This window comes from Paenibacillus sp. NPDC093718 (assembly GCF_050279985.1).
Classification (GTDB): Bacteria; Bacillota; Bacilli; order Paenibacillales; family Paenibacillaceae; genus Paenibacillus_AQ.
This window is the reverse complement of record NZ_JBNNUS010000003.1, coordinates 273651-331321: the sequence shown is the minus strand read 5'-3', so window position 1 is coordinate 331321 and position 57671 is coordinate 273651. Positions and strand designations below refer to the sequence as shown.

53 protein-coding genes (1 of these 53 only partly in view) are annotated in these 57671 nt (G+C 51.9%); 32 read left to right on the top strand and 21 right to left on the bottom strand.

Annotated elements, in window-relative coordinates:
- From ACQKPA_RS11365 to ACQKPA_RS11355, 3 genes are all read right to left on the bottom strand, one after another.
- Nucleotides 1-2115: the 5' portion of a glycoside hydrolase family 65 protein gene (locus tag ACQKPA_RS11365; protein WP_427492226.1), read on the bottom strand. Its footprint begins 189 nt before the window's first position; only the first 2115 of its 2304 coding nucleotides appear in the window; its start codon is at nt 2113-2115; its stop codon lies off the left edge, out of view.
- Nucleotides 2116-2198: 83 nt separating this feature from the next.
- Nucleotides 2199-2849: a beta-phosphoglucomutase gene (gene pgmB / locus ACQKPA_RS11360; protein WP_427492224.1), complete on the bottom strand. Its 651-nt coding sequence runs from the start codon at nt 2847-2849 to the stop codon at nt 2199-2201.
- A 121-nt stretch (nt 2850-2970) separates the two neighbouring features.
- A complete protein-coding gene (locus ACQKPA_RS11355; protein ID WP_009593335.1) occupies nt 2971-4005 on the bottom strand; it encodes a LacI family DNA-binding transcriptional regulator in 1035 nt (344 codons plus the stop codon).
- 606 nt (nt 4006-4611) lie between these two features.
- Here ACQKPA_RS11355 and ACQKPA_RS11350 point away from each other — a divergent pair.
- Nucleotides 4612-6309, top strand: a complete 1698-nt coding sequence (locus tag ACQKPA_RS11350) for an alpha-amylase family glycosyl hydrolase (protein WP_427492221.1) — start codon at nt 4612-4614, stop codon at nt 6307-6309.
- 118 nt (nt 6310-6427) lie between these two features.
- Here ACQKPA_RS11350 and ACQKPA_RS11345 read toward each other — a convergent pair whose 3' ends face one another.
- Nucleotides 6428-8695 (bottom strand): ATP-binding cassette domain-containing protein, encoded by a 2268-nt coding sequence (locus tag ACQKPA_RS11345; RefSeq protein ID WP_427492219.1) that lies wholly within the window; start codon nt 8693-8695, stop codon nt 6428-6430.
- A 99-nt stretch (nt 8696-8794) separates the two neighbouring features.
- On the opposite strand from ACQKPA_RS11345, the gene ACQKPA_RS11340 reads away from it, so the two are divergent.
- The 6 genes from ACQKPA_RS11340 (at nt 8795) to ACQKPA_RS11315 (ending at nt 15145) form a co-directional block, all read left to right on the top strand.
- Nucleotides 8795-9736: a helix-turn-helix transcriptional regulator gene (locus tag ACQKPA_RS11340; protein ID WP_427492217.1), complete on the top strand. Its 942-nt coding sequence runs from the start codon at nt 8795-8797 to the stop codon at nt 9734-9736.
- 158 nt (nt 9737-9894) lie between these two features.
- Nucleotides 9895-10569, top strand: a complete 675-nt coding sequence (locus ACQKPA_RS11335; protein WP_427492215.1) for a response regulator transcription factor — start codon at nt 9895-9897, stop codon at nt 10567-10569.
- Nucleotides 10566-11954: a sensor histidine kinase gene (locus ACQKPA_RS11330; protein WP_427492213.1), complete on the top strand. Its 1389-nt coding sequence runs from the start codon at nt 10566-10568 to the stop codon at nt 11952-11954. The genes ACQKPA_RS11335 and ACQKPA_RS11330 overlap by 4 nt, the downstream gene beginning before the upstream one ends.
- Before the next feature lie 821 nt (nt 11955-12775).
- Nucleotides 12776-13696: an ABC transporter ATP-binding protein gene (locus tag ACQKPA_RS11325; protein ID WP_427492782.1), complete on the top strand. Its 921-nt coding sequence runs from the start codon at nt 12776-12778 to the stop codon at nt 13694-13696.
- Nucleotides 13693-14409, top strand: coding sequence for an ABC transporter permease (locus ACQKPA_RS11320; RefSeq protein WP_427492211.1), 717 nt, complete (start codon nt 13693-13695; stop codon nt 14407-14409). The genes ACQKPA_RS11325 and ACQKPA_RS11320 overlap by 4 nt, the downstream gene beginning before the upstream one ends.
- A 1-nt stretch (nt 14410) precedes the next feature.
- The gene (locus ACQKPA_RS11315) at nt 14411-15145 is read left to right on the top strand and encodes an ABC transporter permease (protein WP_119850190.1); all 735 of its coding nucleotides are present in this window, start codon (nt 14411-14413) and stop codon (nt 15143-15145) included.
- A 116-nt stretch (nt 15146-15261) separates the two neighbouring features.
- Here the strand turns inward: ACQKPA_RS11315 and ACQKPA_RS11310 are convergent, their stop codons facing one another.
- From ACQKPA_RS11310 to ACQKPA_RS11295, 4 genes are all read right to left on the bottom strand, one after another.
- Complete coding sequence (locus ACQKPA_RS11310) at nt 15262-16101, bottom strand: hypothetical protein (protein WP_427492209.1); 840 nt, start codon at nt 16099-16101, stop codon at nt 15262-15264.
- Between the two features lie 34 nt (nt 16102-16135).
- Nucleotides 16136-17218, bottom strand: a complete 1083-nt coding sequence (locus ACQKPA_RS11305) for a Gfo/Idh/MocA family protein (RefSeq protein WP_427492207.1) — start codon at nt 17216-17218, stop codon at nt 16136-16138.
- A gap of 151 nt (nt 17219-17369) precedes the next feature.
- Nucleotides 17370-18317: an AraC family transcriptional regulator gene (locus ACQKPA_RS11300; protein WP_427492205.1), complete on the bottom strand. Its 948-nt coding sequence runs from the start codon at nt 18315-18317 to the stop codon at nt 17370-17372.
- Between the two features lie 323 nt (nt 18318-18640).
- Nucleotides 18641-19225 (bottom strand): TetR/AcrR family transcriptional regulator, encoded by a 585-nt coding sequence (locus ACQKPA_RS11295; RefSeq protein ID WP_427492203.1) that lies wholly within the window; start codon nt 19223-19225, stop codon nt 18641-18643.
- A 239-nt stretch (nt 19226-19464) separates the two neighbouring features.
- Here ACQKPA_RS11295 and ACQKPA_RS11290 point away from each other — a divergent pair, with 239 nt between their 5' ends.
- The 3 genes from ACQKPA_RS11290 (at nt 19465) to ACQKPA_RS11280 (ending at nt 23742) form a co-directional block, all read left to right on the top strand.
- Nucleotides 19465-21444 carry a peptidase U32 family protein gene (locus ACQKPA_RS11290; RefSeq protein WP_427492201.1) on the top strand — a complete coding sequence of 660 codons (1980 nt, stop codon included), beginning with the start codon at nt 19465-19467 and terminating at the stop codon, nt 21442-21444.
- Between the two features lie 103 nt (nt 21445-21547).
- On the top strand, nt 21548-22846 hold the full coding sequence (locus tag ACQKPA_RS11285) for an aspartate aminotransferase family protein (protein ID WP_427492199.1): 1299 nt from the start codon (nt 21548-21550) through the stop codon (nt 22844-22846).
- A gap of 20 nt (nt 22847-22866) precedes the next feature.
- Nucleotides 22867-23742 (top strand): UbiA-like polyprenyltransferase, encoded by an 876-nt coding sequence (locus tag ACQKPA_RS11280; protein ID WP_427492197.1) that lies wholly within the window; start codon nt 22867-22869, stop codon nt 23740-23742.
- Between the two features lie 62 nt (nt 23743-23804).
- Here the strand turns inward: ACQKPA_RS11280 and ACQKPA_RS11275 are convergent, their stop codons facing one another.
- Nucleotides 23805-25553 (bottom strand): alpha-glycosidase, encoded by a 1749-nt coding sequence (locus ACQKPA_RS11275; RefSeq protein ID WP_427492195.1) that lies wholly within the window; start codon nt 25551-25553, stop codon nt 23805-23807.
- Between the two features lie 346 nt (nt 25554-25899).
- On the opposite strand from ACQKPA_RS11275, the gene ACQKPA_RS11270 reads away from it, so the two are divergent.
- Nucleotides 25900-26160, top strand: coding sequence for a metal-sensitive transcriptional regulator (locus ACQKPA_RS11270; RefSeq protein WP_071222173.1), 261 nt, complete (start codon nt 25900-25902; stop codon nt 26158-26160).
- A 225-nt stretch (nt 26161-26385) separates the two neighbouring features.
- A complete protein-coding gene (locus tag ACQKPA_RS11265) occupies nt 26386-27399 on the top strand; it encodes an NADP-dependent oxidoreductase (protein ID WP_427492193.1) in 1014 nt (337 codons plus the stop codon).
- Between the two features lie 174 nt (nt 27400-27573).
- Here the strand turns inward: ACQKPA_RS11265 and ACQKPA_RS11260 are convergent, their stop codons facing one another.
- From ACQKPA_RS11260 to ACQKPA_RS11250, 3 genes are all read right to left on the bottom strand, one after another.
- The gene (locus tag ACQKPA_RS11260; RefSeq protein WP_427492191.1) at nt 27574-28065 is read right to left on the bottom strand and encodes a cytochrome c biogenesis protein CcdC; all 492 of its coding nucleotides are present in this window, start codon (nt 28063-28065) and stop codon (nt 27574-27576) included.
- A gap of 126 nt (nt 28066-28191) precedes the next feature.
- The gene (locus ACQKPA_RS11255) at nt 28192-28752 is read right to left on the bottom strand and encodes a TetR/AcrR family transcriptional regulator (RefSeq protein ID WP_427492189.1); all 561 of its coding nucleotides are present in this window, start codon (nt 28750-28752) and stop codon (nt 28192-28194) included.
- A complete protein-coding gene (locus tag ACQKPA_RS11250; protein WP_427492187.1) occupies nt 28749-29468 on the bottom strand; it encodes an MBL fold metallo-hydrolase in 720 nt (239 codons plus the stop codon). Before ACQKPA_RS11250 ends, ACQKPA_RS11255 begins: the two co-directional genes overlap by 4 nt.
- A 229-nt stretch (nt 29469-29697) precedes the next feature.
- On the opposite strand from ACQKPA_RS11250, the gene ACQKPA_RS11245 reads away from it, so the two are divergent.
- The 3 genes from ACQKPA_RS11245 to ACQKPA_RS11235 all read left to right on the top strand — a co-directional run bounded on the left by ACQKPA_RS11245 (nt 29698) and on the right by ACQKPA_RS11235 (nt 31952).
- On the top strand, nt 29698-29889 hold the full coding sequence (locus tag ACQKPA_RS11245; protein WP_071222164.1) for a hypothetical protein: 192 nt from the start codon (nt 29698-29700) through the stop codon (nt 29887-29889).
- Nucleotides 29890-30025: 136 nt separating this feature from the next.
- A complete protein-coding gene (locus tag ACQKPA_RS11240; RefSeq protein WP_427492185.1) occupies nt 30026-30556 on the top strand; it encodes a sigma-70 family RNA polymerase sigma factor in 531 nt (176 codons plus the stop codon).
- Nucleotides 30549-31952 (top strand): DUF4179 domain-containing protein, encoded by a 1404-nt coding sequence (locus ACQKPA_RS11235; RefSeq protein ID WP_427492183.1) that lies wholly within the window; start codon nt 30549-30551, stop codon nt 31950-31952. The genes ACQKPA_RS11240 and ACQKPA_RS11235 overlap by 8 nt, the downstream gene beginning before the upstream one ends.
- A gap of 416 nt (nt 31953-32368) precedes the next feature.
- On the opposite strand, the gene ACQKPA_RS11230 is transcribed toward ACQKPA_RS11235, so the two are convergent.
- On the bottom strand, nt 32369-32779 hold the full coding sequence (locus ACQKPA_RS11230) for a hypothetical protein (RefSeq protein WP_427492181.1): 411 nt from the start codon (nt 32777-32779) through the stop codon (nt 32369-32371).
- A gap of 377 nt (nt 32780-33156) precedes the next feature.
- Entirely contained in the window at nt 33157-34317 is a 1161-nt protein-coding gene (locus ACQKPA_RS11225; protein WP_427492179.1) for a stalk domain-containing protein, read from the bottom strand.
- Nucleotides 34318-34553: 236 nt separating this feature from the next.
- Between ACQKPA_RS11225 and ACQKPA_RS11220 the strand changes: the two genes are divergently transcribed.
- Nucleotides 34554-35627 carry a lactonase family protein gene (locus tag ACQKPA_RS11220; protein WP_427492177.1) on the top strand — a complete coding sequence of 358 codons (1074 nt, stop codon included), beginning with the start codon at nt 34554-34556 and terminating at the stop codon, nt 35625-35627.
- Nucleotides 35628-35826: 199 nt separating this feature from the next.
- Here the strand turns inward: ACQKPA_RS11220 and sleB are convergent, their stop codons facing one another.
- Nucleotides 35827-36486: a spore cortex-lytic enzyme gene (gene sleB, locus ACQKPA_RS11215; RefSeq protein ID WP_071222149.1), complete on the bottom strand. Its 660-nt coding sequence runs from the start codon at nt 36484-36486 to the stop codon at nt 35827-35829.
- Between the two features lie 358 nt (nt 36487-36844).
- On the opposite strand from sleB, the gene ACQKPA_RS11210 reads away from it, so the two are divergent.
- The 4 genes from ACQKPA_RS11210 to ACQKPA_RS11195 all read left to right on the top strand — a co-directional run bounded on the left by ACQKPA_RS11210 (nt 36845) and on the right by ACQKPA_RS11195 (nt 40057).
- The gene (locus ACQKPA_RS11210) at nt 36845-37921 is read left to right on the top strand and encodes a sulfate ABC transporter substrate-binding protein (RefSeq protein ID WP_427492175.1); all 1077 of its coding nucleotides are present in this window, start codon (nt 36845-36847) and stop codon (nt 37919-37921) included.
- Between the two features lie 38 nt (nt 37922-37959).
- Nucleotides 37960-38808, top strand: coding sequence for a sulfate ABC transporter permease subunit CysT (gene cysT, locus ACQKPA_RS11205; RefSeq protein WP_427492173.1), 849 nt, complete (start codon nt 37960-37962; stop codon nt 38806-38808).
- 14 nt (nt 38809-38822) lie between these two features.
- Complete coding sequence (gene cysW, locus ACQKPA_RS11200; protein WP_427492171.1) at nt 38823-39689, top strand: sulfate ABC transporter permease subunit CysW; 867 nt, start codon at nt 38823-38825, stop codon at nt 39687-39689.
- A 146-nt stretch (nt 39690-39835) separates the two neighbouring features.
- Nucleotides 39836-40057 (top strand): YezD family protein, encoded by a 222-nt coding sequence (locus tag ACQKPA_RS11195; RefSeq protein WP_100540014.1) that lies wholly within the window; start codon nt 39836-39838, stop codon nt 40055-40057.
- Between the two features lie 296 nt (nt 40058-40353).
- Here the strand turns inward: ACQKPA_RS11195 and ACQKPA_RS11190 are convergent, their stop codons facing one another.
- A complete protein-coding gene (locus ACQKPA_RS11190) occupies nt 40354-41265 on the bottom strand; it encodes a hypothetical protein (protein WP_427492169.1) in 912 nt (303 codons plus the stop codon).
- A 149-nt stretch (nt 41266-41414) separates the two neighbouring features.
- On the opposite strand from ACQKPA_RS11190, the gene ACQKPA_RS11185 reads away from it, so the two are divergent.
- Nucleotides 41415-42398 carry an alpha/beta fold hydrolase gene (locus tag ACQKPA_RS11185; RefSeq protein ID WP_427492167.1) on the top strand — a complete coding sequence of 328 codons (984 nt, stop codon included), beginning with the start codon at nt 41415-41417 and terminating at the stop codon, nt 42396-42398.
- Between the two features lie 21 nt (nt 42399-42419).
- Nucleotides 42420-43172, top strand: a complete 753-nt coding sequence (locus tag ACQKPA_RS11180; RefSeq protein WP_427492165.1) for a MerR family transcriptional regulator — start codon at nt 42420-42422, stop codon at nt 43170-43172.
- Nucleotides 43173-43571: 399 nt separating this feature from the next.
- Here ACQKPA_RS11180 and ACQKPA_RS11175 read toward each other — a convergent pair whose 3' ends face one another.
- Nucleotides 43572-44465 carry a hypothetical protein gene (locus tag ACQKPA_RS11175; protein ID WP_427492163.1) on the bottom strand — a complete coding sequence of 298 codons (894 nt, stop codon included), beginning with the start codon at nt 44463-44465 and terminating at the stop codon, nt 43572-43574.
- A gap of 364 nt (nt 44466-44829) precedes the next feature.
- On the opposite strand from ACQKPA_RS11175, the gene ACQKPA_RS11170 reads away from it, so the two are divergent.
- Both ACQKPA_RS11170 and ACQKPA_RS11165 read left to right on the top strand, forming a co-directional pair.
- The gene (locus tag ACQKPA_RS11170) at nt 44830-45462 is read left to right on the top strand and encodes an NAD(P)-dependent oxidoreductase (protein ID WP_427492161.1); all 633 of its coding nucleotides are present in this window, start codon (nt 44830-44832) and stop codon (nt 45460-45462) included.
- A gap of 66 nt (nt 45463-45528) precedes the next feature.
- Nucleotides 45529-47277, top strand: a complete 1749-nt coding sequence (locus ACQKPA_RS11165; RefSeq protein WP_427492159.1) for an NAD(P)H-hydrate dehydratase — start codon at nt 45529-45531, stop codon at nt 47275-47277.
- 63 nt (nt 47278-47340) lie between these two features.
- Here ACQKPA_RS11165 and ACQKPA_RS11160 read toward each other — a convergent pair whose 3' ends face one another.
- Nucleotides 47341-47796, bottom strand: a complete 456-nt coding sequence (locus ACQKPA_RS11160) for a hypothetical protein (RefSeq protein ID WP_427492157.1) — start codon at nt 47794-47796, stop codon at nt 47341-47343.
- A gap of 55 nt (nt 47797-47851) precedes the next feature.
- Nucleotides 47852-48760, bottom strand: coding sequence for an SDR family oxidoreductase (locus ACQKPA_RS11155; protein ID WP_427492155.1), 909 nt, complete (start codon nt 48758-48760; stop codon nt 47852-47854).
- 366 nt (nt 48761-49126) lie between these two features.
- Between ACQKPA_RS11155 and ssuE the strand changes: the two genes are divergently transcribed.
- The 8 genes from ssuE (at nt 49127) to ACQKPA_RS11115 (ending at nt 56101) form a co-directional block, all read left to right on the top strand.
- The gene (gene ssuE, locus ACQKPA_RS11150) at nt 49127-49672 is read left to right on the top strand and encodes an NADPH-dependent FMN reductase (protein ID WP_427492153.1); all 546 of its coding nucleotides are present in this window, start codon (nt 49127-49129) and stop codon (nt 49670-49672) included.
- A gap of 61 nt (nt 49673-49733) precedes the next feature.
- Nucleotides 49734-50324 (top strand): AAA family ATPase, encoded by a 591-nt coding sequence (locus tag ACQKPA_RS11145; RefSeq protein WP_127595553.1) that lies wholly within the window; start codon nt 49734-49736, stop codon nt 50322-50324.
- A 285-nt stretch (nt 50325-50609) separates the two neighbouring features.
- Nucleotides 50610-51377 carry an AAA family ATPase gene (locus ACQKPA_RS11140; protein WP_427492151.1) on the top strand — a complete coding sequence of 256 codons (768 nt, stop codon included), beginning with the start codon at nt 50610-50612 and terminating at the stop codon, nt 51375-51377.
- A 335-nt stretch (nt 51378-51712) separates the two neighbouring features.
- Nucleotides 51713-52120, top strand: a complete 408-nt coding sequence (locus ACQKPA_RS11135; protein ID WP_427492149.1) for a MarR family winged helix-turn-helix transcriptional regulator — start codon at nt 51713-51715, stop codon at nt 52118-52120.
- 81 nt (nt 52121-52201) lie between these two features.
- A complete protein-coding gene (locus ACQKPA_RS11130) occupies nt 52202-53620 on the top strand; it encodes an MDR family MFS transporter (protein ID WP_427492147.1) in 1419 nt (472 codons plus the stop codon).
- 309 nt (nt 53621-53929) lie between these two features.
- Complete coding sequence (locus tag ACQKPA_RS11125; RefSeq protein WP_427492145.1) at nt 53930-54727, top strand: DUF817 domain-containing protein; 798 nt, start codon at nt 53930-53932, stop codon at nt 54725-54727.
- Between the two features lie 163 nt (nt 54728-54890).
- Nucleotides 54891-55034 (top strand): hypothetical protein, encoded by a 144-nt coding sequence (locus ACQKPA_RS11120; protein ID WP_216532891.1) that lies wholly within the window; start codon nt 54891-54893, stop codon nt 55032-55034.
- Nucleotides 55035-55159: 125 nt separating this feature from the next.
- Nucleotides 55160-56101 (top strand): GNAT family N-acetyltransferase, encoded by a 942-nt coding sequence (locus ACQKPA_RS11115; protein WP_427492143.1) that lies wholly within the window; start codon nt 55160-55162, stop codon nt 56099-56101.
- Between the two features lie 121 nt (nt 56102-56222).
- On the opposite strand, the gene ACQKPA_RS11110 is transcribed toward ACQKPA_RS11115, so the two are convergent.
- Nucleotides 56223-57254 carry a ribonucleotide-diphosphate reductase subunit beta gene (locus ACQKPA_RS11110; protein ID WP_071222122.1) on the bottom strand — a complete coding sequence of 344 codons (1032 nt, stop codon included), beginning with the start codon at nt 57252-57254 and terminating at the stop codon, nt 56223-56225.
- A gap of 208 nt (nt 57255-57462) precedes the next feature.
- The coding region (locus tag ACQKPA_RS11105; protein ID WP_427492141.1) for a hypothetical protein at nt 57463-57671 on the bottom strand (209 nt) is incomplete at its 5' end.

Below are 57671 nucleotides of genomic sequence, written 5' to 3'. Positions count from 1 at the left end.
CAAATGCAATACGCCGTCCTTCACGCGCAAGCCGCCGAAGCCATGCACAACGGACATCCAGGTTCCAGCCATACTGGTTGTATGACAGCCATCCTCGGTATCGTTGTTGTAGTTGTCCAGATCCAGGCGAGCTGTACGGAGGTACATCTCGTAGGCCTTCTCCTGGTACCCGAGCTCGCACGCGAGAATGGAGTGTACGCAAGGCGATAGGGAGGACTCATGCACCGTGAATGGTTCATAGAAGTCGAAGTTGCGTTTTTTCGTAGCCAAATCGTACTGGTCGCCAAGGAAGAACAATCCTTGCAGCACGTCAGCCTGTTTAATGTACACCGAGCGCAGAATGCGGTCCCAGGACCAGTTCTGATTCAGGGGCAAGTGGACAGGGTCCAATTCCTTCACCGGAACAAGCTCCTTGTTGAGGAATCCGTCCTGCTGCAGGAATACGCCGAGCTCCTCATCGACCGGGTAGTACATTTTGCTGATGATATCCTGCCATTTGGTCGTTTCGACATCCTGCAGCCCCAGCTTCGCCGTAAGCTCGGCATAGCGGGAATTCTCATTCTCTTTCAAATATTCGAGCACGTCGAGTGTGTATTCCATCGTCCAGCTGGCAATGCGGTTGGTGTACCAGTTGTTGTTCACGTTGTTTTCGTACTCGTTCGGACCGGTAACGCCCAGCATCATATACTGATCCTTCGCCGGCACGTAATTCACGCGCTCTTCCCAGAAGCGGGAAATTTCCACGAGCACTTCCAGACCGTATTGGCCGAGGTAAGAGAAGTCGCCGGTATAATTTACATAGTTATAGATGGCATAGGCAATCGCGCCGTTACGGTGGATTTCTTCAAACGTAATTTCCCACTCGTTATGGCATTCCTCACCGTTCATCGTCACCATAGGATAGAGGGCGCCTTTGGTAAAGCCGAGCTTCTTGGCGTTTTCCTTCGCTTTTTCCAGGTGCTTATAACGATAGATCAGCAGGTTTCGCGAAATGCTGGCATCCGCGGTGCTCAGGTAGAACGGCAGGCAATAAGCCTCGGTATCCCAGTAGGTGCTGCCGCCGTATTTTTCCCCGGTGAAGCCCTTCGGCCCGATATTCAGACGGTCGTCTTCGCCGCTGTAGGTTTGGTTCAGCTGGAAGATGTTAAATCGGATCGCTTGCTGGGCCGCTACATCGCCTTCAATGACGATATCGCTTTCCTTCCATTTGTCGCCCCATGCATCGGCCTGCTCCTTCAGCAGCTGTTCGAATCCGGTCCGGGCCGCCGGCTCCAGTACAGCACGCGCAGCATCCACCAATTCACCGAATCCATGATTGCGGGAAGTAACGTTAGCCACATATTTATAGATGGTGATGGCTTCGCCTTCAGACACCGGCACGCTTACGCGGTTCGCCGCATATTTCTCTTTCTCCACCAGCTCGGCCTGAAGATCCAGCTTCGCGCCGTTCTTAAGGATGCTATATGACATGACCGAGGTCACATGGAAATCGAGTTTCTTGGTCTTTACGGTCAATGCGGCCGAGCCTTGCGCCGCTTCCTTGAATACCTCAAGCCAGAATTTCTCGTCATAGTTGGAATCCTTGTTCTTCACATCGCCATCGAGATATGGTGTGATCGTAAGCTCTCCAGCGAAATTGAGCGGAGTTACGGCATATCGAATGGCGCCGATCTCGTGGCGTACAATGCTGACAAAACGGACGGCTTCAACCTTGAGCTCCTTGCCGTTTTCCATGACAGCGGTAAAGCTGCGGGAGAGGAAGCCTTCCTTCATATTCAGCTCGCGCACAAAATCCTTCACCGTGCATTTGGCCAGATCAAGCGGCGTGCCGTCGATTTCAATACCGATGCCAATCCAGTTGGTGCTGTTCAGCACTTTGGCAAAATATTCGGGATAACCGTTCTTCCACCAGCCTACACGGGTTTTATCCGGATAATACACGCCTGCCATATAACTGCCTTGCAGGGAGGAGCCGCTGTAGGATTCCTCGAAGTTGGCGCGCTGGCCCATAAATCCGTTACCGATACTGAAGATACTCTCCGAGATCTCATGCGTGTGAGGATCAAAGCCCTCCTCAATAATTGACCATTCATCAAGCTTTAAATATTGTTTCACAATCATCGGCTCCTTTGTTTTTAGGAAAAATGGTTGCAGATCTATATGGGATGAAACTACCGGATGCCGTAAGTCGCATTCGCTTACAACTCCAGCAGACGATCCACCGTGAATCCTTTCAGGGAGGGAAGAACGATGTTGGCGCGCCCCAAGGTTTCAGGCGACCCGATGCCGACGCTCCGCATTCCCGCGCGGATGGCGGCTTCGATGCCGGCCTCGGCATCCTCGAATACGACGCAGGCGTCAGGCCGGGCGCCAAGCTCGCGAGCTCCCAGCGTAAAAACCTCGGGATCCGGTTTCGCTTGGGCAGTCTTCGTTCCATCGATGATAGCGTCGAAGTAAGGAGTGAGGCCTGTATTGTTCAGGATCAGCATCGCGTTCTTGCTGGCGGAGCCCAGCGCAACCTTGATGCCGCGGTCCTTCAATGCTTGGATAAATTCGAGGGCACCAGGCAAAATCTCGGATTCGTCCATGTTGGAAATATACTCGACATACCAAGCATTCTTCTTCTCGGCTAGCGCCAGCTTCGCGTCTTCATCGAGCGTGATTCCGCCAACCTCAAGCAGAATATCGAGGGAAGCCATGCGGCTTACACCCTTCAGGCGTTCATTGTCCTGTTCCGTGAATTCAAAGCCAAGCTCTCCGGCAAGACGCTTCCAGGCAATGTAGTGATACTTGGCGGTATCCACCAGCACGCCGTCTAGATCGAATAAACAAGCGGATAGGGTTGACATGATCATCCTCCTTAATGGATTAGTGCAAACGTTTGAACCAAGCTGCAAAAATAAAGGAAGCACCATGATGCTTCTTTATTTTGATAAAACTTCGTGTATCTTCCGCGACTACATTCGGTCCTTAAGACTTCGGCGGCGAAAACATCGAGGATTCGCGGATCATCAACCGGTGCGGAATGATATAGCGGTGCGGCAGTATCGTGTTGTCATCGTTACGAATGGTCTGGATCAGCGCTTGGGAAGCGGTATAACCCAGGTTGTAAATACCGATGTCCACACTGCTCAGCGGCGGGGTCGATAGTTCGGTCAATGAGATGTTGTTGAAACTGATGATGGATACGTCCTGGGGAACTTTATACCCCAGCTCATGCAGCCCGCGAACCACGCCGAAAGAGACAATATCGTCAACAATGACAAGCGCCGTCGGACGTTCAGGCAGGTTCATGAAAAAGGACATGGCGCGATAGCCGCTCTCCTGAAGGAACTCGCCTTCGACAATCCATTCTTTTCTCATCTCCAGACCGGCATCGGCAAGCGCTTTGCCATAGCCTTTCATCCGGTCTTGTGAGACGATCAGGTTAGGCGGGCCGCTGACAAAGCCAATCCGCTGATGCCCAAGGGAGATCAGATGCTTGGTTGCATCATAGGCCGCCTGCACATTATCGGTATCGACCGATAACAGATCCGGGTATTTCTCACTTCGGCCGACAAGCACGAACGGATAGTTGTTGGACTTGAGAAAATCAACCACCTGATCGTCCTGCCTGGAGTACAGCAAAATGGCGCCGTCGACGCGGCGACCGTTAAGCAGCCGGGATACGGCTTCGACTTCTTCCTTCTCGTTGCCGCCCGAACTGAGAACGACGTCGTATCCGGAGCGGTTCGCTTGGGTGACGATACCGCGGATCAGTTCCATGAAGAATAAGTTGAGGAACAATTCTTCCGCAGGTTTCGGCAGAATCACGCATATGCTTTCCGTCGTTTTGGAAACCAGGCTCTTGGCCATAATATTGGGATGGTAGCCCATTTCCTCCATGATCTCTTTCACCTTCCGCGAGGTTTCGCGGCTGATTCTGGGATGATTGGAAAGCACCCGTGAGACGGTGGAGGGGGATACGCCCGCTCGTTTTGCGACATCTTTAATCGTTACAGACATAATAGGACCTCCAGTGGAACCGTTTGCGTTTTTTTGAAAATAAGAAAGCGACTACTGGAGTTCTCTCTAATTTCAGAAGAGTAACTTCCGCTAATCGCGGACCGTTCTTCTTTATTTAATTGTGGGTCTGTCAGGCCCTGAGTATACATGATACCTATTGATCTAAAGCCATATTGATCCGGTTTGTTAAACGGTTTCACACTGCTATATTAACGTTAATCGATAGGCTTGTAAATACGTATCCAAGTCAGTCCAGCGCAATTATTTTACAAATGCGTCAAAAAAGAAGCAAGGATTAGAAAACGGGAGAAAGTGTGGTATTATAGTCGGAAAAGCCCGGAAAACAACTTAAAACGGCATTGTGCAAACGATTTAACAAAGAAAAGAAGTAGGTTATGATATGGATGGATAAAAACGAGTCCTCATCTACGGAAGAAGATGAATTTTAAGTTGAACCACGGAATGTAACCGTTTTACTGGAAAACAATAGTGAAATTGAATACAAACGTTTGCGCTATTCTAAAATTGCTGTAGAGATCCATTTGAATAGATAAGTGCAGTAACTGGATGAACTTCAGCTGCTGCAACGAACAGGAGGTAAACAACGTGATACGTTCTACATGGGGAAAACGCAGGGCTCTACCTCTATGGCTTGCGGCTATTACGCTTACCGGAAGTCTGCTGGCAGGATGCAGCGGCACAGCGGCTCCATCGCAAGAGGAGGTTAAGCCGCCAACAGCACCGGAAACGAAACAGCCGAATCCGAAAGCGCCTGCAACAATGGAGACAGCAAAGGTGGATGAGCAGCCCTCCGACGTCTATTATGAGATTTTTGTACGCTCATTCTATGATTCCGATGGGGATGGGATCGGTGACTTTCAAGGCGTCATTGAGAAGCTGGATTATCTGAATGACGGAAATCCGGAAACTTCAGAGGATCTTGGCGTGACGGGGATTTGGCTGATGCCGATTAATCCTTCGCCGAGCTATCACGGCTATGATGTGACCGACTATCGTTCCATACACCCGGACTACGGAACCCTTGATGACTTTAAGACGCTGCTTGCCGAAGCGGATAAGCGCGGGATCAAGGTGATCATGGACCTAGTGGTCAATCACACAAGCACGGAGCATGCCTGGTTTCAGCAGGCTGCGAAAGACAAGGCTTCGGCAACCCGGGATTGGTACATATGGGCCGAGGATCAAGGGAGGACTCCTTCAGGAGCCAGCGCTGCAGGCAGCGACTCGCCGTGGCATGAGATCAACGGGGCCCATTACATGGGCACGTTTTGGGGCGGGATGCCGGACCTGAACTTCGATCATCCCAAGGTCCGCGATGAGATGAAGGATATCGGGAAGTTCTGGCTGGAGCTCGGTGTCGACGGATTCCGGATCGATGCAGCCAAACATATTTATGAGGATCTGATGTCCGATAAAGGCGAAGCGACAACGGCTAAGAATACAGCATGGTGGAAGGAATTTCGCGCGAGCATGAATGAGGTGAATCCCGACGCTTATATTGTCGGGGAGATTTGGGATAATTCCGCTGCGGTCATTGCGCCGTATCTGGATAACGCGTTTGATTCCGGGTTCAACTTTAGCCTGGGCGAGAGCATCATCGGTGCCGCGATGAATGAAAAGGATAACAATTTGGCCTTCACCCTGGAGCGGATTTATGGTTTGTTCAGCCAAGTCTCAGGCGGCAAGTTTACGGATGCCGCGTTCTTGACGAATCATGACATGAACCGTGTCATGTCGCAGTTGAAGGACGATGAGAACCACGTCAAGATGGCCGCCGGCATTCTGCTGACCATGCCGGGCAATCCGTTTATTTATTACGGAGAAGAGATCGGGATGAAGGGAGCGAAGCCGGACGAACAAATCCGCGAGCCGATGATCTGGTCCACTACGGGCAGCGATAAGGGGCAGACGACCTGGGAGCCGCTTATGCATAACCGCGGCGATCAGGTGCAGGGTGTGGAACAGCAGGCGGGAGATCCGGATTCTCTGCTGTCCCGTTACCGCACGCTGATCCGCTGGCGGAATGATGTGCCCGCGCTGAACAGCGGAACGATTGAATCCTTTGCTTCCGGCAATGGGCAGGTGATGGCTTATATCCGCCGTTCCCAAGACAACAAAGCCCTTGTTGTCCATAACCTGTCAAGCCAAGAGCAGACGGTCGATTTGGCAGCAAAGAGCGGAGAATCGCCGTTCCAATCCTTGTCGAAAACAACGGATGATAGAGCGACATTAGACGGCAAAGGCTTAATACTGCCGCCTTATACAACCGTCATATTAGAGTAGGCAGCTGCTTCTCTATTGAGTGGAATACAAAAAGACCGCGCACCCCCTTGGAAGGAGGGGGCTCGCGGTCTTTTTGCCGTTAGGATGCCTTCGCATGAGCCAAAAAATGCCTAGATGTCTAGTCTTGAAACTGCCGTAAATATCTGGCTGTTAGGGAATGCGGGTTCTTCAGCAGATCGGCCGGTTTGCCGGAGAACAGGATATTCCCGCCGTCTTGCCCCGCGCCGGGACCCATGTCAATAATCCAATCGGCCTGGCTGATGATGTCCAGATTATGCTCAATCACTATGACCGTGCTGTTCTGAGCGACAAGTCGGTTGATGATGGACATTAGCCGCTCGCAATCGGACAGATGGAGCCCGGTCGAGGGTTCGTCCAGTACATAGATTTCACCTTGCTTATCGAGCTCTGCCGCCAGCTTCACCCGCTGCCGTTCCCCTCCCGATAGCGTGCTTAAGGGCTGGCCGAGCGTCAAGTAACCCAGTCCAACATGCTGAATGCGCTGAAGCGCGGCCACGATATCCTGTTCCGTGAAATAATCCAGCGCTTCGTCGGTGGTCATGGCGAGCACGTCACTGATGTTTTTACCGCGAAGCTGATAGCGCAGAACGTCATCATGAAAGCGGCGGCCCTGGCAGGCTTCGCAAACGGTAACCAGGCTGTCCATAAAAGCCAGATCCATCGTAATCGTGCCGGAGCCGTTACACACCGGACAAGCCCCCTTGGCATTAAAGCTGAACAGGGATGGACTTACCCGATTCTCGTCGGCAAACAGCTTGCGGATGGCATCAAAAATGCCGGTAAACGTCCCGATATTGGAGCGGTTGGATGCCTGGATCATGTCCTGATTCATAATGATGGCCTCCGGGTAAACGTTCGGCAACACCTGGTTAATGAGCGTGCTTTTGCCTGACCCGGCAACGCCTGTTACCACTGTCAGCACCCCGACCGGAATGCTCACGGATACCTGCTTCAGATTGTGAAGGGAGGCGTCTTTGATGCGCAGCCATCCGGCCGGCTCCCGGACCGCGGACTTTAAGCGGGCGCGTTGACTGAGATACTTACCTGTCAGGGTGTTGGCGTGGCGCAACCCTTCCGGGTCCCCCTCATACACGATCGTACCGCCGGCGGTGCCTGCTCGCGGCCCCATATCTACAATATGATCCGCAATCCGGATGACGTCCGGATCATGCTCCACGATGATGACCGTATTTCCCTTATCCCGAAGCTGTTGCAGCAGTCGGTTCATGTTATGCACATCGTGCGGATGCAGGCCAATGCTGGGCTCGTCAAAAATATACGTTAAATCCGTCAAGCTGCTCCCCAGCTGGCGCACCATCTTGATGCGCTGGGACTCGCCTCCGGACAGTGTTACGGTTTCCCGGTCCATCGTCAGGTAACCGATCCCGACCAGAAGCAGCTGCTCCAGCCGAGTTATGCAGGTTTCCACGACGGTTGCTGCCGCCGGATCCTCGATCGTCTGCAAAAAAGCGATCAGCTCATTGACCTGCATCCGTGCACAGTCGGCGATGGATGTGCCGTTGATTTTGCAGGAGAGCACCTCCTGATTCAGTCTCCCGCCATGGCATAACGGGCAGGCAGTCTCAGCCACCACTTGATCAATAGCTTCCCTGTACGTCCTCGCATCCCGTGAATCCTTGCTCAGGAACGTTCGCTCCAACCGGGGAATAATGCCTTCATAATACGAGGTAGGAGGCCATTCCTCCGTTGGGTTCGGCGGTTTAAAGCCGGTTTTATACAGCAGCGTGTCCCATTCTTCCTCGGTGTAATCCTTCAGTTTCTTATCATTATCAAACAGGCCTGTGGCGACATAACGCTTCCAGCGGAACTCACCCGGACGGAATGTCGGGAACCGGATGGGGCCTTCGTTCAGCGATTTCTCCTTGTCGATCAAGTTCTCGATTCGAAAGCTGTTCACTTTGCCCAGTCCCTCACAATGGGGGCACATGCCTTGAGGGTTGTTAAAGGAAAAGACGTCCGAATATCCGACAAAGGGCCGGCCTATTCGGGAGAATAACAAGCGCAGCAAGGAATGGATATCGGTGATGGTTCCCACGGTTGAACGGGCATTGCCGCCGATTCTTTTTTGATTGACGAGGATGGCCACCGACAGGTTTTCAACCGAATCCACCTCCGGCTGTCCGTAATGGGGGAGGCGATGGCGGATAAAGCTGGAATACGTCTCATTCAGCTGACGCTGGGATTCTGCGGCAATCGTATCGAAGACCATGGCGGATTTGCCGGAACCGGACACACCGGTGAACACCGTGATTTGTTTTTTGGGGATTGAGAGGCTCACGTTACACAGGTTTTTGTTGCGGGCACCATTAACCTTGATGGCCTGTTCCATAGGGTTGCACATCATGAGGGCTCCTTTCTTGTATCGTTTTGACCTTGACACAGCAACAGCATATCTTATAAACATGACAATTATTGTCTAGTTATAACGTGTGAGGTGGGTATTATGTCAAAAGCGAAACAGCTTATGGATGTCATCATGTATGTCAATGCCAAAAGGAGCTTTACCGCTCAGGAAGTGGCCGATGAATTCGGCGTTTCCGTTCGCACGGCGCACCGGTATCTTACCGAGATCAGCGATATGGGCGTTCCCTTATATACGGAGCAAGGGCGGCACGGGGGATACCGTACATTGAAGAGTCGCGTTCTTCCGCCGATCCTGTTCGATGAAGATGAAGTATTTGCTATATTTTTTGCTTTTCAAGCCTTGAAGCGTTATACCTCGTTGCCGTTTGAGCTGAATATCGGCTCTGCCTCCCGCAAGCTGCTGGCCGGATTTCCGGAGGATACCAAAATGATGATCAGCCGCCTGGAATCGGTGCTGACCTTCTGGAGTCCAAGCAGAACCGCAGGGTCCCCTTATCTAAAAGACGTCATTGAAGCCGCTCTTCATCAGCGGGCTATACGGATCAGCTATCGTTCCAAATCGGGCACGAGCGACCGGGAAGTGCTGCCGATCGGCGTTTATGCCCAGGATGGTTTATGGTATATGCCCGCGGTGGAGCATGGGAAGGAAGGGGTGCGCCTGTTCCGCATGGACCGAATGGAATCCTTAGCCCTGACCGATAACACCTATGAGGCGGACATTAGCATGCAAGAGTGGCTTGAGGACTACCCCATTCGGGAGCCGGTTCGATTGTATGCAGAGCTGACTAGGGAAGGGGCGAGACAGTGCGAGAGCATTCCGTGGCTGGAGAACGAGGTAGCCATGCAAGATGAGCACCGGGGCATTGTGGATACAACCATCGATGGCAATGATCTTGAATATGTCGCTCAAATCTTCCTGCGTCTGGGTATGGAAGCGAAAGTCATTGAACCTCCGGAGATCGTTGATATGCTGAGGGAGAAGGCAAGGCAGCTGAGCCTGCATTACGGATTGCCGGGTTAGCGAATCAGATGCATGCACGCCGGGGATCCCATGATACAATGACAAATGATGGATCAATGTATACCTACATAGATACGGGAGTCTTTTTTTGTCTTGAAGGATCCAACGAGCTCCTTTTAAGGAGATATGATTATTTGCACGAGAAAGGAAGATGGATCATGAGCGCATGCATTCTATATATCGAGGACGACCGGGAGATCGGCGGGTGGGTCAGTGAATTTCTCAGGGACAAGGGATATGAGGTGCGGTGGCTGCTGAGTGGAGAGAAGGCCGTAGAGGAAGCAGCTTCGTGTGCGGTCGTTGTTCTGGATGTCATGCTTCCGGGGCTTGACGGCTTTACAATCGGGCAGCGTCTCAAAAAGGCCTATACCGGACTGCCTATCCTGATGCTGTCGGCCCGAACCTCCATTGACGATAAGCTGCAGGGGCTTGAGTTCGCCGATGATTACTTGACGAAGCCCTTTCACCCGGACGAGCTGGCTGCCCGCCTCGAGGTGCTTCTGCGTCGTTCCGTTGTCAAATCCGCGGAGCCCATGAGAGTGAAACACTTATCCGTATATGAAGCCGAGAATCGGATCGTGAACGAGGATACTGGTGAGGAGACGCTGCTGACCGGTAAACAGCACCAAATCTTTATGTATCTGCTCCAGCACCAGGGGCGTGTCATGACCAAGGAGCAAATATATGAGTCGGTCTGGGGAGAGTCATATATCGAGGGAGACAAGACGCTCATGGTCCATATCCGGTATCTGCGCGAGAAGCTGGAGCGGGATCCTGCCAACCCGGAGATTATTGAGACGGTTCGCGGGCTTGGTTATCGGGTGAGAGCATGAGATGGAGAAGGAAGCAGGGAAGGTTCCGCAATTCGCTGACCAACCGATATCTGCTGTTAATCTCGATGGCGATGATATTCATGCCGATCATATTTCCGTTAGCGTCGATTTTTTACTGGTTCGTGAATGACGCATTCTCGGATCGGCCGCCGGCCCCTGTCGGGAAGTATACCAGCGGTAACGTGTTAGAGAAAATGTGGCATGAGGAAGCAGCCGGATTAAGCGGAGCCTCGCCGGAGGCCATTGAGCAGAAGCTGATCTCGATACGCAAGGAGTACCCGGAAATCTCTATGTTTTGGGTGGACGGCAGCAATGAGACCAGACTGCAGCTGCCTGCACAGCCTAACGTTCCCAAGGTATGGAGCGCGCTCTATACCGTGCAGTTTATGAAAAACTCCCTGGATGGGGACCCGTTCACATCCGTGGCTTTTATCGGGGGAGAGGGATCGGGAGAAGGGTTTATGGTCATGCAGCTGCCGAGAAAATACATCAATGTCCAGCAGCCTATTGCCAGCGAAACGGCGCTGTACGGCCTGTTTATGGCCTTGATGTCGGGACTGTTCATTCTGGTTTCCTGGCTGTTCTTCGTGCGTATTCGCAAGCGGCTGCTGCGTCTTCGTTCTGCTATGACGTCTCCTCATACGGTGACGGGCATACCGCAGCCGGTTACCTTAACCAAGCATGACGAGATTGGGCAGCTGGAGGAGGGCTATAACGATATGGTCATCCAATTAGAGGAGGGCCAGCGCCGCCAGCGCGAGGAAGAAGAGCTGCGCAAGTCGCTGATTGCCAATCTGTCTCATGATTTGAGAACCCCCCTGACGGTGATTCGAAGCCATATTTTCTCCATGGAGCGGGAGCCGCTGAGCGATAGGGGGAAAGCATCGTTGTCACTCATCGAAGCGAAAATCGCGGATTTAGGCGGTCTGATCGACAATCTGTTGTCCTACAACCTGCTCACCAGCGGCAGAGTGCAGCTGAACATGGAACCTACCGACGTTCTGCGAATCGTCAAGGAAAGCGCGGCTGCCTGGTATCCGGTATGGGAGAAGGCGGGGATCGAACCGGACATTCAGCTGCGTGCCGAGCCGATTAGCTGGTACGTGGATGTGCTGTGGTTCCGACGACTTCTTGATAATCTGTTTCAAAATGTCGTCCGCCACGCCAAATCCGGGCAGTACATCGGTATTCATACCGAGGAGAGAGAAGGGCTTGAGGGCGTGCTTGTCATTTCGGATCAGGGACCGGGAATCGAAAGCGACTCCGGCAACAAAGGAACAGGCATCGGCCTGGCCATCGTGGATCACCTGGCAAGGGAAATGGGACTTGAATGCCAGGTGGAAAGCTCGGATGAGGGGACGAGGATCAGCATCTGGAAGCGGTGAGGAATCAAGGGCTTGGCTATCAAGCATTCTACCTGGAATGGATGAAGTCTAGATCGAGTATATAAAAAGAGGAGCCGGCATGATGGTCGGTTCCTCTTTTTTTTGCTTCGCAATAACAGAAAAAGACGCCCTATAAGGCGTCTTCGTACCATTGCTTTTCGCTCGAGTTTCACGAGCTCGTCAGTGAACTGGGTTCATAAGCAAGGCAGGCTACAGCTGCTAGACTGAGAGAGAGATCCATTCTGATATCCAAATGAACGAGAACATTCAAATTCATAGTTAACCACGCTCCAATCGTAACGGTGAATCGATCGATGAGAGTGAAGAGTGATTGGCATGCCATCATCAGCGTCAGGTAGCCCTCCTGTACGGACGCAATAAGCGTTTCGGCCAGGTTATTATATCATATTCGGGATACTTGTTAAAACGGTGGAGATAGTATGCAATCGATGCGATTTCTCTAGCTTAGCCAGCCGACAGAAGCAAATGCGAATGCAGACTTTTTGATGCACATTAGCTTATGTGAAGAAATCTCTTGAACTCATGCAAATGCACCAGCGGAGGAGTCGGAATCGTTGCTGGAGAAGCGAAGCGTTCGCCTTTAAATCCGGGAAACCACCCTTGGGTATATTCACAGTTTCCTGGATTTAACAGCGATCGGAGGAACGATCCGGCACCGGAGCGGCCTTAGCTGCAGCAAGTCACTCTTAGCTATTTTCACGAAGTAACCGTTTGGATAGGCTGCCAGCTTTTTTAAAGTAAATTTAAACTTGAGGCCGACCGGCATTTAACCTTGGACAGGTAGGATATTACCTGAGGTGATGAACGTGACGGAACTCGTCATTCAAACGAAAGGCTTATATAAAATATATAAAAAGCGCGCAGCCGTCGTGGATTTGAACCTGGAGATCGCACGCGGCGACATTTATGGCTTCCTTGGACCGAACGGCGCCGGGAAAACAACGACCATCCGCATGCTGCTCGGACTCATTCAACCGACGCGTGGTGCGATTCATTTGTTCGGCAAGGATTTGAAGAGCGACAAAATGGACATTTTGCGCCGGACCGGATCGCTCGTGGAGTACCCATCCTATTACGGTCACTTGACGGCCGTAGAGAATCTGGAAGCGATTCGCCGGATTACCGGCGGACCGAAGTCCCGCATCTCGGAAGTGCTGGAGATCGTCTCCTTGACGAAGGAGGCCAAGCGCCCGGTCAAGGGATACTCGCTTGGGATGAAGCAGCGTCTTGGCATCGCGGCTGCCCTGCTGAACAATCCGGAGCTGCTCATTCTGGATGAGCCGACCAACGGACTGGATCCGTCCGGCATACATGAAATCCGGGAGCTGATCAAGAATATGCCGCGCCAATACGGCATTACCGTGCTGGTATCCAGTCACCTGCTGGGCGAGGTCGAGCAGATGGCGGACAAAGTCGGCATTATCCGTGAAGGAAGGATGGTGTTCCAGGATACGATCGACAATCTGGTATCCACGGCTTCCAGCGGTTTCCGTCTGTCGGTGTCCGAGCCGGAGTTAGCACTCGGTTTGGCGCTGGACCTGGGCTGTGAAGGAGTTCTGCGTAATCAGATGCTGGAGCTGGAAAGCATGCAGGACGCGAAGATTGCGCTGCTCGTGAAGCGGCTCGTGGAGAATCAGCATGCGGTATACCGGGTGGAAGAGCAGCGGAGGTCGCTCGAGGATATCTTCATGCAGATCGTAGGGGAGGGAAGCCGGGTATGATGTTCCGTGCGCTTTCCGCCGATTGGCTGAAGATCCGGGGCAAAGGCATCTGGTTTCTCGCTGCGCTCGGTCCCGTCGGGCTGGCAGCGATGCAAGGGCTGAACTTCGGACTTCGCTATGGTTACCTGATGAAATCCTACGCGGCCGATCCCTGGGGCGGGCTGCTCGAGAACGTGCTGTTTTTTGTACCGATTGCCCTCTTTCTTGGGATCACGCTGGTCTGCTCGCTGATGGCCAACGTGGAGCATCAGCTGAGCTCGTGGAAACAGCTGCTGGCATTGCCTATTTCCAGAACGGCGGTATTCAGCGCCAAGTTCGTACAGGCCTTCCTCATTCTCTGCGTATCCTGTCTCCTTTTGTCGATCAGTACCGCCGTGCTTGGCATCATACTGGGGATGGGCGCAGATCAAATGCCTTATCTAGATCTGCTGCGCATCGGTTTTGTGCAATTATTTGCTGCGCTTCCGATGCTGGCCTTTCAGCTGTGGATGTCATTGACGCTCAAGAACCAGGGCATCGCTGTTGGAATCGGGATCACCGCCTCCGTTGTATCGATGTTTGCCATGCAATTTCCTGATTGGATGCCGTTAAAGTGGCCGCTGCTGGCTTACATGGGGCCGGGAGAAGCCAAGGTCATCGGAGCGGGTTTGCTGCTGGGCGCAGTGATAACGTGCGCCGGCCTGATTCATTTTAACCGAAAGGATGTGGATTAAGATGGCATCCTATATAAGAGCGGTGTCAGCAGAATGGCTTAAGCTGTCCAAATCCAAATTGTGGCCCCAGATTTTCCTGTGCGCGATCCTGGTCATGCTGCTGGGCATATTGAATGGAAAGCCTGAGGAGCTTGCGCCATGGGAGTATCTGATCAGCATTATGATCATTCTGCATGCGATGCTGCTGCTCCCGATTCTGACGGGCATTTTTAGTGCCATGGTATGTCGGTATGAGCATTCGGGCGGGGGATGGAAGCAGCTGCTCGTCCTGCCGGTTTCACGCGGCGCCGTCTATTTTGCGAAGTTCTCGGTGGTAGCCATGCTGCTTGCCGTGGTGCAGTTACTGTTCATGGGAGCCGTGCTGGGAGCCGGTTTGATCCACAAGGTGGATGCTCCGATTCCGTGGGAAATGCTGCTGCGTTGCCTGCTTGGCGGTTGGGTTGCTTGCTTGCCGCTGGCTGCGCTGCAGCTTGGAGTCTCCACGGCCTGGAGCAGCTTTGCCGCTCCGCTGGCATTGAACGTCGTTTTTACCATACCGAACATGCTGGTGGCCAACTCGCAGACGTATGCCCCTTACTATCCGTGGACGCAGCCGTTTCTGGCGATGATGCCGGCGGGTCAAGCCGATTTCGGCGCATTCAACCTGCCGTTTGAAAGCCTCATGACCGTCGTGGTTGGCGGTTTTCTACTGTTCTTTCTCGCGGGCTTCATCTATTTCCAGCGGAAAGAAGTGTAATCATTCAGAACTTGAAAAACCGGTTGACTCATGACAAAGAGCTGCCCCGGGCCCTTTTGGCCTTGTTGGAGCAGCTCTTTTTTTATTTTCCTATGTGTAACGAACCCTTGGCTTTGCTATTGAGGCAAATCCACCCACACATAAGGGGTGTCAGCGGCCTTCAATCCATACTCGATGATTGTGATGACGGCGACCGTTTCTGCGGGATTGACGGCGGGCTTGCCCGTTTCGAAGAAGTTCACCAGATTCTCGATGAACAGGGCGAAGAAATTCGAATTGGCGGTGACCTGTTTGAAGCCCCCGTCGCCATTCTTTATCCCTAAGGTAAAAGGACAGTTATCCCCGAGATGATTCACGGTGGCCTGCTGTCCGTTCCCGAAATCAATCAGCAGGGCTGGGGAGTCAGGCGTGCCGATATACATCACCCGCTTTGCGCTGGCCCCCATCAGGCTGACGATCGGCTCGATTTGATGGATCGAATAATTGGCGAAGGCACCCGGTCCCCAGCTGCTGATCGTTTGGATATCGCTTCGATCCAGCTCATTGTATTCGCTGGCAAAACGCAGGGCGGACGTCGAATACATCGGCGTTCCATGCTTTGCTGCCAGATCGAACAGGCGGATAGCCGTTTCCCGGTCAGGCGCGAACGTTTTATCGATATAGGTCGGCTTGCCGGATTGCAGCGGAAGCTGGGACAGCTCCTCATGGAATTCCGGGTTATCCGGGGACAGCACGATCAGGTAATCGCTGCGCTCCACCACCTCTTCGATTGTGGGCAGCAGCTCAATGTCAAACTCCTTGCTCCAGGCAGCGTTCGTGAGCCCGCTCTCTTTGTCTCTCTTGCCGTAGGCGTACATGACCTTCATGGCATGTTCCGATGCCTGCTCAATCCAACCGGGATATTTGTTTGCATGGAATTGGTCCAGATGCAGGTCGATGAATCCGATTTTTTTCATGATAAAAGGGCCTCCCTGGCGTTCGAACTATAGGTTACAGGCTGTTCTGGGCAACGGGCTGCAGCGAAACCTCCGCGCCTTGGTCGGACGAGTCGTAAATCGCCTGGATGATCTGGGAGGAGAGGATGACCGTATCGATATGCGAAGGCTGCTTCTCCCCGGTTTGAATGCAGCGGATGAACCCGTCGATCTCATTCTGGAACATGCTGCCGAGATTGAATTTCGGCGTGGTTTCGATCAATGCGCCGTCCTCCGTGGTGTAGAAGGTGAAGTCCGCGCCGTATTTCAGCCGGATGCCGCCTTTGTCGCCGAGGAAGTCGATGAACATCTCTTCGGCGCCGATATTTTGCGCCCATGCGCCGTTCAGGGAAATGGTCGGGCCTTCCGTGCGGACGAGGGCCGTGACAAAATCGTCGACGTCATATGTGCCGTCATATTTCGGCGGACCTGCCCACATTTTGAGGAAGGTGTAATTCTCCATGTCTTTGCCCAGCTTGCAGTAAGCCTGGCCGGAGACGGTCTTCGGCTTCGGATCGCCCGTACAGTACATCACGACATCGAGGAAGTGAACGCCCCAATCGATCAGCGCGCCGCCGCCGGCAATGGCTTTGGTCGTGAAGGCGCCGCCGAGACCCGGGATCGAGCGGTGGGAACGGAAGCTGGCATATACGTGATACAGCTCGCCGAGATCGCCGTTTTGGATCATTTTTCTGATTCTGTTTACGCTTTCATTGTAGCGGTTGACCACCCCGATATTCAGCGTCTTGCCCGTTTCGTGCTGAACCTTCTGCATTTCCAGCGCCTCCGCGTAGGTGCGGGCTGCCGGCTTTTCGCATAATACATGCTTACCTGCCCGCAAGCAATCGATGGCGATGGAAGAATGAACGTCATTCGGCGTACAGATCGATACCGCGTCGACCTCAGGGTCGTTCAGGATCTGGTTGTAATCTTCGATGGCTTGGCCGCATTCGTATTTGGCGACGGCGGCATCGGCCCGATCTTTCACGATATCGCAGAAATATTTGATCTCGGCATCTTCGTTGGCCATGTAGGCGGGAATATGGGCACTGTTCGCAATCGTGCCGCAGCCAATCACGGCAATTGTAATTTTGTTCATCGGTTCTCCTCCAAAATCGTGGATTGATGATGCTGTGATGACATAAGCCTGTCGCTTGATTCTTCGTTATTGCTTGCCCCGAGTATAGCATGTGAACGATCGCTTCGATTTCACTATCGTGTTTATTTATTGGATTATCGTACCGGGGGTGTTAATCCACGGTTTTAAAAGCGTTCTTTTTGTAGTAGGCGGGTGTCGTTCCCGTGTATTTCTTGAAAATGCGGCAGAAGTAGGGAAGCTCGTTAAACCCGACCTTGAAGCATACATCGGTTACCGTGAGCTCGGGCTCCGTCAGCAGCCGCATGGCCATCCGTATCCGGTAGTTGGCCAAGTACTGGCTGAAGGTCCAGCCGGTCACCTCCTTGAACCGTCGGCAAAAGTTCGTCCGAGACATCATCGTCCGCGCACAGAGATCCTCCAGCCATAGAGGCTGGTCGTAATGGTCGTGAATATATTGAACGGATTCCAAAATGGGCTCACGGTACGGGGCGCTGCCCGCGGTTACCGCTGTATGCTTGCCTTGCTCGGCATGCTCGCGGTTCACGATGGCCAGCAGCTTCAGCAGATTGGCCTTCAGCAGAATATCGAAGAATGGGCCACGGCCTCCGAACTCGTTCAGCATTTCGGTCAGAAGCTCCTTTACGGCGAGGTCGCTGCCGCCGGTTAAGGTGATTTTGAGCGGGACACGGTCTTCGGTCGTGACAAAAGGCTTGATAAAGGAAATGTCGAACAGCTGCGGTTCAGCCGGCATTCCCTCCAATCGTTCATTAATGAAGGCCGGCATGAATTCGCACCCCAGCACCTCCAGTTCTTTCCCGGGGACCATCTCCACGCGATGGACGCTGTAAGGAGGGAGCACGAATATATTGCCCTGGACCATCCGGTATTTTTGCCCATAGAGTGTATGGATGAATTCGCCTTTGCTGACATACCAGATCTGCAGATAATCGTGCATATGATCGGACAAGCTCCCGAATTTTTCGGTAATGCGGTACATTTTGCAGGGCAGGCCATTCGCCATCTCCAGCTCCGACGTAAAGTAGGCGATTCCTCTTCGGGTGCACTCGGCGATATCCGGTTCCAGCCAGTGAATAGCCATCGTTTTTTTCCTCCTCACGTACGTTTTGATCCTGTTATTCATAGCATAACTGATTAAGGACATGAAGGAAGAGAAAAAGTTGAAAAAGTTAGCTGTTCATGCGCATCATGTCCATGATCAATGTGATGAGGCTGCCTATCATCCGAAGGGCTGCCGGCGAGGGGCATGATCTAGAGAGTGAGACCTTCCATGTGCTGTTTCCCGTTGATGGCGTGATTCAAAATAACTAAAAATCAAATCCCCTTTCGCGTGCGAAGATCAAGTTCCGTACAGCAAAGAGCCGAGGAATCCTGAAATACAGGTAAACCTCGGCTCTTTTTTCGTTACGGGCAAAACTCCTTCAGCATCTGCTCCTTCACTTCTTCAATGGGGAAGTGCTGGGGATAGGTGGATATCATCAGCATGATGCCCTGAAGGGTAGAAGAAAAGTACAAGGAGCGCTTGCGCGGCTCGGGAACCCCGAGGCTTTCGAATATGCGGCACTGAGTCTCAAATTGCCGTGCAGCCTCTTCCACAAGACGCTTGCTGTAGGGAAACAGCTCTTGATCCGCCTCGGGCTGGGTTTGAAGATGTAAGTAAAAACGGAATACTTCCGGCTGCTGATCGACGTTGTCGATGGCTTGCTCCAAAATATATTTCAGCTGATCTGCCGGTGCTTGGAGCGAAGCGGCATTCTCTATAACTTCGGCAACGCCTGCGATTCGCTCCTCGACCATAGCGGCAAGCAGTCCTTCCTTGCCTGAAAAATAGTTATAGAGCAGCCCTTTGGAAATGCCGGCTTGCTTGGCTACATCACTAATGGAAGTGGCATGGTAGCCCTGATGGATAAACAAATCCATGGCGGCTTCTAAAATCTTCTCTTTCGCCATCTGGCGTATGCGTTCGTTCTCGCTGGGTGAGCGTGGCATAGAATCTTCATTCCTTCACGAAAGAATACCTAATCAATATCCAATCATTTACAGCGCTTGATGTGACTTATTTTAGTATTGAATGAATAATTGGTCAATATAAAAATAGAATCGGATCTTAAGTTGCTTCTCGGGCTGGAAGCGCATTGTGATTTTTACTGTGAATTAATTCACTAATGTTATTTGTGAATTATGTTACAATCGAAAAAAACAGCTTTACGGATGAGGGGGAACGGACTGTGGCTCGTTATTTTAACGGTAAAGAAGTGGAACTGTTGGCTCCTGCCGGAACATTTGAGATATTCAAAATCGTCATTGACGCAAATTGCGATGCCGTATATTTTGGGGGACCATCCTTGAATATGCGCATGATGCGCAAGGGCTATAACTTAAGTTATGAGGAAGTCAGAGAAGCCGTCCAGTTGGCCCATGAGCGCGGTAAACGAGCTTACATTACAGTGAACAACCTGATGGATGAGGAGGATCTCGAAGAAGCGAAGCGTTATTTCGCCTTTTTGAACGAGATTGGCCCGGATGCCATTATCGCGCAGGATCTGGCCGTATTTCCACTGATTCAGGAGATGAACTATACCAATATTCCGGTTCACTCCTCGGTCATGATGAATGTGCACAATCTGGAGATGATTGAAGCCGTCAAAGCATTGGGCGTTTCCCGCATCGTGGCTTCCCGGGAGATGGACCTGAAGACGGCGGAGGTGCTGCACACTAAGAGCGGAATGGAGTTCGAGTATTTTGTGCACGGCGATATGTGTACCGTTCACGGCGCTAACTGCCTGTACAGTTCCATGCTGTTCGGCAACAGCTCCAACCGGGGACGATGCATGAAGCCTTGCCGCTGGGATTATCGGGTGAAAAAAGACGGCTACCTCTACCCTACCGAGTACCCGCTTGCGGCAAAAGATATGTATATGTACGAGCATATTCCGGAGCTGATCAAGTCTGGCATTACCAGCTTTAAAATTGAAGGACGCATGCGAGACGTCGAATTTTTGCTGATGATCGTTAATTCTTACGGAGATGCCATTGATCGTTACATTGCGGATCCGCTGGGCTTTAACCGCGAAGACGGGGCGGATACGCTGCATAATAACCGGAAGCGCGATTTCACGACCGCTTATGCCTTTGGCAAGCCGGGACTAGCGTTCATCAATCGCCGTTATGAAGGAACAGGCAAGTTTTACAGTACAGGGAAGGTGTTCAGCACGCCTACCGCGGAACGCGAGATGAAGGAGGAGCGGGTGCTCCAGGTGAAGGAGTCGCTTCGTCATGCGAAGCGGGAGCAGCCGGGCCCGTCGATTCCGCAAATTACGGTGCATGTCAACACGGTTGAGCAGGCCCGAGCGGCAATAGAAGAAGGGGCGGACGTCATCTATCTGACAGGCGACGTATTCCAGCCGGATCTTCCTTTCGGCCGTGAAGATATCGAAGCTTTGACGGCGAATAAAGGGAATGCCGAAATTATTCTTGGCATGCCGCGCATGATGAATGAGCTGCATATGGAGCAGTACCATCATTTCCTCGTCGAGGGGAAAAAGCATAAGTTTTATGGCCTGGATGGCCTGCTTGCATCCAACATCGGTGCCATGCACAAGTTTCAATTCCTAGGGCTGTCGATGATTGCCGATTTCAGCCTGAATATATACAACCATATGGCGGCTTCGTTTTATCAGGACCATTTTGGCATATCCCGAATCAATCCGTCCCTTGAGCTTCAACTCCATGATTTGACGAAATTGCTGCGTCATCCGGAGATTCCCCTCGAGGTCATCGTCCACGGATCGCCCATCGTCATGTATCTGGAGCATGACCTGTACGCAAATGCGGCAGAGTTTGAGCCCATAGCTGAAGAGGATAATCGGTTCGTGGATAACCGTCATCTCGTGCTGCTTACGGATAAAGGGGAGAACCCAGTATACCGGGATGCCGCTGGGCGTAACCACTTGGCACTGGCGAAAGAGCTTTGCTTCATGCCGTTCTTGAAGGAGCTGCACGAAGCGGGCGTGAATCACTTCCGCATTGAAGGGAAGACGTGTACGACGGAGCAGCTTCGCGGCCTGGTGCGGATATATCGTCAAGCTGCCCTGAACCTGGATGCATGCGGCAGGCTGTATCAAGACATGACACCGATCTATGCCGGTTATACGCTGGGTTCGCTCCAATTCGGCCATGCCATGCAGCTTGAGCTGACGGAAGTATGAGCTTCGAAACGGAGTATGAGGATTAACCCGATATAGGTCATCCGTTTGACGTATTTTCCCGGAACATGGGAAAAAAGAGAACAATTCAAAGAGGTGAATATCCATGAGGCATGCAGATCAGACGTATATCGGTCCGGAAGCTATCCTGACAAAGCGTCGGGAGTACGGCTACCCTTGCACCGCCAATTTCTATAAAGAGCCGCCCCAGATCATCAGCGGCAAGATGCATAAACTCTTCGGGCATGATGGCAAAGCGTATGTCGACTTCTTTACGGGGGTGTCGGTTGTCGCCTGCGGCCACTGCAATGAAGCAATTACCGTAAGAACGATCGAACAGCTGCAGACGCTGCAGCATACGTCAACCATTTACCTTACCCAGCCTATGGCAGATCTTGCGGAGCGGCTGGCAAAAGGCGTTTTGCCCGTTAACCTAAAGCGAACGTTCTTTGTAAACAGCGGCTCCGAAGCGAATGAAGGCGCGCTGCTTGTCGCTCGTCTGCACACGAAACGCCGCAATTTTCTGGCGCTGGAATACGGCCTTCATGGCCGCACCTTCCTGACCATGAACGTGACCGGCATCCCGATGTGGCGAGCCGACGACTTTCTGGATGAGGACGTGGTTACGTTTATTCCACGACCTTATGATCCTAGCATGGATCAGGATGCCGCTGCCCGCCGCTCCCTGGATGCGTTGGCGAGTGTGCTCGCTGCGAAGGGAGACACCTTCGCCGCCATGATCGTGGAGCCGATCCAAGGCAACGGGGGAATGATCGTGCCGCCGGATTGGTACTTCCGTGAGCTGAAGGCGATGCTGGAGGAGCACGGCATTCTCCTGATTGCCGACGAAATTCAGACGGGCTGCGGCCGCACGGGGCGCATGTTCGCGATCGAGCATTACGGCATCGTGCCTGATATTCTTACCATGGCGAAGGCACTGGGCAATGGCGTGCCGATCGGTGCCTTTTCCACGACGGACGAGATCGCCGCCAGTCTGAATCGGCCTTCAGCCTCGACCTTTGGCGGCAACCCGGTATCATCCGCCACGGCGCTTGCCGTCTTGGATTACATCGAACAGCAGGGCCTGATAGAGCGTTCCCAGCGCGTTGGCGGGCGGCTCATCGAAGGTTTAAGGGAGCTGCAGGGCCGGTACGAGCTTATCGCTGATGTCCGAGGCAAAGGGTTTATGGCCGGAGCCGAAATCCGGGGAGCGACCGACGAGGAGAGCGCAGTATGGACAGATATCATTCTGGAGCGCATGAAGGATGAAGGATTTATTATCGGCAAAAATGGGGTGGGCCGAAACGTGCTGGCCTTTCAGCCGGCCATGATCATCCCGGAGGAAGAGATCGAAGCGATGCTCCGTGCCTTGGATAAGGTGCTGGCAGGGTTATCCCAAACGTAAACGAATGAGGTTGGATCCGGATGCAGATGATGTATAAAGTCGTTCATAAGACCAAAATGTTCGGAGAACTGGTGATGTTCTCCCACACGCTGTTCTCGCTGCCCTTTGCGATCATTTCCATGATCTGGGCCGCGGGCGGCGTGCCGTCATGGCATGTCATGCTGTGGTCGTTGATAGCGCTGGTGGCCGCCCGCAATGGGGCCAATGCCTTCAATCGGGTCGTCGATTTGAAGTTCGATGCGGCCAACCCGAGAACGGCGAACCGCCATATGCCAAGAAAGCTCCTGCTGCCTCGCGAGGTGCACGTATTTGTTGTCGTTAACTTTGCCATCTTTATTCTCGCGGCAGGGATGCTGAACCCGCTCTGCTTGGGACTCTCACCGGCAGCGATCGTGCTGATCTGCACGTACTCGTACACGAAGCGTTTCACCTGGCTGTGCCATCTGTACCTGGGCTTTACGATCGCTTCGGCTCCGATCGGGGCATGGTTTGCCGTAACGGGGCAATTCGCTTTCATTCCCTTTATCATCGGTACCGTCGTGATGCTGTGGATTGCAGGCTTTGATATCATCTATGCCACGCAGGATATCGAATTCGACCGCAGCACCGGCTTGTGGAGCATTCCTCGTGCGTTTGGGTTAGAGGGCGGACTGCTCATTTCCAGAATGCTGCACGGGATTATGGTCATCCTGCTGGTCTCACTTTACTTTATCCAAGGTTTAGGCTGGCTCTACTTGGCGGGAATTGCCGTTTCGGTGATGCTGCTTGCCGTGGAGCATCGTATCATCAAGCCTTCCAGCCGCAGGCGGATGCACCTCGCCTCCTACAACCTGAATCAGGTGATTAGCTTGACGATTCTGCTCTTTACTTTGGCGGATCAATTTTTGCTGGGATAAAAAAACTCCCTTCGAATGCCGGCCGCAACTCGGGCCATATGGCATTCAAAGGGAGTTTGATTTTATTGCCCGGCTTTCAAGATCGCAAAGCCGTAAGCAGGCAGCTTCACGGTCAGCTGACCCTGCTTAGCGCTAAGGCCTTCGCCGTTCCACAGGTTCGTCCATTGCTGGTCCTGCACAGGGACGGTTATCGTGTTGCCCGCCTTGTCGTTGTTGACGGCAATGAGGATCGTTTCGTTGTCGTCCTCACGCAGGTAAGCGATTTTGCCGCCGTTCTTCTCGGCCTTCAAAAATTTGAAGGTTCCCGTCCGGAGAGCGGAATGCTCTTTGCGGAGCTTAATGAGCGTTTGGTAGAAATGGAACAGGTCCTTGTCATGCTTGGACTCATCCCATTCCATGCATTTGCGGCAGCCCGGATCGTGTCCGCCGTCCATGCCGATTTCATCGCCGTAATAGATGCAAGGCGTGCCGAAATACGTGAACTGGAACATCGCGGCCAGTTTCATCAGGCGTTTGTCGCCGTTCGCCTGCGTTAACAGTCTTGCGGTATCATGGCTGTCAAGGAGATTGAACATGACTTCGCTGGCTTGTCTCGGATAGCCGGCAAGCTGCTTGCCGAGCATGAATGAGAACTTCTCAGCATCGGCGGTACGGTTGATGAAGAAATCCAGTACGGCATTCGTGAACGGGTAGTTCATGACGGCGTCAAACTGGTCGCCTTCCAGCCAGATGGAGGATTCATGCCACACTTCGCCAAGGATGTAAGCATCCGGGTTGGCTTTTTTCACGACTTGGCGGAATTCGCGCCAGAAGCTGTGTCCCACCTCGTTGGCTACATCCAAGCGCCAGCCGTCGATGCCTGTTTCCTTGATCCAGTACTCGGCAGCCTTGAGCAGGTAAGCCCGGACTTCCGGATTCTCCGTGTTCAGCTTTGGCATCAGCGGCTCGAAAGCAAACGTATCGTAAGTCGGAATGCCATCCACCACTTCCAGCGGCAGGGAGCGAACGTAGAACCAATCCTTATATTTGGAGTTCATGCCGTTCTTCTGCACGTCAACGAACGGGGCAAACGTTCTGCCGGAATGATTGAAGACCGCATCCAGCAATACGCGGATTCCGCGCGCGTGGCACAGATCGACCAGTTTCTTTAGCGTGTCCTTGTCGCCGAACTGCGGATCGATTTCCATATAGTCTTCGGTATCGTATTTATGGTTCGTCGTTGCGGTGAACAGCGGCGTGAAATAAATCGCGTTGACGCCGAGCTCGCTTAAATGGTCGAGGTGGTCGATAACCCCCTGAAGGTCACCGCCGAAGAAGTTCTTCGGTGTCGGTTCCGCACTGCCCCAAGGCAAAGCGCCTTCCGGGTCATTGCTTGTATCCCCATTCGCGAAGCGTTCCGGGAAGATTTGATAGAAAATCGCGTCCTTGACCCATGCCGGCGGGTGGAAAACGTCATCCGGATTGATGAACGGGTACTCGAACAGGCGGTCCGGATTGGCCGGCGGCTCCGTCAGGAAGTCATATTCGGTCATCCAGCGCTTCTCGTCGCCTTGCTGGAGCAGGAAGCCGTATTTCAAACGGCGGTACGGAGGGGTTGCCTCGCACTCCCAATAATCGAACATTTCATCCGAGGACAGCTTGGTCATCGAAATGTATTCCATCGTTTGATCCCACAGATACTTGTCGCCTGCGAGGGCGTACACTTCGGTAAGGTCGTCTTTTTTGGTGCGGATTCTGAGATGGATGGTCGTGTCGTTATAAGCATAGGACCAGTTTTTGCGCGGACGGTGATAGATGGCTTCCAAGAACATCGATAATTCCTCCTTAAGTAGGTAAATTAAAAAAAGGCACAGCCAGGACTATGAATAGCCGAGGTTGTACCTTTGTAAGATAACATTGCCTTTAGATTATGAGATTTGAATCTGGTTGCTTATGAATTCATTAGCTGATTAAAAATATACCACGCGCTCTGAGCGTATTCAAGCCCCAAGTCGAAGTCGCTGATCCTATGCTGGAACGAGGCAGACAGGATGCGGGTTTTCAAGCGGGATACCGCCGGGCGGTACAGGTCGCAAGGAAAGAGCGGGCATTTGTTGTATAATACAGGGACAAGGACAAGCCTGACAGTGCAGATACGTATTATAGGAGGACAGTCATATGCAATACGACGATCAGATGAAAAACCGGATCAAGCGGATTGAAGGACAGCTTCGCGGCATCTTGAAGATGATGGAGGAGAACAAGGACTGCAGGGAGGTCATCACGCAATTATCCGCTTCGCGTACGGCCATCGACCGAACCATTGGCGTTGTCGTCAGCTCCAACCTGGTGGATTGTGTACGGAAGGCCGAAGAGAATGGTGAGGATACGGAGAAGCTTGTGCAGGATGCCGTTAATTTGCTCGTTAAGAGCAGATAAAGGTTGGGATAGCAGGCAGGGTGAAGTCCTGGATGAACCGATCCCCTCAGGTATTCAACCCATGGCGGAAGCACTGAATTTTGAGCGGAACCCTCGGAATTGAAAATGCACCTAAAAGTTAAGGATACTGGTCGTTAACGGGTCTGGCCTTAGGGCTAGGAAATTTGTAAACGGACAAAATGGGTAAAGATAGGATGACGGTTTTTTTAAAAGGAGGGTACTCAGATGTCTGTGAACGAACAAATTATACTAGCCAAAAGACCGCAAGGCATGCCGGATAAGTCGGATTTTATATTGGAAGAGCAGCCTTTGCCCGTTCCGCAAGCTGGGGAAGTCCTGGTACGGACCGTATACTTGTCGGTGGATCCGTATATGCGGGGCAGAATGAGCGATGCCAAGAGTTATGCGAAACCCTACGAAGTAGGACAGGTTATCGCTGGAGGCGCAGTAGGGCAGGTCATGGAATCGACGGATCCGACCTATCGGGCAGGCGATTTTGTTGCAGGAACATGGGGCTGGCAGCGCTTTGCCGCCGTGCGGACCGGGACGCTGCGTAAGGTCAACCCGGATCTGGCGCCTGTATCGACTGCCTTGGGCGTACTGGGGATGACCGGTTTGACGGCCTATTTCGGACTGCTGGATATCGGTCAGCCGAAGGAAGGCGAGACGGTAGTGATATCGGGTGCCGCAGGCGCGGTTGGCATGATTGTCGGGCAGATTGCCAAGATCAAAGGGACCCGGGTGATCGGTATTGCCGGTTCTGACGAGAAAACCAAGTACCTGACGGAGAAGCTGGGGTTTGATGCAGCGATCAATTACCAGACCGAAGATCTGACATCGTCTTTAGCCGAAGCTTGCCCGAATGGGGTTGACATCTATTTTGACAATGTCGGCGGTGAGGTTTCGGATGCGGTGCTGCGTCTGATCAACAAAAATGCACGGATCCCGATATGCGGCCAAATCGCACTCTATAACCTGGAAAAACCCGATACGGGCCCGAGAATTCAGAGCCTGCTGTTGACCAATACGGCACTGATGAAGGGCTTCCTGGTCGGCGACTATGCCAGTCGGTACAATGAGGCATTGCATGAGCTGGCCGAATGGCTGAGGGATGGCAACATTCAGTACGCCGAACATATCGTCGACGGTTTCGAAAAGACCATTGAGGCGTTTCTGGGGCTCTTCTCCGGGGAGAATCTCGGGAAACAGCTGGTGAAGGTAAGCGAGGAGCAAAGTTAGTCTGTTGATATATATAATAAAAGAGTGTCGGATTCACGACTTCGTGAAACTCCTCATACGGGAGCTTCGCGGCCGGACGGGTACAGCCGTCCGGTTTGCGTGAACATCGGCACTCTTTTTTTGCGCTAAGAATCATTAGTTTCAACTCATATAGTTAACGATGGTACATGTCCGCTATATAGCCGTTCCTGGTGTCGTAAATTGCTGATACTGGCGATACATCGAGATGCGCCAGTGGACAATCATGCCGTAAGCCAGCATGAAGAACAGCGCCGCGGTTTGCGGGATGGAAATATGCTGCTCAATGTATCCGTGGAGCAGGAGCCGGACAGCCAGCAGACCGAGCAGAATGTAAACAAAGCTTTTCGATTTCTGCATGAAGATCTGGCCATCGACCTTCTCAAATTTGGTGCTGCGAATCAGTGGATAGGAGAAGATGAACCAGCCCACCAGAAAGGCAATTCCCGCCCACCATATAGGGATGCGTACCTGCGGCTCAACGAACATCAGAAACCCCGTGCTCATCGCGACAGGAGGGATGATGATCTTCTTGATTGTGACGGGGCGGTTGCTCGCTTTCATCCGAATGAAAATAACGGTCAGTGCCATAACCAGCATCGCAATCGTAGAGCCTATCTGAAGAATTGGGGAATCGAAATTAACCACAATTCAGAACCTCTTTCCATAAATAAAATGACATGAAATGTGCTTCCTTTTGATTATAGCACATTCTGATGCCAGGCAAAATCAGGCAGGAGCGGGGAGGATCAGCGCGGTTGGCGGCGGCTGTGTTTAAGGTTGGAGCCCATCGATGAAAATTCGAATCATGAAATCCAGGCTTTCATCTACATTCAGATCCATAGCGAATTGACCCCCGCGTTCCAGAGATGAGAAGCCATGGCACAGGCTGCGAAGTGTCCGCACGGCATGCAGCGCCTCCTGCTCAGTGAGCTGGTAGGGAGCCAAGATTCGGAGCAGAAGCTCGACAATCTGATTGCCTACTTGCTGCGCCTCCTGTTGTTCCGGACGGAGAGGCTGCAATGCGGCTTCGTATAATCCAGGGTGAGATCTGGCAAAGTCGACATAGGTAAGGCATACATAACGCAGCGCATCTTCACCAGACCGGCCGGCGACAGCCTTCAGCAGCCGATCATGCAATGTCTGGAGGCCATACAGCATCAGGGCAGCATGCAGACCCGGCAGTCCGTCTACGTGGTTATACAGGGAAGGCGACCGAACGCCCAGCTTACCTGCAAGCGCGGCCAAGGTCACGGCATGAAGTCCATCCTGATCCGCCAGTTCGGCAGCGGTTTGAAGCAATTGAAGCCGGTCGATTCCGGGTCTCGGACTCATTTTGCATTCCTCCTAATTGTAGATTCCGCATGCGTAACGGCCTTCTGCATGGCAGCGACAGGATTCTTTAGCATCCGGCCGTGGCCGACGGCCAGAACGGCGGGCTTTCGTGCGATTAGCACTTTGGCGCTTTCCAAGGCAAGCTCCTTACTCCAGGTCGCCATGGCAGGGAAGGGAAACCAGGGCTTGAGCACACCGGATACGGCTAATCCGCCCCGTGTCTGCCAAGCATCGCCGGTAATCAGTATACCGCTGCGCTCATCGAGAAATGCCATATGCCCCGGCGTGTGTCCGGGAGTGGCGATCGCCTTGAGCGAACCAACGGAATCCCCGTCACCCAGAAGCACGTCCGGAACGGTGGTTATGTTCTTGGGGATATCTCCGCGAATCGGAGTTTGCAATTCTCCAGGCTGGAGCTCCGCGTTTCCTTTCAACAGCAGCGCATCACGCCGCGAGATGTAGACCGACGCATTCGGAAGCTCTTTCTTTAACCCGTCGAGCGCCCCGACATGGTCGCCGTGGGCATGGGTCAGCACGATCCGGGTGATGGGCTTACCTATAGCGGCTGCCGCTTGCAGGATTCCCTTTTGGGAAAATGACATACCAGCATCAATCAGCGTAATGCCGTCGCTTTCTTCTACAAGATAGACATTTATCGGGAAAAGGCGAGGAAGAAAAGAAATTTGAGTCACGTGCTCAATCGTTGTTTGTAACATAATATTATTCCCCTTTCACTAAAAACTAATTATGTTAGTATAATAACTAATATTATTAGTTTTATCAAGCCTAAATTTTTACATTTTCATGGATAGGCTCTTATTACCCCTAAAATTTTTATATATTTACCAAATTTTGAGTGCACTTTTCATCGTTTTGCGTTACCATAAAGATAGATATACGGAAAAAAATGTAGATTATTGAGATGAAGGGTGAGGGGCGGACGATATGGATATTTTCAAACGCATCGTACTTCTGATGGTGATGTATGCCTTCTCCGCGGTACTTCTGTATGTAGCCAGTCAGCACACGCCATATCTGCTTCCTGTCATCTGGATTTCTGCGCTTATGCTGCTGTTATGCGGCATCGGCTATCTTGGTTATCATTATTTCTTTAAAGGACGCAGAAAACGAAGTTAATCAAAATACGCACAAGTCTGCCTAACCGGGCGGGCTTTTTTTGTGTGAAAAATAAAAACCGTTTGTATCGCTTTGCAGTCTTATATACAGTGATGTAAACAAGCGAGGCAGGTCGGACAAGGGGAAGGGTAATCGGATGATAGAACATAATGAGCTTGCGGCTGCTGCATGCAGAGGAGACGAGGAAGCGTTCTATGCACTCGTGACGGAGCACCGAAGGCGCCTATATGGAATTGCGTACAGTTATTTGCATAACGAGAGTGACGCATTGGAGGTGTTGCAGGAGACGGTATGCCGGGCGTGGATGAAGTGCCGGAAGTTGAAGCATCCGGAGGCATTTGTCCCTTGGCTCATTCGGATCCTGATTAATTGCTGCGTGGATGAGCAGAAACGAAAAAAACGCATGGTTCCGGTTGAAGAAGTGCGCTGCCAGGAGACAGCTGCCGAGATGGTCAGTGACAGCAAGCTGGATCTGGAGCGTGCGCTCAGCCGAATGAAGCCCAAATACCGCCATGTGCTGATTTTAAAATACTATCAGGACATGACAATCAGCGATATCGCCAATATTCTCGATGTTCCGGAGGGTACGGTCAAAACCCGGCTGCATCAAGGATTAAAGCTGCTGCGGCAAAAAATCGAGCCAGGAGGTGCCATATTCCATGTTTGAGAAGGAAGAGCGAATGCTCAAGGAGATGAACAGGGACGCGGAGATCAGCGAAGCGGTTGTATCCGATGAAGCATTGGACGCGGCGGTGCGAAGCGGGATGCGAAGAGGACGGCGCACGCAGCGGAGCCGAGCCCGAATGGCTACCGTCTCTGCCGTGGCTGTAACCGTTGCGGCTGCGCTGCTGTTCGTCGTATGGAGCGGGAACGAAAGGCTGGTAAATCCCAAGGAGCAAATGGCGGCTCAAGGACCGTATCCGCCATTGACCAGGTTTGATTTCGGAGAAGATATTACGCTGAATTCCGCTAACAAACACGGCATGATTCAGCTGGTGGATCAATCGGCGACCAAGGGAGATTATACGGTAACTGTCAACGGGATACTTGTAGGCTCCCAGCAGATGGAGGTGTTCTATTCGGTCCAAAACCGTGCGGAGAATCCCGCAGATGTAAAGGGGGTGGAGATGAAGCAGCGGGGATCCAGCGAACCGCTGCCTTATAGTATTGGGTCGTCGGGTGGAAACGAGATTAAGCCCGGCGCCGACAAGCTGTTCCATTCCCGATCCTACATTCATATGGGTGAGAATCACTCTATACCTGAGGAACTGACGTTATCTTTTAAGATCGCCCCCTATTCGACAAATTCGGCTTATGAATCCTCAGCAGAGAACGAGCAGGTGATCGATATAAACGTATCCGTTGATATGGAGACAGTCCGGAAGTATATTAGCACGATTCCGCTCAACAAAATGCTGCAGATTGAGAGTCAGCGGTTCTATTTAAAAGAAGCCGTGTTGTCTCCTGCGGGTATCGTCGTGAAAGCAAACATCCCATCCAGCAATACGATGAAGGTATCCGGTTTATGGGATGTATATTTGGAAGCCGTGGTTAACGGCGAGAAGATTAAATTGAACAGCGATTCCGCATTTTTGCCTGGTGCCGGCGGTGGAGACATGACTTACTTCTTCGACAGCAATATATTGGAGAAGCCGGAATCGATCACGCTGAAAGCGAGCGGATTCCAGGCAGTGGACCCCTCGAAGATGAAACTCGTGGTGGATACGGATAAGAAGGAGGTCATTCATTCACCAGACGGCGACCTTCGGTTCGGAGAGTACACGGGGCATACGCTGACATTTGAATATGAAGAACAGACTGACCGGCATATGGGCAGCGTGTCGATTGAGCCGGAGTTTGTGGATGGAGAGGGGAAAAAGCATAGGATCAATGAGGATGCAGGGGGGCTCAGTGCCTCGTCCCAATCCTCATCGGATACTGAGGTAAGCCTCATTACGCAGTATATTCACCTTAAGCCTGGGGTTTACCCTCAGCCGCTGACGTTTACGTTAAGCAGTTACCCTGGTGTCATGGAGCAGGCATTCGAGGTGCCGATTCAATAAACTTAAAGATGCTGAAAGCTCATCAGGATAACCAAAATGCCGAAGGTTATAACTATTTTGCCCATGAATTTAAAGTGCCATATTCTCAAATCGCTGAGTTCAATATCATCACGCGTTCTTCTGAACCACCATGAATGCGGATTTCTGATGGCATGTATGCCAGTCACAATGAGTGCGATGCCCATTAACACTGTAAATAGGAAGTTGATGAACAGAGGTCAATCAGCTCCTTTCTTTAACGATAATACGCAAGGTTAATTAATGAAGTTCCAACATGTGTAAAAATGATAGAGCATTCCCATATAAAGTTATGCGCCAGAATTGAGGATTAGAAAAAGGAACCGATTCCGACCATAAAGGCCGGAGGACGGTTCCTTTCTCATGTATTTATATCTTGAATCAAGGGTTTGATTACGCTATTCCTTGTGCTCGGTAGAGGAGCTGCCTTCGTGTCCCTTGGCATCCAGGAGTTCAATTAGAGCTTTGGGCACTCCGTTAAGCAGCAGCCACTCACGAAGTGTTTCGATAGCCCGGATATGGCCATTCCCCTCATCCCGCCAGGTCAGCAGCTCGACGACCTTAATGACAAGGAGCATGAGCTCCATTTTGTCATGCTCGGTTTGGTCTGCGCGGATTTTTTGGAATACGGCTTCTTTCTCCCAATCCAGCAGGATCTCTTCACCAATGGTTGGTCTCATGAGTGAATAGCTGTAATCGCACTGCGGGCAGAGTACCGTGGTGAACTGTTCTGATTTGAACGTAACCCGGATATCCGCTTGACACTGACGGCAGTGAAATTGGACTTCAATTGCTGAGTTCGTTTCCATATCGATGATGCCTCCTTCGAAGAGAAAGGTATCTACTTATACCCAATAGTCGGTAACTATGACCCATCTTCCGGTAAGGAGCTGTCTGAAACGTGAAAAAGAACCGCCTCATCGCAGACGATTCTTTAAGGATTAAAGAGGATTAAAATGAAACAGGGTTGCGTTGCCTACTGCCTTGCGCTCTTAACATGGGTTAACACATTGTAGAGGAAAGCGAGAATGCCCAGCCCAGAAGGTGATAAAATCTATACATGACGCGGGTGGGAAGGACGATTATCAATCGCATGGCTTTACACGGTGGGTACAAAAAGAAAACCGTGAACTCCCCTCGCTGGGGAAATCACGGTTAAATCGTACAAATTCATTAAGCTAATGACCTATTCCAACTCCAGCACATCATAGATCAGCCATTTGCCTTCGGTTTTCTTGAGCCAGTAAAGGGAGGTCGAATGGATGATTTCACCGTCTGCATCATCGGTTTCTTCAGCGTAGACGACGGCGTCTTCCCCTTGGAAGAAGACCGTCCGGAGCTCAACTGATTTAATGTTGAAATTAACCTCATCGAAGATGCCTTCCGCAATGCTGGTTCGGAACATCTCGTGGAAGGACGATTCCGGATGAATAACCGACATGAGCAGCGGACCATTCTCATCATTGAAGCCCTTGGACTGGGTGTCAATGGTCGCCACTATGGCTTTTTGTTCCGCTTCCGGCACTTCCGGACGAGCTTCCAGCAGTTCATCTCCGACTAGATATTCCGTCTCGTAATGGCTCAGATCATAGATTTTCCATGCTCCCGACGCGTCCTTCTTCAAGAGATTCTCGTAATGGAGCGTAGCATCCCAAGCAAAAGGCCCGCTGGTGCGGTCGAGGGCCACACTGGTGTAGGCATGGATCGACGTTCCGGCTACCGTTACTTCCCATACGTCAGCGGATACATGCAGATCGTTCTTGAATTGGTTCTGATAATTTTTTTGGATTTCTGCAAAAACAGGAGATTTAGGATGGAAGGCGCTCATGACAGCATCCAGTTTCTTGGCATTACCAGCTTCTTCAATCGTATGATAAAGCTTCTTCACCTCGTCGGTGGCTTTGTCGATTGCACCCTCCCGGTCGATCTTGATGGTACGTGACTTGGAGTCCCACTTCACGGGCAGTCCGGTGGCTTCCGCTACGAAACGAAGGGGAACCAGCGTGTTGCCGCCTTGCGTGAATGGGGGGATCTGAAGCGTGGTTTTTGCGCCATTGACATAAGCGGTCTTCTGCCCGATGGTCATCTGCAGCTTCTGATCGAGGTATGTACCCGTCACCTGTTTATTTCCGCTGTTCCAATTGACTTTATAATCCAGGGCCTGAAACAGAGGGCGGAACTGCACGAAGGTAACTCCATTCCTCATAATAGGGGCTGCCTGAAATTTGATTTCTTGGTTATCGAGGTAGACTCGGATATTCCCTTGATTCTTTGCCGGAGCGGCTTGTGTCGCGCTGGCGAACAGGAACAGGAAAGCGATCGCCAGCAGGCTGATTTTTTTCTTCAATTGGCTGTCATCTCCTTCAACGAATGATAGAATAGAGAGGTAGTTGTGGTAATCGTACATGATAAAACCAATGCTAGCAATAGATTTCTTCGTGAGTAATTATGGGTAGAGCAACGTGGCGGCGGCTTGCCGGTTCGAATTGAAAAAAGGCGGTAAGCACGAAGCCCTTATGGGTAATACATAATAAGGATCAGGCCGGGTCACCGGAACATTCATTAGACAAAGGAGTGGATCACATGACAGCAGGACAGGAACTGATATTTTACATTGGAACCTACGGTTCGGAGGACGAGAATCGCATTCATTGGGGGGCGATGGATCGGGGTACGGGCGAGCTGCGTCTCTTAGGCGGTACGGCTGGTATTGAAAACCCTACCTATCTGGATTTCGATGATTCCATCTCCGTACTGTATGCAGCCAGCGAGAAGGGCGAAAGCGATGTGTCGGCTTATTCAGCCAATCTGGTAACCGGTGAATTAACGCTGCTGAATGTTCAGTCTACCGGCTCATCCGGTGCGTGCCATGTATCCCGGACATCGGACGGGAAGTATCTACTTACGACAGGGTACAGTGATGGATGTATATCGGTGCTGGCATTAGAAGAAGACGGTCAGATCGGAGAACTGGTCTCCAAGATCAAGCACAGCGGACGCGGTCTTCGCGATGACCGTCAATCGGAAGCGCATCCGCATTCGATATTTGAAGACCCCGTCAACAAGTATATCGTGGTCAGTGACCTGGGCATGGATGATGTGAATCTGTATCGGCTGGAGGAAGGCAAGCTGGTCACCCACCGCGAGATCAGTCTTCCGCCAGGCTCGGGCCCAAGGCATGTGTCCTTTCATCCATCAGGCAAGTGGGTGTATGGCACGAACGAGCTGAACAGCACGGTAACGGCTTACGCAAACGACGGGACATTTGGGGATTTGAAAATATTACAGCATATATCGACGCTGCCAGAGGACGTAGTGATGGATAACAACACATCGGCCCATCTGCTGGTGTCTCCTTGCGGCCGTTATCTGTACGCCTCCAACCGGGGCCATGACAGCATCGTTCAATATGTGATCGACCAGGAGACCGGTACGCTACGCGCAGTTAACTGGGTGTCTTCCGGCGGTAAAACGCCGCGCCACTTCAATATACTGCCAGAAGGCTTTCTGCTGACGGCGAATCAGGACAATGGTTTGATCGCAAGTTATCGGATCGATCCGGACACGGGCAACCTGGTCTCTACGGGTTATACATTAGAAGTCACGCGCCCGGTATGCATCTGTCCTGTAGAGAAGGCAAAGGCGAATAAACGTTAACTTAATATAAAGAAGAAGCAGCCCGAAGACCCGGAAATGGGACTTGAGCTGCTTCTTTTTTGGTGTTCTTCGCCCGTAGCAATGGACAAGGAACACGGTGTTCAACCTCAGCTAAAGCAAGGAAACAGGCTAAGCAAGGTCATAGGAAATCACAGGAATTCATAGGATTCATTGGTTTAAAGATTCATTCGATGAATAATTAATGCGCAAAGATATGATTGCCGATCTGCAGCACCTGCGGTCTGGACCAGATCCATTTGCTGGTCGCTGTTTTGGGATTGAAATAATAAAGGGATTCATAAGTCGGATCCCAGCCGCGAACGGCATCCAATGCGGCAAGATAGGCGGTTCGGTTCGGGGGCAGCCAGTATTGTCCATCGTCTACGGCTGTAAAGGCGCCTTTTTGAAAGACGACGCCCCGAATATCATTCGGAAATTCGCTGGATTGAATGCGGTTCATGACAACAGCCCCGACGGCAACCTGTCCTTTGTAAGGCTCACCGCGGGCTTCGCTGTAAATGACTCGGGCCATGACATCCATTTCGGATTGATTTAACGTATATTTTTTCAGCTGTCTCCAGGTTTGCGCGCCGGTAACTCCATCGGCTGGCACACCGTATTCTTTTTGGAAACGGGTAACGGCTGTTTTCGTGTTTGCGCCATATTTGCCATCGAGCGGCTGCGTGTAGAAGTCCAGCGTTTTCAGGCGATATTGAAGCTCCCAGACATCCCCGTTTTCACTGCCCGGCTTTAACAGCGGAGCTGCCTCCGTCGTTTGGGCGAATGCAGGCATGAACAGAAGAATACTTAGGAAAAGAGCAGAAATTATTTTCCTAGTTGGCTTTCTTATGGTGATCATCTCCTTTGGGGTTGAATTATAAGGATGGAAGCGGGTTCATACAACCCTCAGTAAATGGAAATCCGCGCTGTGACTGCGTTCGCGGGCCAAAAATGGTTCTATGGACCGGGTGGTCCCAAACTTGTAATTATTTGAAAAAAGGTTTGACAGCAGGAGATGGACTTATTACAATAGCTACATAACACACTAAACAGGTAGGAATTATAATATTTTGTTCTCACCGTATGGACGGAGGAACGCTCAAGGATCAAGAGCAGGCACGGCAGCAAACCGGCTTGACTCTGTTCTGATGAGCCTTCCTCCGTCTTTTTTTGCCATACGGCCTGTTTAGCGGAGCATACCAGGGGGAGTGATCCATATGAAAAAGGTGTTGAAGCAAGGGGTTCTCATCGGATTAATCGTAATGTTGACGGCGGCGCTTACGGCTTGCGGTGCAGAGAAAACAGAGACAGTTGCAACCGCCAATGAAGAAGCTCCTGCTTCGAGTTCAAGCAAGCCGAGCGTGGAAATTCTCAATGTTTCTTACGATCCGACCCGCGAGTTATATGACCAGTACAATAAAGCATTCGCGGCGCATTGGGAGAAAGAACAGGGCCAGAAGGTAACGTTTAAGCAATCGCACGGGGGTTCAGGCAAACAAAGCCGCTCGGTAATCGACGGTTTGGAGGCGGATGTGGTGACACTGGCCCTCGGATACGATATCGATGCAATCCGTCAGGCCGGATTGATCAATGAGGGCTGGGAGAGCAAGTTTGAGCATAACAGTGCGCCTTACACCTCGACGATCGTTTTCCTCGTCCGCAAAGGCAACCCGAAAGGCATTAAGGATTGGCCGGATCTGATCAAGGAGGGAGTAGAGGTCATCACGCCGAACCCGCAGACCTCCGGCGGTGCACGGTGGAACTACCTGGCGGCATGGGGCTATGCACTCAAGGTTAACCATAACGATGAAGCGAAGGCTCAGGAATTCGTGAAAGAGCTGTTTACCCACGTGCCGGTGCTGGACAGCGGCGCACGTGGTGCAACAACAACTTTTGTAGAACGTGGTATCGGGGATGTGCTGCTGGCTTGGGAGAATGAAGCCTATCTCTCGATTAATGAGCTGGGACCGGACAAATTCGAAATCGTGAACCCGTCCGTCAGCATTTTGGCGGAACCGCCGGTTGCCGTCGTGGATAAAAACGTCGACAAGCGAGGGACCCGCGAGGTAGCGGAAGCGTACCTGCAATATCTATACAGTGAAGAGGGACAGACGATTGCGGCGGAGAATTACTACCGTCCGACGCTTGCCAGCGTGGCTGACAAGTACAAGGAGAAATTCCCGGCCATCGAATTGTTTGCGCTCAAGGATGTGTTTGGAACATGGGAAGAGACGCAATCGAAGCATTTCAATGACGGCGGCATCTTTAATCAGATTTACGTGCCCGGCAGCTGATCGGCATAACCGCCGAAGGCAGGAAAGGATGAGTGGATATGGCTGTACTTCGCGTACAGAAGCAAGGCAGAGATCATCGCAGGGTGCTCCCTGGTTTTGGAATCGGCATGGGACTGACCGTCCTTTATATGAGTTTGGTTGTGCTCGTCCCGCTGTCCGCGCTGCTGCTCAACCAAACCGGACTAACCTGGGAGAAGTTCGGGTCGGTTGCAACCGATCCGAGGGTACTCGCCTCCTACCGGGTTAGTCTGACGACGGCGGCGCTGGCCGCATTCGCGGATACGATATTGGGGCTGCTGCTGGCCTGGGTGCTGGTGCGGTATGATTTCCCCGGCAAAAAATTATGGGATGCGCTGATCGATTTGCCTTTCGCCCTGCCAACGGCCGTAGCGGGGGTGGCTTTAACCGCGATCTATTCCGCTAATGGCTGGATCGGATCGCTGCTGGAGCCGCTAGGGATCAAGGCGGCATTCTCTCCTTTAGGCATCACGCTGGCTCTCATGTTCATCGGCATACCGTTTGTTGTACGGACGGTACAGCCGGTGCTGGAGGACGCGGAGCGGGACACGGAAGAGGCGGCAGCCACACTCGGAGCAGGTCGGTGGCGCACGTTCCGCACCATCATTCTGCCAAACCTGATTCCGCCGCTGTTGACCGGATTTGCGCTCGCTTTTGCCCGGGGGATCGGAGAATACGGCTCCGTGGTTTTCATCTCGGGAAATATGCCGATGAAGACGGAAATTGCGCCGCTGCTGATTATGACAAAGCTGGAGCAATTTGATTATGCCGGCGCTACGGCGGTTGCCTTGATTCTGCTGCTCATCTCTTTCGCGCTGCTGCTCGGTATCAATTTATTACAACACTGGACGCGGAAAACCGCGCGCTAGGGAGGGGGATCTATATGGCTGGAACTGTACCCGCCGCCGTTTCCGCAGCGAAACGAAACACGCCGTCCTCTCCGGCTGCAGCGGAGAAGCCGTGGGTGAAATGGACATTCATAAGTTTGGCTGGGCTTGTGCTGTTGTGGCTTATTGTGCTGCCTCTGATTACGGTGATGTCCGAAGCGCTTAAGAAGGGATGGGACGTCTATATAGCGGCCCTTTCCGATCCAGATGCCCTATCCGCGCTTCAGCTGACTTTACTGGTAGCGGCCATTGCGGTACCGCTGAATTCGATTTTCGGTGTCATCGCGGCATGGACCATAACGAAGTTCCGTTTTAAAGGCAAAAATCTGTTGATTACGCTGCTCGATCTGCCGTTTGCGGTATCGCCGGTCATTGGAGGTTTAATCTTTGTGCTGATCTTCGGTCGGCAGGGATGGTTTGGCCCTTGGCTTGAAAGCCATGATATCAAGATTATTTTTGCCGTGCCCGGCATTGTTCTGGCTACGTTATTTGTCACGTTTCCCTTTGTGGCCAAAGAATTGATCCCGCTGATGGAAGATCAAGGGACAAAGGAAGAGGAGGCGGCAGTAACATTGGGCGCCAAGGGCTGGCAAATCTTCTGGAGGGTCACCCTGCCCAATATCAAGTGGGGGCTGTTGTACGGAATCATTCTGTGCAACGCCAGAGCCATGGGCGAGTTTGGGGCCGTGTCCGTCGTATCCGGCCATATCCGCGGCGAGACCAATACGTTGCCCCTTCATGTCGAAATTTTGTACAATGAATATCAGTTTTCGGCATCGTTCGCGGTGGCCTCATTATTGCTGTTATTAGCCGTTGTCACACTACTTCTGAAAAATTGGTTTACGCGAAAAAATGCCCATTGACAGTCGTTTCCAACCCATGCTAATGTTAATTCATACTATATAGGTTGGAAAAGAATGAATAATGAATCCGTTAAATTAGACTGTCACTTCGGCTTATGATGATTGAGTGAATATATTTGGGCTTTGCCCGGTGAGGAGGCGTATCCATGGCTAAACCATTAAAAGTGGATGAAATGTGGCTCGAACGCATAGCAAGCCTGCTGAACGACATGGAATTCGGTTCGCTGCAAATCGTAGTGCATGAGGGTCAAATCGTTCAGATGGAACGAACGGAGCGCAAGCGTTTCGAGAATACGGCCTCCGGAGCGGTCAAGACGTCAGGACCGCCCCGGGCATCCGGCCAACAGCGAAGAACGAATGCAAGATGATTCCGCAAGGTTATCGAGTATCGAGATAAGAACTTCCATCGACGCCATGTAGTGCACCTTATCCAGTAGACTTTGGAAAAACACCCCGGAGTGTAAACCGATGTAGTCTAAGGGAGGCGCGCTTCAGCATTCATGCGGGAGTTCTTTTCTTTTTTAAAGAACACAGGAATACGGTATGGAAGAGCGTGATATCGGATAATATCTGTCTGCCCCAGAGGATTGCGAAGATAAAAAAACAGCCCGGCCGATGAATTTCGGCACGGGTTGTTTTTCGTAATACTCATGTCGCTGTTGTCTTATCTGGACCGTAGAGGACTGCTGCTAATCTCCGGTTCACTGGAATTGGCCATCTCACTAAGAGGGTCGTGATCTCCCGCAGGATGAAGAAATTGTTCCATAAGCTCCGGGTGCCCGGCATAGGGCCGCTCACGCCGCTGGCGAGTGGCCGTAACCCGGAAACCCGCCAAATACAGCAAGCATTGGGTAGCCAAAACGTAAGGCGAGGCCTCGTTCCAGGCCAGATTAAACAGGGCTGAAGCCACAATCAGCAGATGCAGTACGGTATAGATAACGCCATGCGTTCTTCTTCTGGAATCCATCAACAGTCGGTAGAAAGAGACTGTGGCAATCATATTGGAGAGCCATAGACACCATACCTCGGGGCTTGTCCAGGCAGAGGATTGCCTTAGTTCTTGGACGAGAATCGTCGTCCATAGGATTGCAGCACCCAGTGAAAGGGCAGGTATTGCAGGTTTCAAGAGCAGCCATAATCCCATACCCCAACCTGGTTTCTCGAGCCGTCCAACCAGCTCGTCGCGCTCCTTCATAAGCCTGTTGATCTCGCGATCCAGCAGCTTATGAAGTGTTGTTAACCTGGATTCATCACGATCGCTTAGAAAGGTATCAATCTGTTCGTGGAGCTCACGAGTCAACAGGTCAGCGGATTTGCATTCCTGCAGAAGCCGGATAAGCAGATCTTCGGGGACAGCCGTTCGGGTCGGTCGATTGATTAGGGTTCCCAGAGGCCCGGCCAGTCTGGTGTAAATCGTCAAGGACTGACGAATGCGAGCGAGTGAATCCTTGCGTGCACCCAATAGCCGGGATGCACTGTATATGTACAGGCCCGTAAATACCGCAGTGGCAAGAAGCACGGCCACGAGCGTGTCGAGTGAGCCAAAGATATCAACCATCCATTCCGTAAGGGACAAGCGGATCCCTCCTTCAATATTCTACCTTTCACTATTGCACAACATGGGAGGGATTTCAAGCCGATTCGGTAACAGGAAGCTATAGAAAGCAGGCGGGGTTGCGTATAACGTTACGTCATACCCTATAGTCACCTTAGGAGGGGATGGAAGTGAAACGAAAAAAAGGATGGGTAATCTTGGGTAGCATTCTCATTGCGATACTAGCTATACTGACGGTAATAGGCTTTCTATTCAGAGATGACGGGTCGTTAAGCGGTTTTGTTACAGAGGATGGGCGGAAGGAATATGCAGCAGCTTATGATGAGGCGATGAGTCACTTGCCAGAACCGATGGAATCGATCCAGGTTAATACCGAATTTGGCGTGGTGCAGCTCTACAAGTTCCAGGGGAGCGATACACCGAATAAAGCACCCTTATTACTGCTTCCCGGAAAAGGATCTGCTACACCTATGTGGGAGGCCAATCTAAGCGGCTTTCTTGAACATCGGCCTGTATACACCCTTGATTTGATAGGAGAGCCGGGTTTAAGCACAGAAACCAGACGGATTGAAACCGCTGCGGACCAAGCAGCATGGTTAGGGCAAGTATTGGATCAGCTGCCGGAATCAGAGATCCACCTATTAGGGCTGTCGTTCGGCGGATGGAGTGCGGCGAATCTGGCGCTCAAGCATCCGGAGAAGATTCACTCGCTCATATTGCTGGACCCGGTCTATGTGTTTGGCCCCATTCCGTTGAAAATGACACTGGTATCCATTCCGGCGACTGTACCCATGGTGCCCAAACCGATCCGGGAGAAAATGCTCAGCTATATATCCGGCGGGGCTGAAGTCGATGACAGCGACCCGACCGCCAAATTAATCGAAACCGGGATGCGGACATTCAAGAGCAAGCTGCCCATGCCGGAAGCCATCCAGCCGGAACAATTAGCTGAGCTGACGATACCGGTGCTCGGTATATTAGCTGGGCAATCGACGATGCACCATGCTGAAAAATCGTATCAAACGGGGATGGATGCCCTGAAAGATCCTAATAGCGAGATGGTCGTATTTGAAGATGCCTCGCATGCGATTAACGGGGAATACCCTAAAGAGTTACTGGAAACGATAGAAGCTTTTTTAGCGAAAATCGAGTAAGGGACGGGAAGGGATGGGTTCATGGGAAAAAAATATTCCGTAAAAGAAATCAGTCAATTGTCGGGAATAACTCCGCGAACCATTCAGTATTACGATAACGAAGGAATTCTTAAGGCTGAGCGAGATGAGCTGGGACATAGAGTATATTATGAAAAACAGCTGTATGTACTTGAACAGATTATGTTCTATAGAGCCATCGGTTTCTCTTTAAGCAAGATCAAAGAACAATTGATCGTGGGCACGGGGGAGCAGGATATCGAGGCCATATTAGATTATCAGGAGTCTGTCCTTTATTCACAGAAAGAGAGCATCCAAGCCAAACTTGACGGATTGCATGTAGCAAAGGAAATGATGAAAGAAGGGTACAACGTACCCTGGGAGCTGTTAGCCCATCTCATGCGTTCGTTGAATGAGGTCGATATGTCGGCTTGGAAAGAATACGAATTTTCGGAGGAAGACTCGCGGTTATTTCAAAAAGTATTTAACTCTGAGCAGGCGGCATTGGATTTTTACAATACGTTCAGAAAAATATCACTGCAAGCTGCAGCTTATAAGGCCTCAAACGTTCCCATCGAGTCCCGTTTAGCCAGGGCCTCAGCCCAAGAATGGCAACGGATGGTTCAACGTGTGACCCATGGCGACGAACGGATTCATGCTGCCTTCTTAGCAGTCGATCGAAATCGGGATCGATGGAACGCTGGAGAGCGTCAGCTTGTAATGGAAGCAGAACAATATTTGCAGGACGTCTTGAAGCACTACACTGATCTTGAATGAGCTGCAAGCTGCCCGGGTGCTGCTTCCTATGCAGGAAGCTTAATCGTATTCTTTTGTTTACATGATTCTATGTTTACATGCTTGATCGGTTTTTCTATCGGTAAACAATGTTTCCTCAAGGTAACATAAGGGGCCGAGCCGCATATAGTATATGAATAAGACATCGAAGAGAGGGAGGGGCCGGGGGGATGGAAGTGCAGGTGAAAAAAGCGCCGCTTCAACGCGCGAAATTGACGGTCGGTTATGTTCTGCTTCTCATGTTGACGGTTTAAGAGCGATCAGGCCTTTTACCCGATGGAGAGGATGAGTTCCTTCATCTGAAAATATAAAGATGGCGCCAGAGGAAACACCCTCTTGAAACGCCATCTTTTTTATTCCCATTATGAAATAATCGCGATGTTATCGATCGGAGTCATGCAATGCCTTCCAGTATCTGTAGTCATGAATGGCGAATCCGGAGAACGAAGGGTGCTTCTCCGCTTTGATGCATACCTTGGACAACTGCTCTTCCATATAAGACGTGCCTTCTTCAAAAAAGGTGATGTAAGCTCCCTCATTGCTCGATTTGGTCTCTACGGCAATCAAGGCTTCCTTGCCAAGTTCATCGGCTTCCTTAAGCTCGGCAGCAGCGACGTTATAAATGGTGTCTGCCTGATCACGATAGGCCATAATGACGACCTGATCGAACTGCTGGATCATCCACCGACTGATCGACATCGACTGATCCGGCAGCTTGTAGCCGTGCAGCCAGAATGTCATGTCGGAGCCGATGGGCAGATTCAGCGTGTGCGCTTCATGGACCAGATAACGGACGCCCGCCTGCCATTGCTTTACCACGGAGGCCTGGTTTGTTTTCCACTCGGGCAGCACATGCGGCTCGATATCGACATGAATCCCGGTAAAGCGCTCATTCGGTGCAGCGGAAGCCTGATATTCAGCGGTCCATTGAATGAAAGTCTCCAATCGGTGACGCTCCGTTTCCAGCGCCCAGTTAGGCGCGCCGCCAAGGACATGAATCGCGATCCCCTGTTTATCTGCTTGGCGGATAAAGCTGCGGTAATATTCGGGACGAACATCGCGGTTCATCTGCAGATAGAGCACATTGACTCCTTGACTGGCGGCAAAATTCAGAATGTCGTTAGCCGAATCTTGAATCTGCGGGGTATCCCAGAACCAGGTTGCCTTCTGGCGGGGTTCGGCCGTAGCGGCATCAGGCTTAAGAGATAAGCTGCTTAGCAGCAGCAGACTGCCTGCGAGACAGAGGGCCAGCCAGCGGACGTATTTTTTTTTCATAATATGGATAATCTCCTTTACAATACGATTAGCTCATAGGAAAATGACAAATTCCAACAAACACACAACATTAGTATTGCGATTCAAGTCATTATTCAAGTTATATATATTCGTAAATATGCACTTATGTATTCTATCGGCGAAAATAACATGGCGGTACATAGGTCTAAAGATCTATTATTTTGAGGAAAAATGAACGAGTGGAGTTTGAAGAGGTCTGCATGGGGATAAGTAAATAGGAAGTGTGACAGCCGGGAACGGCTATAGATAACACCAAGTGTTCATAATACTACTTAGGATTCAAGAAGAGCCATTCATCACCAGGGGTGATGTAGTATAATTTCTAAGCGAAGGAGCGATGAACATGAAGGTAGCATTAATTGGAGCAAGCGGAACGATCGGAAGAAGAATTACGGAGGAAGCGCTGCGACGGGGGCACGAAGTTACTGCGATTTTGCGTAATCCGGATCGATTGGATGCAGAGCATGAGCAATTAAAGAAGGTTAAAGCGGATGTAATGGATCCTTCATCATTAGAAGAGGCGATTCAAGGGCATGATGCTGTCATTAGCGCTTTCGGCCCGAAGTTCGGCCGGGAAGAGGAACTCGTTGCAGCCGCACGCACGATTATGGAGGGAACGAGACGCGGCGGCGTAACCCGCCTGTTGATCGTTGGCGGCGCTGGCAGCTTGATCGCCGACAGCGGCGTACCGCTTATGGAAACCCCGGAATTTCCGGAAGAGATCAGACCGCTTGCCCGTGCGCACGCGGATGCTTACGATCTTTATAAGGAAAGCGATCTGGAATGGACGTATATCAGTCCGGCCGCCATCATCGAGCCGGGGAAACGTACCGGACAGTTCCGGATCGGCATGGATCGCCTGGTGACGGACGAGAGCGGAAGCAGCCGAATCTCGGTTGAAGATTTCGCGGTAGCGGTGATCGATGAGCTGGATGATCCGCAGTTTATTCAGTCCCGTTTTACCGTTGCTTATTAATAGACAGGCATCCTGAGTCGCCAACGCGTTTGCGTAGGATATATCGAAGCAAAGGGGAGAGCTTGGATGTATGTTGTGACGTCTGAACAGATGAGGGCACTCGACAACCATACGATTCATCAAATCGGCATTCCGGCCATAGCTCTGATGGAAAATGCAGGTAAGGCGATTGCCGAGGAAGTCCTGAAGCTGTGCCTAGAGCGTGATAGAGTGAGCCGTTCTCTTTACGGAGCCGCTGCTGGGACAGCAGGAAAGGCTCGGTCCTTCATGCCCGGAGACGGGCGGGATGAACAGCGGCTATCCTTACCGGAGCATTCGGCAGCGGCGCAGGCTTTTATCGCCGGGGATGACCTGGCTCTGGAGATGAGCCGTCCGTCGCCTGTCATCGACGGGGACGCTCGATTGCCCACCGCGCATGCGGCGCAGGAGCACTGGCTCATTCTGGTGGGCAAGGGCAATAACGGCGGCGACGGGGTAGTCGCCGCCCGGCATTTGCGTGACGCGGGGATACGCGTCACGTTGCTCTACGCCGCCGAGCCGTCCGCGCTTGCCGGCGAGGCGGCGGTGCAGCGGGATGCCGCGGCAGCGCTTGGCATCCCGGCTCTGGTCCACGGCCGTGATGCCGTGGACAACGGCGCGTACACCGGCATCGTGGACGCGCTGCTCGGCACGGGCGCGACGGGCGCGCCCCGCGGCGCTTACGCCGCGCTGATCCAGGCCGCCAATGAGAGCGGCCTACCGATTGTGTCCGCGGATATTCCGAGCGGACTGGACGCCGATACCGGCGCGCGGCACGAGCCGTGCATCTCGGCCGCGGTGACGGTATGCCTCGCATTCCTGAAGCGAGGCTTGGTGCAGTACCCCGGCGCCGAGGCGGCCGGCCGGGTGGTAGTCCGCGCCATCGGCATTCCCGCATCGCTGTGCCGGGAGCAGGGCGTCAGCACGCATCTGCTTACCCCGCATGTCCTTCGGACGGAGCTGGGCGCCGACGTGTCGCGCAGCCGCGCGCCGGACGGACATAAAGGCACCTACGGTCACGTGCTGACCGTAGGGGGCAGCCGCACGATGAGCGGCGCAGGCCTGCTCGCTTCCCGGGCAGCACTTCGTGCGGGCTGCGGCCTGGTGACCTGGGCGCTCCCTGCAAGCCTGGTGCTGCCGCTGAGTGGAGCCGTGCCCGAGGTGATGCTCGCCCCCGCCACAGGCGAAGAGAGCGGCGGCTACTGGGATGAGGCCTCCGCGGGGCAGGTGCTGGAACTCGCCAAAACCCGCGATGTGCTGGCCGTAGGTCCAGGACTTGGCCGTTTTGAAGGAGATGCCAGATGGCTTCGCCGTTTGTGGGAAGAATGGGAAGGACCGCTGGTGGTGGATGCCGATGCGCTGAATATGCTGTCCGCGGCCGGTGATTTCGGCACCTGGAAGCCGCGCGGTGCGGCAACCGTGCTGACCCCGCATCCGGGGGAGATGTCCCGGCTGCTGGGTATCCTGACCGCCGAGCTGCAGCGGGACCGGATCGGTGCCGCTGCATCGTTCGCAACCGGTCACGGGGTTACCCTCGTGCTTAAGGGGGCGCATACCGTCGTGGCTTCGCCGGACGGACAAGCCTACATCAACACAACCGGCACCTCCGGCATGGCGACCGGAGGCACCGGGGACGTGCTGACCGGCATCATTGCCAGCCTGCTGGCGCAAGGATATGCCGGTCCGTCTGCAGCCGCGCTTGGCGTGTGGCTGCACGGCCGTGCCGGCGAGCGAGCCGCGCGGCACCGGGGACATCCCGCCTCGGTCATCGCCGGGGATGTCATCGAAGCACTTTGACGCGAAGAGAAAGAGCCCTCATCGAAGGGCTTTTTTTCATGGAAGAAAGCTTAGTCGCTTGAATCAGATCACCCAGCACAACAGGGGAACGACCAAGGCAAAGAACGGGGTGGCCAGAGAATTGCTGGAGAACGTATGCTTTCCCCACAAGAAGATGAGCAGTGTTAAGGCTCCTGCTGCTGCGCGCAGCCAGAGCTGCTCCGGATTTCCGCCTGTGAATAAGGCGAAGAACAGAAACCCGACGGCTCCGTACACTGCGGCTTGTTTACCCTTATGCAGGGAAGGCAAGAACGAGAGTATAGCATCTGCCGCAAGGGATGCAGTCAGCGCGTAACCGTATACCCAGTGCTCTTGCGGCAGATAGAGGCCTAACCATTCCGAAGCTCGATCAGCGCCGGGAGGCCACACCCAATCGAGCAGGCTCAGCAGCAGCACAACGATGCCGGCGCTGGCCAGCTTGTTTAATGCATAAAATCCCATGTCCATCCGGCCGGACCGTTTAGGAATTCCCGTGTTCATGGTACACATCCTCTGCTTGTTATTCATAGCTTCTAGAACGCTTAAGGCACCGCTGTTAACTGGTTACCATCTGTCCCCCGTTGACGTGAATAGCCTGACCCGTGACAAAAGAGGAACAGATGGACGACGCCAAGTAAACATAGGCGGGTGCCAGCTCATAGGGTTGTGCCGCCCGCTTCATCGGTGAATCCGTTCCGAATACGGCCACCTCCTCGGCAGGGAAGCTGGATGGGATGAGCGGTGTCCAGACCGAGCCGGGAGCGACGGAATTGACGCGGATGCCTTGATCGACGAGCGAAAGGGCAAGGGATCGGGTAAGGGAAACGATGGCGCCTTTAGTGGAAGAATAGTCGATGAGCTCCTTAAATCCTTGATAGGCGGTAATGGAGGCCGTGTTGATGATCGACGCCCCGGATTTCATGTGGGGCAGCGCAGCTTGGATCATGAAGAAAAAGGGAAAGATATTGGTTTGATAGGTATGATGCAGCTGTTCCTCTGTGATGTCCAGGATGCTGCGCTGAACATACTGGACGGCATGGTTGTTTACGAGCACATCCAGCTTGCCGAAGTGGGCTATCGTCTCGTTTACTATGGCTTCGCAGTTCTTTTTATATCTCAGGTCGATCTTCATTAAGAGGCAGCGTCTGCCGAGCGACTCAATCCGCTGCTTCGTCACTTCCGCATCCGAAGTCTCATATAAGTATGGGATGACCAGATCGGCACCTTCCTTGGCAAAGGCAATGGCCGCCGCTTTGCCGATGCCGCTGTCCCCTCCGGTTACAATGGCGATTTTGCCATCCAGTTTACCGCTGCCCCGGTAGGCGGGATCCTCGCTGATCGGACGCGGTGACATGAGGCTTTCAAGACCGGGCTGGCAGTTTTGATGCTGGGGAGGGAACGCGATGGGCTGTTCCTTGCATTCGGTTTTGGAGCCTACGTATGGAATGGGCTGCTGGGGATTCATTTCCTTCCTCCTTTGATATACAGAGTATTTTCGTTGAACGCCGATGCTTTATCTCTATGCATCCGCCCAGTCGGGGGTGCCGTTTATGAGCAGGATAGGAGAAAGGTCGTGCGCAAACGCGCGGGTTACAGATTTTTTTTACGATGTCTCTCGGGCTATTGGAGCGAAGTGTAATGGTTCGCGAATCGCCAAGGTTCAATTGCCGGAGTTGCTGCATTGACAAAAGCGCGGACACATTGATACGATGATACTAATTCTGACAAGTTTGCTCTGATTTATATTGGTTGACGTTTGAGAGGACCTTACATAGCGATCTTATGAATGGATGAGATGGCGACACTATAAGATAAGCCGAGGTGAATGATTATGGCGAAAGCTGTTATTATTAACGGGAGTCCTACAGCCGGATCCCGATTGAATGCGGTTATGGAATATGCGGAGCAGGCATTGACTGCTGCGAATTTCGAGGTTAGCCGGATCGACGTGGCCGGGCTGCCGCCTGAGGATTTGATTCATACCAAGTTTGAGAGTGAGCATATTGTCAAAGCGAACGGACTTGTGGCCGAGGCCGATGCCGTGATTGTGGCGAGTCCGGTTTATAAAGCTTCGTTTACCGGTGTTCTGAAGACCTTTTTAGACCTGATTCCGCAAAAAGGCTTGGCCGGCAAAATCGTGCTTCCGATGTTTATCGGCGGCAGTCTCGCACATCTGCTGGCGATTGATTATTCGCTCAAGCCCGTGCTTTCTTCGATCGGGGCCCGTCATATTCTTGGCGGCGTGTACGCGGTGGATGCTCAGGTGGCACGTACCGAGGATGGCGGATTTGATGTAGCGGAAGTGCTTCAGGAACGCTTGACCTCCGCGATGGAGGAATTAATTGAAGAAACCCGTTACCGGACAGAACGCGCATAAGGATGGCATGAGTGGACGGCAGGGATATGAAAGCGATAGAGATCATATGGAGGGATACCATTTGCAAAAGCTAGTGTTTTTTGTCGGCGTGGCCGGTACAGGCAAGACAACCGTAGCCAAGAAGCTTGCAGTCCGTATACCGGCTGCATTTCTCGACCGTGATACGGTGGGGGGACGCTTTGTTGAGAAGTTCCTGGAAAGTAACGGACTGGATCCGAATGACCGCGACTCTTCCTTTTATAAAGAGAACCTGCGCGATCTGGAATATGATACGACCAAGGATATTTGCATCGAGAACCTGGGTGCGGGGCAAAATGTTTTTATGATTTCTCCGTTTACCGCAGAGCTCAAGAACCGCGAATGGATTGAAGAAGTCATTGCATCGGCAGGGCTAACGAAGAACGACGTTGACGTGAAGGTCATCGTGGTTGCGCTCAAAGACATGGATTTGCAGAAGGAGCGCATCATTGACAGACAGACCGAGCGGGATCAGTGGAAGCTGGATCATTGGGACGATTTCAAGAAACGCGTCGATTTCGTGCCGGAAGTGAACTGGGACATTCCGCAGACGTCCATTAAGGTATTCGATAACAGCGGCGATTTGACGGAAGAGAAGGTTGAGGAACTCTATCAGTTTATCGTAAGCGAATAGCATATCAGAATAACAGCATTCGATATCGTATAAAAAAGTGCGTCATACCAGGTGCCGGCGAGCCCTGTGATGGCGCATTTTTATTGAGTATCGACGAGGCATCAACAGCTCAAGGCAATGCCCTCCTGTTATGGCGTAAAAAAGGATGTTCGTATTCACCCTTCAGGGAAACGTCCCATGTTTATGCTCAGAAATATCGAGCGATGGTCTTGAATTGGAACCATTGCTTGAATGATATATAGTAGAGTAGTAATTATAGGCTTCACAATCAAGGAGGGAAAGCGCTTGGATAATGCTGCTATGCTTGCCTATCTACGAAGCGTTGTGTTAATGAGGGATCGTATCCCTTCATTTCATGAATATCCTTTTAATTTGCCGGCCGTTGCGGCTTTGGACGGCCTCCATTTTCATCCGAAGGTCACTTACATCGTAGGCGAGAATGGCATGGGCAAATCCACGCTGCTGGAGGCGATTGCCGCAGCCCTTGGGTTTAATCCGGAAGGAGGAACGATGAACTTCTCGTTCTCAACCGAGGAGACGCATTCCAAGCTTCATGAATATATACGAACCGTTCGAGGCGTACGCAAACCGCGGGATGGTTTTTTCTTTCGGGCGGAGAGTTATTATAACGTCGCAACGAATATCGACCGCTTGGATGCCGAATGGAGCTTCGGCCCGCCCATCAAAGATTCCTACGGCGGTAAATCACTTCACCAGCAGTCGCATGGAGAATCGTTTTTTGCTACCTTTTTGCACCGATTCTGGGGGAATGGCTTGTATATTATGGACGAGCCGGAAGCGGCCTTGTCCCCGTTTCGCCAAATGGCGCTGCTTAGACGCATCCATGACCTGGTCCAGGAAGACTCGCAGTTTATTATTTCCACGCATTCACCAATCGTTATGGCATATCCTGATTCCATCATCTACAAGCTGACTTCCGAAGGGGTGGAAGAGTCGAGCTTGGAGGAAACGGATCATTATATGATTACGAAGGAATTCGTGAATCGGCGGGAAGCGATGCTGCATGAATTGTTTGCAGAGGATGAGGAATAAACGGGAAAGATAAGGGCACGTAAGATCGCATAGATCTTGCGAGTCCTTTTTTTATATAGGAGCCTGTTATCGAACCGAGCGTTTCGAGTCAGGGGAATGATTGGGAGTTTTTCATCCGTAAATGTTTCTGATTTTAAGAATATGGATGTTCGAAATTCTGAAATAAACTTTGAATAACTTAAGTAGTTAGCCTGTTATCCCTTAATAAATGGGATAAAATAGAATGATAATCATGAAAATGGTGTTTACAAGTTAGAATCATTGAACTAAAATAAAAAGCGAGGTGAAAAACTCTGGAGAACGGAAGAGAAGCAAGCGTCGAGAGACTCATGGAGATGTATCGTGAGTTATCGGATAAAATGACGAGCCATCGGGTCGTATCTTTTTTGAGTCACTTGAGAAAGAACGATTTAACGATGAATCAGTATAAGATCTTAAGTTTGATCGAGCAGCAGGGTCCGCTGCTTCCCAACCGTTTGGCTGAGCATATGGAGCTAAAGGCTGCAACGATCACGTATTTGGTGGACGCTCTGGGACAGCGGGGGTTGGTGGTTCGAACGCCAAATCCCAGTGATGGACGCAGCCACTATGTCAATCTTACGGCAGAAGGCCGGCAGCTTGTGCTCGATGCCCGCAGCGAAGGAGATTACGCCGTCATGGAATCCCTCAAGCAGCTGGATGAGGACGAGGCGGATAACCTGTATATTTTACTGCGATTGCTTGGCAAAAAATTATTTCCATAACCAAAGACAAAACTCTTTGAATCCCGCCTCCAGCTCTGTTAACCAGATCCGGGCGGGGTTACTTTGTTTAGGAGGCTTCATGTGAATACACAAGATAAATCTTCTTTTTGGCTTATTATGAGCGCTATCTTTTTCGGTAATTTTCTGGCGGTGCTCAGCATCACGACCATCAACGTGGCCTTTCCCGTTGTCATGGAACAGTTCGATGCCACACTGAGCACCACCCAATGGCTGATGGCCGGGTATCTGCTGGCAACGGGCATTGTGGCTCCCATCGTAGGCTACATGGGGGACCAGCTTAGTTATAAGAGGTTGTTTGTCCTGGCATTGTTGGGCTTTACGCTCTCGTCGCTATTATGCGTTGTAGCCTGGAATATCGAGACTTTGATTGCTTTCCGGATTACGCAAGGCGTGTTCGGCGGGATGATTATCCCGATTACGATGACCATCATCTACCAGGTATTCCCCCGGGAACGGCAAGCCTACGCCATGGGACTATGGAGCCTGGCCTCTATGCTGGCACCGGTGATTGGGCCGACACTTGGCGGATGGCTGGTGCAATATTTTGGATGGAAATCGATTTTCGTTCTAAATATTCCGATCGGCCTGATCTCGATGGTCATCGTAAACAAATTCATTCCTTTTTATCGACTGACCGGGAAGAAGAGGTTCGATTTCCTCGGATTCTTGACGGTGGTGGCGGGCAGTTCTCTTTTGCTGCTCTCCTTCAGCCACGGTAACGATTGGGGCTGGGGATCCTGGAAGACCCTGTCCCTGCTCATCTCCGGAATCTTACTGCTGCTGTTCTTCATTAAGTGGGAACTGCGGATTTCATCCCCTTTATTGCAGCTTAAAGTATTCAAATTCCCCCGGTTTCGGTACAGCTTGATCCTGAACTGCATCGTGACGATATCGCTGTATACGGGAACCTTGCTGGTGCCGCTCTATTTGCAGACCGTGCTGAAGCTGTCTCCGATGGATACCGGACTTATCATGCTGCCGGGCGCGGTTGTCATGGCAGCTGCGTCGCCGATTATCGGCAAATTTTATGATCGGATCGGTCCATTCCGGCTGGTGATCACGGGAGTCCTTATCATTGTGGCAGCCACGCTCGCTTTCAGCGGAATCGGCATCCATACCTCGGTTCTGTACATTTCCTTGCTGCAGCTGGTTCGCTGCCTCGGCATTGCTTTATGCAATATGCCGTTAACGAACGCAGCGATGAGCGCGGTGTCCAGCGAATATTCAGGCCACGCATCGTCCATCACGAACTGGGCGCGCCAAGGGCTCGCTTCATTATCGATCGGCATATTCAGCGCACTGGTGGTATCCAGAACGTCTTACTACATGGGCGCGGGGGCTTCGACCCAGCGTGCCGCGACAACGATGGGCATTGATGACGTGTTTATGATCGGAACGATGGTGGCTGTTATTGCCATACCTCTTACATTTTTGTTACGGGTCAAAAAGAAAAAAACGGCTCACCCTGTTGCGCTCTGATCGGGCGTTCATCGGCCATGTGGAGAAGATAATCCTTCGGGCCGTTGAAGCCTGGCGTAAGATAGGGAAACTCGAAAGGTATCAAGCGATGAAATGGGGTTTGTTGAGCTGCATCGTTGGCGTCAAGGACAACCTCAAGCATGGGCAAATAGGACGTTAACTGGTAAGAGGGCAGCTGAAGAGCTGCTCTCTTTTTTTGCATTACACCCGTCAATGGATTGCACGAATTATGACAACGCTGTTCTTTTATTGAAATCGCGGTCTGTGGTAGGGTGAAGTATACGAATGTGCAGGTGGTAGGAGGAGCTTATGGAATTTATACGGAAGCTGTGGATTTTCGGTTATCAGCAGGCGTTGTCCTGCATATTTCCGGTTATGATCTTCGGTGCGCTGGGACTGACCAAGGTGGTTGAAATTCCCGGCTTGGCGCGGTATGATCTCATCCTTCTCATATGTGTGCTGGCGCAAATCGGGATGCTGGTGAGCAAGCTGGAGACATGGGATGAGCTGAAAGTCATCTGCGTCTTTCACGTCATCGGTTTGATGCTGGAGCTGTATAAAGTGCATATGGGCTCGTGGTCTTACCCGGAGGAAGGCTGGAGCAAAATCGGCGGCGTCCCGCTGTACAGCGGCTTTATGTACGCCAGTGTGGCCAGTTATATATGCCAGGCATGGCGCCGAATGCATTTACGTATAACGGGCTGGCCGCTGCCTGTGCTGACCGTGCTGATCAGCGCAGCGATCTATGCCAACTTCTTTACCCATCACTATGTGTGGGACGCACGCTGGCTGCTCACGGCATTGTTATTCGTGGTGTTCGGCAGAACCATGGTGTATTTTGACGTGGACGGAAAAACGCTGCGGATGCCGATGGTGCTGTCGTTTCTGCTGATTGGCTTTTTCATCTGGATCGCTGAGAACATTTCTACGTTTCTTGGGGCCTGGACTTATCCGGGTCAGGAGCGGACATGGAGCCTTGTGCATATCGGCAAAATCAGCTCGTGGTTTCTGCTGGTGGTGATCAGTGTCATCATTGTGGCTCAGCTGAAGCATCTGAAGCAGGGCAGAGGACCGTCCCAAGGCAATCCGAAGGGAACGGTCATGTGAGTCGGTTTAGCGGATTTGACCATTTATGCCTAATCATATATCCTATGGTTAATTAGATGATGGAAAGCTGACGTTGCGACTCGAGCTTAAGGCGAGAGACTCTGTATGAACGTAGATGTTTGTCATAGATGAACCGCGCGAAACAGAAGGGGGGAGTATTCACATGAAAAAAAGATCATTGGCGTCTTTGGCAAAAGGCATGGGATACTCCACCGCTGTTTTCTTTGATCCGTCCGATCATGGGAGAAGTGTGTCCAAAATCGGATATTCGGGCGATCAAGGATCCTTCCATTCGGTGACCGAATGAGGATGCAGTGGAATTAAACACCACAGGTCGCTTGCTTGTGGTTGCATAGATCGGCATGTACACCACAGGTGCGCTGTGGTGTTTTTTTGTGCTTCTAATGATTCAAACAGAGGAGAGGGATACGTATGTTCATGCAAGGGAAACAGATTTATGTGAAGTCGGTAGAGGAATCGGATGTGGACGCACTTCTGAAGCTCGAGAAGGATAACCGGGATTTTTTCCAGCGGTTCACGGGTTTAAGGGAAGAGAGTTTCTACACCCATCAGGGACAGCTAGAGCGGATCCGAAAGGCCATGGAAGCCAGCAAGGCAGATCAAGGGTATGTCTATGTGATTGGGCTGCGGGACTCCGGAGCGATAATCGGGGAGATTATGCTGACCGAAGTGGTGCGGGGGAATCTGCAGAGCTGCTGGATCGGTTATTTTCTGGACCAAGACCATAACGGAAAGGGGTATATGACCGAAGCGGTTCAATTGGTAGTGAAGTTTGCCTTTCAGGAATTGAGGTTTCACCGGATTGAGGCGGGTGTGATGCCGCACAACCGGGGCTCGATCCGAGTGCTCCTGAAATCCGGATTCCATAAAGAAGGCATTGCCCGAAAAAACGTGAAAATCAACGGAACGTGGGAAGACCATCAGACGCTGGCTATTTTGAATGAAGGAGATGAGGAGCAGCCGTCTCCAATTCAGCGGTACAATCCACCTGTCATTGCCCCGCCGAACGGGCCTTATACCCATACAACCAAGGTTCCGAGAGGGAGCGAGCTGTTGGTCTTCTCCGGTCAGGTGGGAACCGACAGGGAAGGGAACTTGCCGGACGATATGAAGCAGCAGGTGGAGAATACCTTGGCGAACATTGAGAGGTTATTGGCTGCGGAAGCGATGTCGGCGGATCATATCGTCAAAATTAACATTTGGGCGGCACAGGAGGTCGACTGGGATCATTTCCATCAAGTATGGGAGAAATTCCATGGGGGGAAGGCGCCGGCCATGACGATGGCCTACGTGCCGGCATTGGCGATGCCGTCCATTCAGGTAGAGATCGAGGTATGGGCAGCGAAGGGATAGCATTGATAAACCGTAAGTAAGAGCTGTGGACTTGGACTGTGGCCGATCATATACAGAAACAAAAAAACCTCCGTGGATTCCTGTTAAGGGATCACGGAGGTTTGTTGACATGGAGAGGAGCTTATAGATCGTCAAAACCGTTGTCGTCGCCAACTTTGCCGTAGTTACGGGATTTGGCTTCGAAGAAGTCGGTCTTCGTCGCGTTGAGGGCTTCATCGGAGAAAGGCTTGATCCATGGCATGCAGTTAACGTCCACGCCTTCATAAGCCTTTTCCAGACCCATCATGGTGATGCGACGGTTCGCGATGTACTTGATGTAATCGCCCAATTCGTTCAGATCGATGCCGCGCACATTGCTGAGTGTGTAGTGAGCCCAGTTGGTCTCAAGCTCAACAGCACGATCGATGGTGCGGTACAGGTAGTCGATGTTCTCTTTCGTGTTCAGCTCAGGGAAGTCCTTGAGCAGCTGCTTGAACACTTCGGCGAAGAAGTAGCAGTGCTGGTTCTCGTCACGCTGAATATAGGAAATCATCTGGCTGGTTGCCATCATCTTCTGGTCACGGGCCAGGTTGTAGAAGAAGGCAAACGTGCTGTAAAAGAAGATTCCTTCCAGGATCAGGTCCGCCACCATCGCTTCGAAGAAGGACTGCGGCGACGGGTTGTCACGGAAGTTTTGATAGATGTCCGAAATGAACTGATTGCGCTCTAGCAGAACCGGATCATGCTTCCAATACTCGAAGATTTCCTTCTGCTCCTGATCCGAAACGATGGAAGAGAGCACATAGGAATAGGATTGGTTGTGAACCACCTCTTGCTGACCGATGATGGCCGAGATGGCTTCGAGCGACGAATCGGTGAAGTAACGCTTCACGTCGCTGACAAACATCGTCTGCATAGAATCCAGAACAGCCAGCAGAGAAATGTTGATCTTGAAGGTGCGCTGCTCTTCAGGGTCCAGGCGCGGGAATTGCTGCGCATCCTTGGACATTGGAATCTCGTCCGCGATCCAATGGTTCAGCAGCAAGACCTTGTACAGTTTATACATATGAGGCATCCGAATGTCGTTCCAGTTCAGGATCCCGGAGCATTCACCTTCAATGACGCGAGTGGAGCGGTTGGGTGCTTCGGTGTTAAATATCTTTTGCATTTGCATGCCGATTTTCTCTCCTTGTATATCATAGTAGGGCGGCGCATAGGCAAAGCTGAGAGACACCTCCCAGCATATTCACGGGACGGGTATCGCACCGGGACGGGTTTCCATCTCCAGCCGCTTGTTGTCCGCCCTTTGCCTGAATATATTTTTAAGGTTGCAAAGGGCCCCCAAAGGCGGACGTAAACTCTTCCGATTGGATACCCTTACCCTAGTAGTCTTTTATTAGAAAGCTTATTCCCGCCTGCAATGCGTGAACACCCGCATGCAGCCGTTTGATGCTTGTTTGCACTGCAAGAGAAGCGATTCCCAAGGGGAGAGCGATCCCAGCAGGCAGCAACTCAACAAAACGCACGAAACTCATGGTCCCTGCGCCGCATGAGAAGCGATTCCCGAAGGGAGAGCGATCCATGCAGATAG

Excerpts from the sequence above, each read along its gene's own strand:
- pgmB (WP_427492224.1), bottom strand. The coding sequence starts at position 2,849 with ATGTCAACCCTATCCGCTTGTTTATTCGATCTAGACGGCGTGCTGGTG.
- ACQKPA_RS11355 (WP_009593335.1), bottom strand. The coding sequence starts at position 4,005 with ATGTCTGTAACGATTAAAGATGTCGCAAAACGAGCGGGCGTATCCCCC.
- ACQKPA_RS11345 (WP_427492219.1), bottom strand. The coding sequence starts at position 8,695 with ATGATGTGCAACCCTATGGAACAGGCCATCAAGGTTAATGGTGCCCGC.
- ACQKPA_RS11340 (WP_427492217.1), top strand. The coding sequence starts at position 8,795 with ATGTCAAAAGCGAAACAGCTTATGGATGTCATCATGTATGTCAATGCC.
- ACQKPA_RS11335 (WP_427492215.1), top strand. The coding sequence starts at position 9,895 with ATGAGCGCATGCATTCTATATATCGAGGACGACCGGGAGATCGGCGGG.
- ACQKPA_RS11330 (WP_427492213.1), top strand. The coding sequence starts at position 10,566 with ATGAGATGGAGAAGGAAGCAGGGAAGGTTCCGCAATTCGCTGACCAAC.
- ACQKPA_RS11325 (WP_427492782.1), top strand. The coding sequence starts at position 12,776 with ATGAACGTGACGGAACTCGTCATTCAAACGAAAGGCTTATATAAAATA.
- ACQKPA_RS11320 (WP_427492211.1), top strand. The coding sequence starts at position 13,693 with ATGATGTTCCGTGCGCTTTCCGCCGATTGGCTGAAGATCCGGGGCAAA.
- ACQKPA_RS11315 (WP_119850190.1), top strand. The coding sequence starts at position 14,411 with ATGGCATCCTATATAAGAGCGGTGTCAGCAGAATGGCTTAAGCTGTCC.
- ACQKPA_RS11310 (WP_427492209.1), bottom strand. The coding sequence starts at position 16,101 with ATGAAAAAAATCGGATTCATCGACCTGCATCTGGACCAATTCCATGCA.
- ACQKPA_RS11305 (WP_427492207.1), bottom strand. The coding sequence starts at position 17,218 with ATGAACAAAATTACAATTGCCGTGATTGGCTGCGGCACGATTGCGAAC.
- ACQKPA_RS11300 (WP_427492205.1), bottom strand. The coding sequence starts at position 18,317 with ATGGCTATTCACTGGCTGGAACCGGATATCGCCGAGTGCACCCGAAGA.
- ACQKPA_RS11295 (WP_427492203.1), bottom strand. The coding sequence starts at position 19,225 with ATGCCACGCTCACCCAGCGAGAACGAACGCATACGCCAGATGGCGAAA.
- ACQKPA_RS11285 (WP_427492199.1), top strand. The coding sequence starts at position 21,548 with ATGAGGCATGCAGATCAGACGTATATCGGTCCGGAAGCTATCCTGACA.
- ACQKPA_RS11280 (WP_427492197.1), top strand. The coding sequence starts at position 22,867 with ATGCAGATGATGTATAAAGTCGTTCATAAGACCAAAATGTTCGGAGAA.
- ACQKPA_RS11275 (WP_427492195.1), bottom strand. The coding sequence starts at position 25,553 with ATGTTCTTGGAAGCCATCTATCACCGTCCGCGCAAAAACTGGTCCTAT.
- ACQKPA_RS11270 (WP_071222173.1), top strand. The coding sequence starts at position 25,900 with ATGCAATACGACGATCAGATGAAAAACCGGATCAAGCGGATTGAAGGA.
- ACQKPA_RS11265 (WP_427492193.1), top strand. The coding sequence starts at position 26,386 with ATGTCTGTGAACGAACAAATTATACTAGCCAAAAGACCGCAAGGCATG.
- ACQKPA_RS11255 (WP_427492189.1), bottom strand. The coding sequence starts at position 28,752 with ATGAGTCCGAGACCCGGAATCGACCGGCTTCAATTGCTTCAAACCGCT.
- ACQKPA_RS11250 (WP_427492187.1), bottom strand. The coding sequence starts at position 29,468 with ATGTTACAAACAACGATTGAGCACGTGACTCAAATTTCTTTTCTTCCT.
- ACQKPA_RS11245 (WP_071222164.1), top strand. The coding sequence starts at position 29,698 with ATGGATATTTTCAAACGCATCGTACTTCTGATGGTGATGTATGCCTTC.
- ACQKPA_RS11240 (WP_427492185.1), top strand. The coding sequence starts at position 30,026 with ATGATAGAACATAATGAGCTTGCGGCTGCTGCATGCAGAGGAGACGAG.
- ACQKPA_RS11235 (WP_427492183.1), top strand. The coding sequence starts at position 30,549 with ATGTTTGAGAAGGAAGAGCGAATGCTCAAGGAGATGAACAGGGACGCG.
- ACQKPA_RS11230 (WP_427492181.1), bottom strand. The coding sequence starts at position 32,779 with ATGGAAACGAACTCAGCAATTGAAGTCCAATTTCACTGCCGTCAGTGT.
- ACQKPA_RS11220 (WP_427492177.1), top strand. The coding sequence starts at position 34,554 with ATGACAGCAGGACAGGAACTGATATTTTACATTGGAACCTACGGTTCG.
- sleB (WP_071222149.1), bottom strand. The coding sequence starts at position 36,486 with ATGATCACCATAAGAAAGCCAACTAGGAAAATAATTTCTGCTCTTTTC.
- ACQKPA_RS11210 (WP_427492175.1), top strand. The coding sequence starts at position 36,845 with ATGAAAAAGGTGTTGAAGCAAGGGGTTCTCATCGGATTAATCGTAATG.
- cysT (WP_427492173.1), top strand. The coding sequence starts at position 37,960 with ATGGCTGTACTTCGCGTACAGAAGCAAGGCAGAGATCATCGCAGGGTG.
- cysW (WP_427492171.1), top strand. The coding sequence starts at position 38,823 with ATGGCTGGAACTGTACCCGCCGCCGTTTCCGCAGCGAAACGAAACACG.
- ACQKPA_RS11195 (WP_100540014.1), top strand. The coding sequence starts at position 39,836 with ATGGCTAAACCATTAAAAGTGGATGAAATGTGGCTCGAACGCATAGCA.
- ACQKPA_RS11180 (WP_427492165.1), top strand. The coding sequence starts at position 42,420 with ATGGGAAAAAAATATTCCGTAAAAGAAATCAGTCAATTGTCGGGAATA.
- ACQKPA_RS11175 (WP_427492163.1), bottom strand. The coding sequence starts at position 44,465 with ATGAAAAAAAAATACGTCCGCTGGCTGGCCCTCTGTCTCGCAGGCAGT.
- ACQKPA_RS11170 (WP_427492161.1), top strand. The coding sequence starts at position 44,830 with ATGAAGGTAGCATTAATTGGAGCAAGCGGAACGATCGGAAGAAGAATT.
- ACQKPA_RS11165 (WP_427492159.1), top strand. The coding sequence starts at position 45,529 with ATGTATGTTGTGACGTCTGAACAGATGAGGGCACTCGACAACCATACG.
- ACQKPA_RS11160 (WP_427492157.1), bottom strand. The coding sequence starts at position 47,796 with ATGAACACGGGAATTCCTAAACGGTCCGGCCGGATGGACATGGGATTT.
- ACQKPA_RS11155 (WP_427492155.1), bottom strand. The coding sequence starts at position 48,760 with ATGAATCCCCAGCAGCCCATTCCATACGTAGGCTCCAAAACCGAATGC.
- ssuE (WP_427492153.1), top strand. The coding sequence starts at position 49,127 with ATGGCGAAAGCTGTTATTATTAACGGGAGTCCTACAGCCGGATCCCGA.
- ACQKPA_RS11135 (WP_427492149.1), top strand. The coding sequence starts at position 51,713 with ATGTATCGTGAGTTATCGGATAAAATGACGAGCCATCGGGTCGTATCT.
- ACQKPA_RS11125 (WP_427492145.1), top strand. The coding sequence starts at position 53,930 with ATGGAATTTATACGGAAGCTGTGGATTTTCGGTTATCAGCAGGCGTTG.
- ACQKPA_RS11120 (WP_216532891.1), top strand. The coding sequence starts at position 54,891 with ATGAAAAAAAGATCATTGGCGTCTTTGGCAAAAGGCATGGGATACTCC.
- ACQKPA_RS11115 (WP_427492143.1), top strand. The coding sequence starts at position 55,160 with ATGTTCATGCAAGGGAAACAGATTTATGTGAAGTCGGTAGAGGAATCG.
- ACQKPA_RS11110 (WP_071222122.1), bottom strand. The coding sequence starts at position 57,254 with ATGCAAATGCAAAAGATATTTAACACCGAAGCACCCAACCGCTCCACT.